The organism is Shewanella indica, from assembly GCF_002836975.1.
GTDB lineage: Bacteria > Pseudomonadota > Gammaproteobacteria > Enterobacterales > Shewanellaceae > Shewanella > Shewanella indica.
The window spans coordinates 173014-230684 of record NZ_NIJK01000047.1 but is presented as its reverse complement, the minus strand read 5'-3'; the positions used below and the strand labels follow the sequence as shown (position 1 = coordinate 230684).

Annotated in this window: 56 protein-coding genes and 1 tRNA gene (2 of these 57 only partly in view); 25 read left to right on the top strand and 32 right to left on the bottom strand. The window is 51.4% G+C overall.

Annotated elements, in window-relative coordinates:
* On the top strand, positions 1–689 hold the 3' end of the coding sequence (gene dgt, locus CX650_RS16785) for a dGTPase (protein WP_226684295.1). Its footprint begins 769 nt before the window's first position; only the last 689 of its 1458 coding nucleotides appear in the window; the start codon falls outside the window, past its left edge; its stop codon occupies positions 687–689.
* Between the two features lie 69 nt (positions 690–758).
* Here dgt and CX650_RS16780 read toward each other — a convergent pair whose 3' ends face one another.
* Both CX650_RS16780 and CX650_RS16775 read right to left on the bottom strand, forming a co-directional pair.
* On the bottom strand, positions 759–2246 hold the full coding sequence (locus tag CX650_RS16780) for a transporter substrate-binding domain-containing diguanylate cyclase (RefSeq protein ID WP_208622116.1): 1488 nt from the start codon (positions 2244–2246) through the stop codon (positions 759–761).
* A 104-nt stretch (positions 2247–2350) separates the two neighbouring features.
* Positions 2351–2623 (bottom strand): hypothetical protein, encoded by a 273-nt coding sequence (locus CX650_RS16775; protein ID WP_052247918.1) that lies wholly within the window; start codon positions 2621–2623, stop codon positions 2351–2353.
* Positions 2624–3173: 550 nt separating this feature from the next.
* Between CX650_RS16775 and CX650_RS16770 the strand changes: the two genes are divergently transcribed.
* Positions 3174–4247, top strand: coding sequence for a DUF3080 family protein (locus CX650_RS16770; RefSeq protein WP_101096471.1), 1074 nt, complete (start codon positions 3174–3176; stop codon positions 4245–4247).
* Positions 4248–4383: 136 nt separating this feature from the next.
* Positions 4384–5454: a hypothetical protein gene (locus tag CX650_RS16765; RefSeq protein WP_157823066.1), complete on the top strand. Its 1071-nt coding sequence runs from the start codon at positions 4384–4386 to the stop codon at positions 5452–5454.
* Positions 5455–5509: 55 nt separating this feature from the next.
* On the opposite strand, the gene CX650_RS16760 is transcribed toward CX650_RS16765, so the two are convergent.
* The 4 genes from CX650_RS16760 to dapA form a co-directional block, all read right to left on the bottom strand.
* Positions 5510–8602, bottom strand: coding sequence for an efflux RND transporter permease subunit (locus tag CX650_RS16760; protein ID WP_101096469.1), 3093 nt, complete (start codon positions 8600–8602; stop codon positions 5510–5512).
* A complete protein-coding gene (locus CX650_RS16755; RefSeq protein ID WP_039032961.1) occupies positions 8599–9684 on the bottom strand; it encodes an efflux RND transporter periplasmic adaptor subunit in 1086 nt (361 codons plus the stop codon). Before CX650_RS16755 ends, CX650_RS16760 begins: the two co-directional genes overlap by 4 nt.
* A gap of 425 nt (positions 9685–10109) precedes the next feature.
* Entirely contained in the window at positions 10110–11210 is a 1101-nt protein-coding gene (gene bamC / locus CX650_RS16750; RefSeq protein WP_039032962.1) for an outer membrane protein assembly factor BamC, read from the bottom strand.
* A 4-nt stretch (positions 11211–11214) separates the two neighbouring features.
* The gene (dapA, locus tag CX650_RS16745) at positions 11215–12099 is read right to left on the bottom strand and encodes a 4-hydroxy-tetrahydrodipicolinate synthase (protein WP_039032963.1); all 885 of its coding nucleotides are present in this window, start codon (positions 12097–12099) and stop codon (positions 11215–11217) included.
* A 174-nt stretch (positions 12100–12273) separates the two neighbouring features.
* Here dapA and CX650_RS16740 point away from each other — a divergent pair, with 174 nt between their 5' ends.
* Both CX650_RS16740 and bcp read left to right on the top strand, forming a co-directional pair.
* Complete coding sequence (locus tag CX650_RS16740; protein WP_025009712.1) at positions 12274–12822, top strand: glycine cleavage system transcriptional repressor; 549 nt, start codon at positions 12274–12276, stop codon at positions 12820–12822.
* A 40-nt stretch (positions 12823–12862) separates the two neighbouring features.
* Positions 12863–13330 carry a thioredoxin-dependent thiol peroxidase gene (gene bcp / locus CX650_RS16735; protein ID WP_101096468.1) on the top strand — a complete coding sequence of 156 codons (468 nt, stop codon included), beginning with the start codon at positions 12863–12865 and terminating at the stop codon, positions 13328–13330.
* Between the two features lie 1068 nt (positions 13331–14398).
* On the opposite strand, the gene CX650_RS16730 is transcribed toward bcp, so the two are convergent.
* Positions 14399–14489 (bottom strand) — tRNA-Ser (locus CX650_RS16730).
* Between the two features lie 81 nt (positions 14490–14570).
* On the bottom strand, positions 14571–15812 hold the full coding sequence (gene punC / locus CX650_RS16725; protein WP_226684303.1) for a purine nucleoside transporter PunC: 1242 nt from the start codon (positions 15810–15812) through the stop codon (positions 14571–14573).
* 128 nt (positions 15813–15940) lie between these two features.
* On the opposite strand from punC, the gene punR reads away from it, so the two are divergent.
* The 6 genes from punR to CX650_RS16695 all read left to right on the top strand — a co-directional run bounded on the left by punR (position 15941) and on the right by CX650_RS16695 (position 19066).
* On the top strand, positions 15941–16843 hold the full coding sequence (punR, locus tag CX650_RS16720; protein WP_101096467.1) for a DNA-binding transcriptional activator PunR: 903 nt from the start codon (positions 15941–15943) through the stop codon (positions 16841–16843).
* Positions 16844–16989: 146 nt separating this feature from the next.
* Entirely contained in the window at positions 16990–17649 is a 660-nt protein-coding gene (locus CX650_RS16715) for a Bax inhibitor-1/YccA family protein (protein ID WP_039033033.1), read from the top strand.
* A 58-nt stretch (positions 17650–17707) separates the two neighbouring features.
* Positions 17708–18097 carry a sulfurtransferase complex subunit TusD gene (gene tusD, locus CX650_RS16710; RefSeq protein ID WP_039032967.1) on the top strand — a complete coding sequence of 130 codons (390 nt, stop codon included), beginning with the start codon at positions 17708–17710 and terminating at the stop codon, positions 18095–18097.
* Positions 18097–18453, top strand: coding sequence for a sulfurtransferase complex subunit TusC (gene tusC, locus CX650_RS16705; RefSeq protein WP_039032968.1), 357 nt, complete (start codon positions 18097–18099; stop codon positions 18451–18453). The genes tusD and tusC overlap by 1 nt, the downstream gene beginning before the upstream one ends.
* Positions 18453–18734, top strand: coding sequence for a sulfurtransferase complex subunit TusB (gene tusB / locus CX650_RS16700; protein WP_025009739.1), 282 nt, complete (start codon positions 18453–18455; stop codon positions 18732–18734). The genes tusC and tusB overlap by 1 nt, the downstream gene beginning before the upstream one ends.
* Positions 18728–19066 carry a TusE/DsrC/DsvC family sulfur relay protein gene (locus tag CX650_RS16695; RefSeq protein ID WP_039032969.1) on the top strand — a complete coding sequence of 113 codons (339 nt, stop codon included), beginning with the start codon at positions 18728–18730 and terminating at the stop codon, positions 19064–19066. Before tusB ends, CX650_RS16695 begins: the two co-directional genes overlap by 7 nt.
* Positions 19067–19128: 62 nt before the next feature.
* On the opposite strand, the gene CX650_RS20580 is transcribed toward CX650_RS16695, so the two are convergent.
* From CX650_RS20580 to lrp, 7 genes are all read right to left on the bottom strand, one after another.
* Positions 19129–19251: a hypothetical protein gene (locus tag CX650_RS20580; protein WP_025009737.1), complete on the bottom strand. Its 123-nt coding sequence runs from the start codon at positions 19249–19251 to the stop codon at positions 19129–19131.
* A 13-nt stretch (positions 19252–19264) separates the two neighbouring features.
* Positions 19265–20551, bottom strand: a complete 1287-nt coding sequence (gene serS, locus CX650_RS16690; RefSeq protein ID WP_101096466.1) for a serine--tRNA ligase — start codon at positions 20549–20551, stop codon at positions 19265–19267.
* A gap of 18 nt (positions 20552–20569) precedes the next feature.
* The gene (gene crcB / locus CX650_RS16685; protein WP_071475559.1) at positions 20570–20944 is read right to left on the bottom strand and encodes a fluoride efflux transporter CrcB; all 375 of its coding nucleotides are present in this window, start codon (positions 20942–20944) and stop codon (positions 20570–20572) included.
* Positions 20937–22268, bottom strand: coding sequence for a replication-associated recombination protein A (locus CX650_RS16680; protein ID WP_039032972.1), 1332 nt, complete (start codon positions 22266–22268; stop codon positions 20937–20939). Before CX650_RS16680 ends, crcB begins: the two co-directional genes overlap by 8 nt.
* Positions 22269–22270: 2 nt before the next feature.
* The gene (gene lolA / locus CX650_RS16675; RefSeq protein ID WP_101096465.1) at positions 22271–22885 is read right to left on the bottom strand and encodes an outer membrane lipoprotein periplasmic chaperone LolA; all 615 of its coding nucleotides are present in this window, start codon (positions 22883–22885) and stop codon (positions 22271–22273) included.
* A 17-nt stretch (positions 22886–22902) separates the two neighbouring features.
* Entirely contained in the window at positions 22903–25488 is a 2586-nt protein-coding gene (locus CX650_RS16670) for a DNA translocase FtsK (protein ID WP_101096464.1), read from the bottom strand.
* A gap of 206 nt (positions 25489–25694) precedes the next feature.
* Complete coding sequence (gene lrp / locus CX650_RS16665; RefSeq protein ID WP_025009731.1) at positions 25695–26198, bottom strand: leucine-responsive transcriptional regulator Lrp; 504 nt, start codon at positions 26196–26198, stop codon at positions 25695–25697.
* A 180-nt stretch (positions 26199–26378) separates the two neighbouring features.
* On the opposite strand from lrp, the gene ald reads away from it, so the two are divergent.
* Together ald and trxB are read left to right on the top strand one after the other, a co-directional pair.
* Positions 26379–27494 carry an alanine dehydrogenase gene (gene ald, locus CX650_RS16660; protein ID WP_101096463.1) on the top strand — a complete coding sequence of 372 codons (1116 nt, stop codon included), beginning with the start codon at positions 26379–26381 and terminating at the stop codon, positions 27492–27494.
* 143 nt (positions 27495–27637) lie between these two features.
* A complete protein-coding gene (gene trxB / locus CX650_RS16655) occupies positions 27638–28591 on the top strand; it encodes a thioredoxin-disulfide reductase (RefSeq protein ID WP_101096462.1) in 954 nt (317 codons plus the stop codon).
* Between the two features lie 141 nt (positions 28592–28732).
* On the opposite strand, the gene rplT is transcribed toward trxB, so the two are convergent.
* From rplT to thrS, 4 genes are all read right to left on the bottom strand, one after another.
* Positions 28733–29092 (bottom strand): 50S ribosomal protein L20, encoded by a 360-nt coding sequence (gene rplT / locus CX650_RS16650; protein ID WP_025009729.1) that lies wholly within the window; start codon positions 29090–29092, stop codon positions 28733–28735.
* Between the two features lie 17 nt (positions 29093–29109).
* Complete coding sequence (gene rpmI / locus CX650_RS16645) at positions 29110–29304, bottom strand: 50S ribosomal protein L35 (protein WP_025009728.1); 195 nt, start codon at positions 29302–29304, stop codon at positions 29110–29112.
* A gap of 84 nt (positions 29305–29388) precedes the next feature.
* Positions 29389–29931: a translation initiation factor IF-3 gene (gene infC / locus CX650_RS16640; RefSeq protein WP_039032977.1), complete on the bottom strand. Its 543-nt coding sequence runs from the start codon at positions 29929–29931 to the stop codon at positions 29389–29391.
* Between the two features lie 3 nt (positions 29932–29934).
* Positions 29935–31863: a threonine--tRNA ligase gene (gene thrS, locus CX650_RS16635; RefSeq protein WP_101096461.1), complete on the bottom strand. Its 1929-nt coding sequence runs from the start codon at positions 31861–31863 to the stop codon at positions 29935–29937.
* A gap of 271 nt (positions 31864–32134) precedes the next feature.
* Here thrS and CX650_RS16630 point away from each other — a divergent pair, with 271 nt between their 5' ends.
* Complete coding sequence (locus CX650_RS16630) at positions 32135–32335, top strand: CPXCG motif-containing cysteine-rich protein (RefSeq protein WP_039032979.1); 201 nt, start codon at positions 32135–32137, stop codon at positions 32333–32335.
* Positions 32336–32338: 3 nt separating this feature from the next.
* Here the strand turns inward: CX650_RS16630 and CX650_RS16625 are convergent, their stop codons facing one another.
* The 9 genes from CX650_RS16625 to aroA all read right to left on the bottom strand — a co-directional run bounded on the left by CX650_RS16625 (position 32339) and on the right by aroA (position 40320).
* Positions 32339–32884 (bottom strand): DUF2058 domain-containing protein, encoded by a 546-nt coding sequence (locus CX650_RS16625; protein WP_101096460.1) that lies wholly within the window; start codon positions 32882–32884, stop codon positions 32339–32341.
* An 18-nt stretch (positions 32885–32902) separates the two neighbouring features.
* Positions 32903–33721 carry an SDR family oxidoreductase gene (locus CX650_RS16620; RefSeq protein ID WP_039032981.1) on the bottom strand — a complete coding sequence of 273 codons (819 nt, stop codon included), beginning with the start codon at positions 33719–33721 and terminating at the stop codon, positions 32903–32905.
* 71 nt (positions 33722–33792) lie between these two features.
* Entirely contained in the window at positions 33793–34488 is a 696-nt protein-coding gene (gene pyrF, locus CX650_RS16615; protein ID WP_039032982.1) for an orotidine-5'-phosphate decarboxylase, read from the bottom strand.
* Positions 34489–34509: 21 nt separating this feature from the next.
* Positions 34510–35670, bottom strand: a complete 1161-nt coding sequence (gene lapB, locus CX650_RS16610) for a lipopolysaccharide assembly protein LapB (protein ID WP_101096459.1) — start codon at positions 35668–35670, stop codon at positions 34510–34512.
* Between the two features lies 1 nt (position 35671).
* A complete protein-coding gene (locus CX650_RS16605) occupies positions 35672–35941 on the bottom strand; it encodes a LapA family protein (RefSeq protein ID WP_039032984.1) in 270 nt (89 codons plus the stop codon).
* Between the two features lie 122 nt (positions 35942–36063).
* Positions 36064–36351, bottom strand: a complete 288-nt coding sequence (gene ihfB / locus CX650_RS16600) for an integration host factor subunit beta (RefSeq protein WP_025887377.1) — start codon at positions 36349–36351, stop codon at positions 36064–36066.
* A 70-nt stretch (positions 36352–36421) separates the two neighbouring features.
* The gene (gene rpsA / locus CX650_RS16595) at positions 36422–38089 is read right to left on the bottom strand and encodes a 30S ribosomal protein S1 (RefSeq protein WP_025010414.1); all 1668 of its coding nucleotides are present in this window, start codon (positions 38087–38089) and stop codon (positions 36422–36424) included.
* 99 nt (positions 38090–38188) lie between these two features.
* Positions 38189–38884, bottom strand: a complete 696-nt coding sequence (cmk, locus tag CX650_RS16590) for a (d)CMP kinase (protein ID WP_039033034.1) — start codon at positions 38882–38884, stop codon at positions 38189–38191.
* Positions 38885–39039: 155 nt separating this feature from the next.
* Entirely contained in the window at positions 39040–40320 is a 1281-nt protein-coding gene (aroA, locus tag CX650_RS16585) for a 3-phosphoshikimate 1-carboxyvinyltransferase (RefSeq protein ID WP_101096458.1), read from the bottom strand.
* A 463-nt stretch (positions 40321–40783) separates the two neighbouring features.
* Between aroA and CX650_RS16580 the strand changes: the two genes are divergently transcribed.
* Positions 40784–41980: an amino acid aminotransferase gene (locus CX650_RS16580; protein WP_101096457.1), complete on the top strand. Its 1197-nt coding sequence runs from the start codon at positions 40784–40786 to the stop codon at positions 41978–41980.
* 85 nt (positions 41981–42065) lie between these two features.
* Here CX650_RS16580 and serC read toward each other — a convergent pair whose 3' ends face one another.
* Positions 42066–43160, bottom strand: a complete 1095-nt coding sequence (gene serC, locus CX650_RS16575; RefSeq protein WP_101096541.1) for a 3-phosphoserine/phosphohydroxythreonine transaminase — start codon at positions 43158–43160, stop codon at positions 42066–42068.
* 60 nt (positions 43161–43220) lie between these two features.
* Positions 43221–45860, bottom strand: a complete 2640-nt coding sequence (gene gyrA, locus CX650_RS16570; RefSeq protein ID WP_101096456.1) for a DNA topoisomerase (ATP-hydrolyzing) subunit A — start codon at positions 45858–45860, stop codon at positions 43221–43223.
* 358 nt (positions 45861–46218) lie between these two features.
* Between gyrA and ubiG the strand changes: the two genes are divergently transcribed.
* The 10 genes from ubiG (at position 46219) to CX650_RS16520 (ending at position 56686) form a co-directional block, all read left to right on the top strand.
* Entirely contained in the window at positions 46219–46929 is a 711-nt protein-coding gene (gene ubiG / locus CX650_RS16565; protein ID WP_101096455.1) for a bifunctional 2-polyprenyl-6-hydroxyphenol methylase/3-demethylubiquinol 3-O-methyltransferase UbiG, read from the top strand.
* A 4-nt stretch (positions 46930–46933) separates the two neighbouring features.
* Positions 46934–47602, top strand: coding sequence for an HAD family hydrolase (locus tag CX650_RS16560; RefSeq protein ID WP_039032989.1), 669 nt, complete (start codon positions 46934–46936; stop codon positions 47600–47602).
* A 484-nt stretch (positions 47603–48086) separates the two neighbouring features.
* Positions 48087–50381 (top strand): class 1a ribonucleoside-diphosphate reductase subunit alpha, encoded by a 2295-nt coding sequence (gene nrdA / locus CX650_RS16555; protein ID WP_101096454.1) that lies wholly within the window; start codon positions 48087–48089, stop codon positions 50379–50381.
* 59 nt (positions 50382–50440) lie between these two features.
* On the top strand, positions 50441–51571 hold the full coding sequence (nrdB, locus tag CX650_RS16550) for a class Ia ribonucleoside-diphosphate reductase subunit beta (protein ID WP_025010421.1): 1131 nt from the start codon (positions 50441–50443) through the stop codon (positions 51569–51571).
* Complete coding sequence (gene yfaE, locus CX650_RS16545; protein ID WP_071475569.1) at positions 51540–51875, top strand: class I ribonucleotide reductase maintenance protein YfaE; 336 nt, start codon at positions 51540–51542, stop codon at positions 51873–51875. The genes nrdB and yfaE overlap by 32 nt, the downstream gene beginning before the upstream one ends.
* 98 nt (positions 51876–51973) lie before the next feature.
* Positions 51974–53203 carry a glycosyltransferase family 4 protein gene (locus CX650_RS16540; RefSeq protein ID WP_101096453.1) on the top strand — a complete coding sequence of 410 codons (1230 nt, stop codon included), beginning with the start codon at positions 51974–51976 and terminating at the stop codon, positions 53201–53203.
* A 44-nt stretch (positions 53204–53247) separates the two neighbouring features.
* Positions 53248–54105 (top strand): hypothetical protein, encoded by an 858-nt coding sequence (locus tag CX650_RS16535; RefSeq protein ID WP_039032992.1) that lies wholly within the window; start codon positions 53248–53250, stop codon positions 54103–54105.
* 1 nt (position 54106) lies between these two features.
* A complete protein-coding gene (locus CX650_RS16530) occupies positions 54107–54526 on the top strand; it encodes a hypothetical protein (RefSeq protein ID WP_101096452.1) in 420 nt (139 codons plus the stop codon).
* On the top strand, positions 54516–55736 hold the full coding sequence (locus CX650_RS16525) for a glycosyltransferase family 4 protein (RefSeq protein WP_167388653.1): 1221 nt from the start codon (positions 54516–54518) through the stop codon (positions 55734–55736). Before CX650_RS16530 ends, CX650_RS16525 begins: the two co-directional genes overlap by 11 nt.
* Complete coding sequence (locus CX650_RS16520) at positions 55736–56686, top strand: hypothetical protein (protein ID WP_101096450.1); 951 nt, start codon at positions 55736–55738, stop codon at positions 56684–56686. The genes CX650_RS16525 and CX650_RS16520 overlap by 1 nt, the downstream gene beginning before the upstream one ends.
* Before the next feature lie 30 nt (positions 56687–56716).
* On the opposite strand, the gene CX650_RS20575 is transcribed toward CX650_RS16520, so the two are convergent.
* Positions 56717–56908 carry a YciI family protein gene (locus CX650_RS20575; protein ID WP_082014214.1) on the bottom strand — a complete coding sequence of 64 codons (192 nt, stop codon included), beginning with the start codon at positions 56906–56908 and terminating at the stop codon, positions 56717–56719.
* 118 nt (positions 56909–57026) lie between these two features.
* Positions 57027–57671, bottom strand: the 3' portion of a protein-coding gene (locus tag CX650_RS16510; RefSeq protein ID WP_101096540.1) for an oxidoreductase. The gene runs 1377 nt beyond the window's last position; 645 of the gene's 2022 nt are visible here — the last part of the coding sequence; its start codon lies off the right edge, out of view; it ends in the stop codon at positions 57027–57029.

The following is a 57671-nucleotide window of genomic DNA, read 5'->3' as shown; positions in this document are numbered from 1 at the left end:
TTGCTGACATTGAAGATGCGGTGGAAAAAGGCATTATAGAGTTGGATACCCTAAAACAGAGTCTGATAGCCGAATACCAGCGGCAAATTGCAGTCAAGCAAGACGCTCTCGGACACCAGGACTTTATGAGTAAATCGATTGAAGCGGCAGACAGCAGCGCCCGTCACCTGGCAATCAACCAACAAAGCCAGTTCTTTACTTTCCTCCGGGTTCGGCTGATACACCCTTTGGTCAATCATGCCGCCAAGCGCTTTATCGACAATATTGATACTGTGTACCACGGCAACCTGAACGAGTCGCTGCTTGAAGATGGCGGCTATGAGCACGCCATTACAGAAACGCTCAAGCAAGTCGCTATTAAACAGGTATTTTGCCATCGGGAAGTGGAGAAACTTGAGCTGCAGGGATACAGGATCATAACAGGTTTACTGGATAACTATCGTTCCCTGCTGGCATTGAGCGAGGACGAGTTTAGCAAACTGGTACAAGGGCAGCCCAAAACTGCGCTTATCGAAACCCGGCTATTCCATAAGCTGCCTGGTAAACACCTGGCCACCTATAAAAGAGCCATTGAAACCAATCAGTATCCTGAATTTTATCATAGGTGCCGTTTACTGCAGGATTATATCAGCGGCATGACAGACCAATACGCTTTGGATGAGTACAGACTACTTATGGTACTTGACTGAGTCTGAGCTTGATAAAGACTATTAAAATAACTGCATAAGAACCAGGCCTCTGGCGGCAATCAGTTATTATCAGAAACGTCGGAACAGCAGATCATTACGTCCGGACGCCTTAACCTGATACATCAAGCGATCGGCATCGGCAAGTACCGAAAGCGGATCTCGACTTCCCGGATCTGCGTAGACGGCTCCTATGCTAATACTGAGTGGCAGTTCGCCCACTTTGGTCGAAAATGGTGCTTGTCCTACGGACAACAATAAACTCCTTGCCAGCTTTTGGGTTCCGCTCTCTGTCATCCCCAATTGCAGGATACAGAACTCCTCTCCGCCTACCCGGGCAAATACGGCATCTTCTGGCAAAAGAGTTGCCACCCTCTGTACCAGTTGGCAGATGAGCTCATCCCCTACAAGATGACCATAACTGTCATTGATCCTTTTAAAATCATCAATATCAAACAGCAACAGGGTTAAACTATCGTAACTGCGGCTGTCGCAAGCTTGTTCCAATGCCTCCATAAATGCCCGTCGGTTGCTTATTCCTGTCAGGCTATCGATTGCCGCCAAATGAAGCAACTCTGCGTTAACCGCTTCCAGTTCTGCAGTGCGGATAGCCACAGTGCGACGAAGCATAAATACGTAGCTTATGACAGCCAGAAAAAGCAAAGCCAAAACAACTTGCAATAGATAGCGTGGATAAACCGTTTCCACATACATCCAACGATTTAGGATCCTTTGGTATTCGGCATCAGGAATGCGCGCCAATCCTTGCCGAATTTCTTCCTGTAAAGTGATGTTCCCCTCTTTGACGGCCGAGCGAACTTGAGCACTGTAGAGATGACGAACCGGAACAAAAAGTGTAGGTTCTTGCGAGGTGTAAAGGTAGAAATTGGCAACCTGGAGATCAGCAACAAAGGCTTTTAACCTTCCCGCTACTGCACTTTTGAGCATCTGCTCGTTACTGGCATAAACAATTAAGCTGGTATTTGGAAACTCTCGACGAACGAAAGCCTCTTCATAGCCGCCGCTCACCACTCCCACTTCACCACCGCTATCCAGATAACGGCCAGGCTCTGTACCGAGCAATGCCTGGTTGAAGAACAGTTGACTCTCTATGCCAAGTAGCCCCTGGGCATAATCGAGATAATGCTCTCTTTCCTGAGACCAAAGCAATCCGGCATGAATATCGGCCTGACCGCTGCGAACCAAATCCAGCGAGTGTTGCCAATCGGTCAATATGAATCGGATTTTGACTCGATTGGCCTTGGCATATTCACGCCAAATATCCACTAACATGCCGCTGGGTTCACCGGCATCATTCAGGTAAGAAAACGGTTTCCAGGAACCTGAGTTGGTGACAACAAGCTCTCTGATCGGAACTTCAATCTGACCCTTATTCGTTTGCTCTGCAGCCAAGCTTTGGCCAACTACCAATAACAGAGGCAGAAAAACAAGCCTTGTTTGACTTTGACATAGCCGAGACAGAGTAATCGACAACAGCTGAAGCCAAGGAGTAAGAGAGACAATAACAGCAAGTTTCATCAGGCCGGAATATCCTTTCAAGGCGCGACATTGGCGGGTCATACCCAGGTTGGACACCCGGGTTCAAAGACGGCCACCAGAAACACAAAATACTAACATTGGAGCAGGCATTCCGGCATCAACTTTCAGCAACGGCGGATCCGTACCACTTTCATGGTTTCCATCTCAAATCCGGCTACTATAGTGGTTTGGGGATAATAATCGACCGATACTCTGGCGCCTTTGAGCGAACGGTATTTTTTGGGGCGTTTGAAACGAAATGGTGCATCGCAATTTTCCAACATCAGTGTGTGTTGGATCCAGTCGCCTTCATCCCTTTGGGTATGGGAGACAACCGTCTTATCTTCGGTGTGATAAAGTGGTGAGTGTTTCTCTGTCAATACGTCAGCTATTGTCATAATGCATTTACCTCCGATAGGTCGCTTCTGACTATGTATCCAAGGTCCTGACGGGCCCGACCTTGCCCGTCCAGCTCGGGCAGTAGCTTCACCTTTTGCTTCCATTTCCTTTTAAGAAGCAAATGCGAGAGACCTGGCTGTAAAGTCGCTTCCGCTTTTAGTGGCGATAGCGGCAGGGAAAAGTATTCCTGCCGCGGCAGATTGGCGGTAGCTTTTCAGTCGGGTCTGGGCAAACAGAATCCCCCCGGACGTATAGTCTCCGAGGAAAGGTCAATACAAGGTGAGCAAACATTGTAGCAAATTTGCACAGAAAGATCTTGGTGAAAAAAGAGACTGATATTTTGTTAAACCAAATTTTCAGCTAAAGCAGCCCCCATTAATAAGAGGTATCATTCTAAAAGACTAATCCCCCCGGATAGCTTTTACCCCTGTTTATGGCCACTTGTCTCCTGATGACTCAAAATCATTGCTAGTCACCGTTATATGGAGAGCCTAAGGTATATGAACAGCTTAAGGTCGATAAGCCGCTCCCTTTCTCAAGGTGATTACCATGTTGGTTCCTGTCAGATTTTCCAAATGTTGCAGTCTTCTAATTGGGATTGCGCTGGGCCTGACCGCTTGTCAAGATAACACACAAGCGCTATGGCATGACTACGCGGAGCGTCTTAGCCGAGTCACTGAACAAAGCTTTATCGCCCCTGATTATCTTCCCAAGGATAATCGCCTCTTGAATAGCGTCGGCGAGATACAAGCTCCCTCCACAAGAATGTCATTGCCATTGCTGAACAGCCTGGGGTTGATGCATTGTCGTCTGGGTGAGCTCATAGCAGACCACAACTCAATTCTTGGTAAAGTAGCCGAGCCCAGCGAACAGTTTAAGTATCAACTGGCCTTTATTCAGGCTGCACCGGCTTGTTTGCAAAGCCTCAGCCTTGATGATCAAAGCAGACGATTGTTGACGGAAGCCAAGTTACAGAAACAAAGAGAGCTGATGGATTGGTTCTACTGGATGTTATTAAAAGACAGAGCTTTGGATAAACTCCTGTTCATCAGCCATGATTCACTTTCACGTAGATCCCCCCTTGCCGGACTAACCGAAACCGAATTGGCGCTAGCCAACTTGGTGAAACTCAAAACCGATATAGAGCTGGCACAATCTGGCCGTATTTCCTGGCACGCATTGGATGTCACAAACCTTGACTCTGCACTGACTGAATTGGCGCGCAGCCGGATTATCGCCCGTAACATGCGAAGCCTGTCGATCAGCCTTCTTTGGTTAATGCAGCTTAACGATTGGTTGGAACCACAGCTAGCTCTTCTTTTATGCCGTCCCGGCCATAGCAAACAACGTCAGGAGATATTGCAGCGAATACTAGTACGAAACTTCACCGGACCGATACAGCAGCAACTGAGTCACAGTCGTCACATACAGCGACGCTTGGGCAACATGTTGCAAAGTCTCTATCAAGGAACACCTCATGCTGAACGCATTGAATATTTCTTTGCCGAAACCACAGGTGGTCCGAAAGACCTCCTAAATGCACGTCTCAATGATGAACTCAAACGTCATGTACATTGGTGGCAAAAATTACGAGACTCCTGCAACAGTACTCCGGCAGGTTAATTAATAACATAAACAATTGAATAATAATCTTTTATAATTTAATTACTTGACGTGCCCTCAAAGAGTTATGTTGCTCAATGGTTGTATTTTGGTAGCATTGCAACAATATCCTATGCTATTCAATCAGTGAGTTTTAATGAGAATACTTCAGGTTAGTCGGTGGTTCAGTCCACTAATAGATCAGTTTTTAGCTTTTACCCGTCGACTTCACTCAGAGATAAGCCAGCGACTTGCCAAATTAACCATAGCTCAAAAGCTCTATCTGCTGGCCCTTTTCAGCTTACCGTTTTATGAAGACCATCCGGCATTACCAACTTTGCTGACGGTAAGTGCATTGATTATTGAGTTTTGGCCATTATTTAACAAGCTGTGGCATTCATTAGCCGGCAAAGCCATGATACTGCTATTTTATGCCACCATTGCCAACTTTTCCCTGGCCAGCAGTGGTGCCATAGTTAATGAAGTCACAGGGGTTTCTGCGGCACATTTTAACTATACGCATAACTTTGCCCTGTTACTTGAACTCCCGGTTTGGATGGTTATCACCAGTAGTATCGCCTTGTTATTATTACAAATGCTGTTACCTTTCTATCTGGCAGGCCTATTATTGCTTAAATTGGTAGGGCTCATTGGTTTCAAGTGGCAGCCGAAATACGCTTATCCCGTCAGTACAGCATTTGTCAGACTCACATTGTCTTTTTTAATCCTTCATCATCTTATGCTATTGATAGATATGGAACATTTTGTTGAGAGCCGTGTTCGACTTGATGATGATGGCGTGAGTTTCTCCTTCAATGGGCAATTCAAACCGGACAATAAGCAATTGAGTAATACTAACCAATCGAAAGCTGATGCTGATAACACTGACCATTTGAATTTGAAGGATGAAACTCACGAGGGAAACGCCACTAATGAGGATAACGCTGATCGTCCTGAGTCGGTTAAAGCCGAGGAGGAAGCAGCAGTTTATTCAAGGTTTACCGCGGCCTATCGCCAAAAAGTGAGACAACTGGTAGCGGATTTCGCTTTCGGTATGGAGGCAGATGGCCGTAGCCGCTGTCAGTTGGCTGAGTCTGCCCATGCTGTTGAGCTTAATGATTATGAGTTACTGCAAATCCAGCAGGATCACCAAACACTCTATGGTTATCGTTTTGAAGTAATCCCCTGTATTTCACCGGCCTTTCCAATAACAAAAACAAGACCTTGAGGCTTTTATTCTTCAAGCGCTGCAGAGCCCAAGTCGGCACTTGGGCTCTATAGCGTCATTCTGCCAGTTCCTTTTCCAACTGTTGAGCCACAGCTTCCGGTGAGCTGGACCGGCGGGCAAATAGTGAGTAAGCCACAGGGATCACCAACAGGGTAAACACTGTAGCCAGCAAGATGCCGGAGAGCACCACCACACCAATAACAAAACGGGTCTCGGCGCCGGCACCTTGGGCAAGCACCAGAGGCACGGCGCCGGCGGCCGTGGTTATACCTGTCATCAGTATCGGTCTGAGCCTTTGGTTGGCTGCCTGCAAAATAGCGGCGTCGAACTCAAGTCCTTTATCCCTGAGCTGGTTGGCAAACTCGACGATAAGAATGCCGTTTTTGGCCGCCAGCCCTACCAACATGATGATGCCTATCTGGCTGTAAATATTCAGACTTTGGCCGGTCAGCAGCAGGCCCACCAAGGCGCCCACGGTTGCCAGCGGTACAGTCAGCATGATCACCATAGGGTGGATATAGCTTTCAAACTGCGCCGCCAATACCAGGAACACAATTCCCAGCGCCAACAGAAACACGAAGTACATGGAGCTGCCGGACTCCTGATAGTCGAGCGACTGGCCTTTGTAGCTTATCAAGGCTTCTGCCGGTAGATAGGTGTGGGCCAAATCATTGAGATAATCGAGCGCCTCACCCAGGCTATAACCTTCCGCCAGACTGGCCTCCAGGGTTATCGCCCGCATCCGGTTGTAGCGATTGAGCTGACTGGCGTCGGCAAACTCCTCTATGCTCACCAGATTCGAGAGCGGGATCAGCTGCTTACTGCGATCTGAGCGCACATAGATATTCTGCATATCCGAGGCGGTGTTCTGGCTTTCGCGGTTGCCTTCAATGATCACATCATACTCTTCACCGTCGCGCATAAAGGTGGTTACCAGGCGTGAACCCAACATGGATTCCAGTGTACGCCCTATATGAGCAATGGAGACCCCGAGATCCGCCGCCCTGTCTTTATCGATGACCACTCTGAGCTGAGGCTTGGTTTCCTTGTAGTCATGATCCAAACCGACCAGATTGGGATTTTCCGCCGCTTTTTCCAGCATAATGTCGCGCCATCTCGCGAGCTCCTCATAACTGGGGCCGCCAATGACAAACTGTACAGGTTTACCGACACCGCGGCCAAAGGCCTGGCGCATCACGGGAAATGCCCTGACACCGGCGAGATCGGCAAGCCTTGCGCGGATATCATTGATGATCTCCTTGGCGGGACGGCGCTGGCCCCAATCATTGAGTACTATGATCGCCATACCGTTGGAGAAGTTGGCCGAGCCGCCCCAACCGCGAGGCGCACGGATCAACAAACGTTTGACTTCGCCGCTGTCGACCAAAGGCATCAAACGCTGTTCCACCTCGTTCATATAGGCTTCAATATATTCATAGCTGGCGCCCTCCGGGCCATTGACCATCAGGAACATTGAGCCTCTGTCTTCCTGAGGAGCAAACTCCTGCGGGATCTGTTTAACCATGTAGGCACTGGCCCCGAGAGCCACCACCACCAAAAGGGAAGCCAACAAGGGATGCTTCATGGCGCCGGTAAGACTGCGGCTGTAAAAGCCTGCCAGAGCGTTCATTCCCTTATCGACCTTGCGCATCAGCCAGGTATCCTGGCTCGCGGGTTTAAGCAGCTTGGAACACATCATGGGGCTGAGTGTCAGGGCCACTATCGAGGAAAACAACACGGCAGCACTCATGGTGACGGCAAACTCTTTAAACAACTTGCCGAGATCGCCATCAAGGAAGGTGATCGGCATAAATACCGCCACCAATACCGCCGTAGTAGCAATAACCGCAAAGGCCACCTCTCGGGCGCCGAGGAAAGCGGCTTTCAGTGGACTGTCGCCCTCTTCGATGCGGCGGTGAATGTTTTCCAGCATCACGATGGCATCATCCACCACCATACCGATAGCCAGGATCATCGCCAGCAGGGTCAAGAGGTTAATTGTGTATCCCAAGGCGTAAAGCACGATAAAAGTGGCTAGTAGGGATACGGGCACAGTTAGCGCCGGGATCAACATGGCGCGCACACTGCCAAGGAACAGGTAGATGACGATGATCACCAGAATAATGGCGATAAACAGCGTCTGATAAACCTCGTCGATAGAGGCTTCAATAAATACCGAGCTGTCGTAGGAGCGTTTGATCTCCATCCCCTGGGGCAGAGTCGGGTTGATCTCATCCACCAGTTTATTCACTGCCCGCGCCACTTCCAAAGTATTGGCGGTAGACTGTTTGGAGACCCCAAGGCCTATCATGGCCTCGCCATTACCGCGGAACATGATCCGCTCTTCCTCCGAGCCGATTTCGACCTGAGCTACATCTCCGAGCTTAACCAGGTAACCGTCGCCCCCTTGGGTCAGCGCCAGGTTGGCAAAGTCTTCGGCGGTGCGAAAGCTACGCTCAAGCCGCACGGTAAAGTGGCGCTCTTTGGATTCGATGGAGCCGGCCGGCAGTTCGACGTTTTCCGATCGTAGCGCCGCTTCGATATCGGCCACCGTCAGGTTACGGGCTGCCAGCGCCTGGCGGTCAATCCAGACCCGCATGGCGTAGACCTTGCCGCCACCGACACGCATATTGGCTACCCCGTCGATGACGGAGAATCTGTCGGTGAGGTAACGACGGGCATAATCGGTGAGTTGCAAAGTGGTCATCTGATCCGACACCAGATTAAGCCACATGATCACTTCATCACCGCCATTGGCCTTTTGTACTTCCGGCGGATCGGCCTCTTCCGGCAGGTTATCGAGCAAACCTGAAATACGGTCGCGGACATCGTTGGCCGCGGCTTCAATATCCCGGTCGATATCAAATTCCAGCACCACGGAAGAGCGGCCGTCTGTACTGGATGAATTGATATGGCGTATGCCTTCAACGCCACTGATCCTGTCTTCAATCAGTTGAGTGATCCGGCTTTCCACCACGGAGGCACTGGCGCCGCGATAACTGGTATCTATCGAGACTATCGGTGGGTCAATATCCGGATATTCGCGCAGTGGCAACTTACCGAAGGACACCAGACCGAAAGCGATCAACAAAAGACTGATGACCGAAGCCAAAACCGGTCGTTTAACGGAAATGTCTGTCAGTATCATGCTGTGGTCTTCGCCTCTTCAGCCGTCAGGAAGCTGAAATGTTCCTTGAACTCCACCTTGACCTTGTCACCGGGACGGACCTTGAGGATCCCGCGAATGATCACCTGCTCACCCAGCTCGACGCCTTCGAGAATTTCCACCCAGCCACGGCTGCGCAGCCCTATGGTGACCTGTCGCTGTTCTACCACACCTTCGCTGTTGGCCAGATAGAGGTAGTGGCGGTTTTGAATAGGAATAATAGCCGACTCTGGCAGCAGTAATGCCTCACGGTTTTGCTTGATAAGCTTCACTTTCATCAACATACCCGGCAGCAGTTGACCATCCGGGTTGGGGATTTCGGCGCGCACCACGACTGCCCTTGTGGTAGGGTTAACCCGGCTGTCGATAGAAACAACCTTGCCGCGAAACAGCTTATCCGGATAGGCTACCGCACGGGCTTCCACGATTTTGCCCGGCAACAAGTCCTGAATAAACCGCTCGGGAACCGAAAAGTCCAACTTGATAACCGAGATATCATCCAGGGTGGTGATCACCACGCCCGGGGTCACCAGGCTACCGACCGAGACTTGGCGTAATCCCAGGCGACCGTTGAAGGGGGCGGTGATCTGCCTGTCCCGCAGTGCCGCCTGGGCCTGTTCGACTTCGGCCCTGGCACTTTCTATCAGGGTTTGCAGTCGGTCGCGTTCGGTTTCAGCCACTGTCTTGCTGGTGACAAGCGAGCTGATGCGGTCAAACTCACGGGTATTCTCCCGCACCTTGATCCTGGCCAATTCCACCCTGGCCTGCTGCTCGGCGTCCTGCAGTTTAGCAAGTAGCTGTCCTTGCTTGACTATCTGACCATCATCGAAACGAATCAAGGTCACCACATCACTGACTTTAGGGGTGATGGTTACTGATTCATAAGCCTTGGAGGTACCAAGTGCTTCCACTTCATCCCGTACGGCCTGAATGGCGGCCTTATACACCACAACATTGGGTACCGGGCGGGCCTTTTTCTCCGCCGGGGCTTGCTGCTGATGCCATTGTTGATAACCAATGGCAGCGGCCGCCAGTAGTACCACTAGGAGTATTGTTTTTTTCATTGATTGTCCGAAGGTACAGAGTTTTATGGGTAAAACAGTTTACCCTGCGACTTATCGGCTTCAATACGTTTTACTTTTACTTACAAATTACATTTATTTGACATAGATAGACACACAGTCAAAACATCTGCATTAACCACTACCAGCCAGAGATACCGGCCGCCTAATTCCACAGAAAACAAAGAGTGTTCTGCATAAGGCCATATAAGCAGTGACTGACTTATTTCATCATTCGTTCTGTATAACTGAATGCACAGCATAAAGATTATACAAAAACATTACAAATTAAGTGGTTATAGAGAAGAGTTAGTTGATACTGCCGAAGGGCTCTGGTGGCTAAAAGTCCCTATTGCCTGGCAAGCAATAAAAAAGGCGCCGAATTCGGCGCCTTTCCAATCAAACCGGCAGCAATAAACCAGAAGCGCTTAACGCACCTTGCGATCTTCGCGCATTAACTCCGCCAGATTCTGATAAACGGCTTCAATGGTTTCATTGGCGAGTGGCTGATCGGCCACATCGTGCAGACGAATTTCAGTCTGTTCTTTGTTGGCAGCATCTTCTTTCAGCAACAAACGATAACTGCCCTCTTTGAGCGCCAACTTGTTATCGCCCCACAAGGAACTCCAGAAGCCGGAGTTGTCATTCAGATTAACGTAGAACAAGCCTTTGCTTGAGTCCATGTCCACGACTTCCAAGCCAAGCTCAGGCAGTACTATCCGTAGACGATCCCAGGTGCGCTTGAAGGGCGCATCGGCCACCCAGTAGCTCTCACTGTCACCACCCTGAGACAGTGACATATCAATGCCCAGACTCTGCTTGATGCGGTTGGCCTTGATCATCTGTTCACGCTTGAGGCTCATATAGGCCACAGCACTGTTGAGCATGTCTATGGTGTAACGGCGCTTGTCTTCACCGCTGAGCAATACCGGCAGCTCTGAGCCGTCATAATGCTCTTCGTGGTCGATAAGTGTGATCAGCAAATTACCGGTACGGCCATGAGGGCGAACTTCAACATCAAAACGAAAACGCTGCCGCAGTTGGTAGACTTTATCGCTGCCAAACCAGGAAGAATCGAGCACCTGCTCTGTCTCAATCCAGTCGGTCTCGATAGAGCCTTTATCATAATCTTCAGAGACTACGCCATAGCTTTGCTTTTGCAGATAACCCTTAACTGTACTGTAAATCTCCTGTTTGAGATCAACACTGTTGTCAATGGACTCAACCACCACTTTAATGTTGTCACTGCCCTCTTCCACATGGGTGCCTTCCGCCATAGGCAGTACTTGCAAAGGCGGACGAATATCGAGTTTTTCACCGACAAACTCGGGATTGCTTTTGGCGCCCGCTTGCGGGATCTCAAACTCTTTACTGAATCTTGGAGTGTCCAAACCTTCCGGGATCACCAAAGGTGCTGAAGTGCCGGCATCTACGTATTCGAAGTCGCCATTGGCCTGGCGACGATCAATCGGCGTACTGCAGGCTGTAACAGCGACAACCATCACTAAGGGGGTAACTTGCTTTAGCATTAAATTATTCAACCTCTATCCCGGCTTTTTGCATTGCGTTAAGCAACAGACCATGAAACTCTTCGGAAAGTTCAGTCAGAGGCAAACGAATTGTGCCTTCGCTGATGAGTCCCATACGGTGAACCGCCCATTTAACCGGTATTGGGTTTGCCTCACAAAAGAGTGCGCTGTACAAGCCGCTCAGGGATTCATCAATGGCTTTTGCCTCTACGGATCTTCCTTGCAGCGCCGCATCACACATAGCCTTGAATGCCTTAGGGACGATATTATTGGCAACCGAGATCACCCCATTGCCACCAAGAGCCAAAAATTCACGCGCCGTGGCATCGTCGCCACTGAACAGCAGAAAATCGTCACCGCAAAGCTCACGCAGTTGCTTCACCCGGGAGAGGTCGCCTGTGGCTTCTTTCACCCCAATGATGTTGGGCACATCACAAAGCTGGGCAACGGTTTCCGGCTTCATATCAACCGAAGTGCGGCCGGGAACGTTATACAGAATTTGGGGAACATCCGTGCTGGCTGCAACCGCTTTATAATGGGCAACCAAGCCTTTAGGTGTTGGCTTGTTATAGTAAGGAGTAACCCCCAACATGGCGGCCACGTCGAGTTTCGATAATTCCCGGGTCAGTTCTATGGCTTCGGCGGTGGCGTTGGCACCATTACCCCCGATAACGGGAATACGACCTGCGGCAAAAGAAAGAGTTTGCGACACCACTTCAAGGTGTTCGTGAATGGGCAGAGTGGCTGATTCGCCTGTGGTACCAACTGCAACTATGGCATCAGTCCCCTGTTTGATATGAAATTCCACCAAACGCTCGAGACTTGCAAAATCCACTGAGCCATCGCCTTGCATGGGCGTAATTAAGGCTACGATGCTTCCGTTTATCATCTTATGTCCCCAAGATTTCAGGATTCGCTATGGTACTGGTGCAGCCAGCCAATGACAAGCACTGTCAGGGCTAACAAATCGAATAAGTTGTGGTAGCATGGTTGACTGCACAAAAAACTCAGCTCACAGTGGCTGAGTTTTCGCTCTATGATACCGGAAATATGAGGAAAATTCATGACCAACTACCTGGTCGTTACCGCTATGGGCGCCGACCGTCCCGGCCTGGTCAGCAAACTGGCAAGATTAGCCAGTGATTGCGACTGTGACATAGTCGACAGCCGCATGGCGCTGTTCGGCAACGAGTTTACTCTAATTATGATGTTGTCCGGCTCCTGGGCATCCATTACCAAGATAGAAACCAGCCTTCCCAGTCTCAGTGTCGAGCTTGAGCTGATGACAGTGATGAAGCGCACCTCCAAGCACACGCCGCAAAATTATATCTCGCGTATTGAAGTGACTTTCAATGGTCAGGATCAGCGTGGCACCATGAAGCGCATCTCGCAGTTTTTGGCAGACAGATCTTTGGATCTCGGTGCGGTACGCTCATATTCGGAAGAGTTGCCGGACGGCAGCCAGACTCAGCACGTTTTCCTGGCCATCAATATCCCGGAAAAAGTCGAATTGGATAAGCTGGAAACCAGCATTCAAGCCTTGGCCGAAGAGATGTCCCTGACCTGCAACATCAAACGTATGCAAGGAATTGCGGTTCCCAAGGCCGATTGAATCCCACTTATACCAAATAAAGATCAAAAGGATTGAACGCATGAACACCTTAAATGCAGGCGATAAAGCGCCACTCTTCACCCTTAAAAACCAAAACGATGAAAATGTTTCACTGCAAGATTGCCTGAAAAAAGGCCGGGTACTGGTGTACTTCTACCCCAAGGCGATGACGCCGGGCTGCACAGTGCAAGCCTGTGGTCTCAGAGACAGCAAGACGGAACTGGACGAATTCAATGTAACCGTGCTTGGAATAAGCACTGATCCCGTGGCGAGACTGGGCAAGTTTATCGATAAGCATGAGCTCAACTTCACTCTGCTCAGCGATGAAGATCACGCAGTAGCCGATGCCTTCGGCGTCTGGGGCGAGAAAAAATTTATGGGCAAAGTTTATGATGGTCTGCACCGCCTGAGTTTTCTGATTGACCAGGACGGCACCATCAGCCACAGATTCGACAAGTTCAAGACCAAAGATCACCATCAAGTGGTGCTGAACTATCTCAAGGGATAAATCCCGTGGCTAGTTTGCCGGCTTCTATTGCCGGCACTTGCTACATAGCTAACCTAAGTTCTGTAGCTCCGAGCCTGAAATACTAAAAAAGTCCGCAATGCGTAATGCCGTTCACTTAATGTGAACGGCATTAATCCATCGGCGTCATTATTGCTTAATCAAAAAATGAAAAAGCCCGCCTGTTTGCACAAGCCGGCTTCACTGAATATGGCAAAGGAGCAGGGATTTGAACCCTGCATGACGGCGCTATAAACCCGGCAATCCGCTAACCGCCTATACCTGGCTAATAGCTATCATCAAAACTCAGATACTAAAAAGCCCGCCTGTTTGCACAAGCCGGCTTCACTGAATATGGCAAAGGAGCAGGGATTTGAGCCCTGCATGACGGCGCTATAAACCCACCATCCTCTAACCGCCTATACCTGGCTAATAGCTATCATCAAAACTCAAATACGAAAAAGCCCGCCTGTTTGCACAAGCGGGCTTCTCTGAATATGGCAAAGGAGCAGGGATTTGAACCCTGCATAACGGCGCTATAAACCCGGCAATCCGCTAACCGCCTATACCTGGCTAATAGCAATCATCAAAATAAGATACGAAAAAGCCCGCCTGTTTGCACAAGCGGGCTTCTCTGAATATGGCAAAGGAGCAGGGATTTGAACCCTGCATGACGGTGCTATAAACCCGGCAATCCGCTAACCGCCTATACCTGGCTAATAGCAATCATCAAAATAAGATACGAAAAAGCCCGCCTGTTTGCACAAGCGGGCTTCTCTGAATATGGCAAAGGAGCAGGGATTTGAACCCTGCATGACGGTGCTATAAACCCGGCAATCCGCTAACCGCCTATACCTGGCTAATAGCTATCATCAAAACTCAGATACTAAAAAGCCCGCCTGTTTGCACAAGCGGGCTTCTCTGAATATGGCGGAGGAGCAGGGATTTGAACCCTGCATGACGGTGCTATAAACCCGGCAATCCGCTAACCGCCTATACCTGGCTAATAGCAATCATCAAAATAAGATACGAAAAAGCCCGCCTGTTCGCACAGGCGGGCATCTCTGAATATGGCGGAGGAGCAGGGATTTGAACCCTGGATGGGCTATAAACCCATGCCGGTTTTCAAGACCGGTGCATTCAACCACTCTGCCACCCCTCCGAACGCTGCAAATACTATAGTGAGCGTCTGAGACTGTAAAGTAGAAAATGTCATGGTCTTATCTATTTGCTCAATCTGCACTCAGTCCTTAGGTGTTTCTTCTGCATGCATTGCCAAACGCGCCGGATCCGGCTTGGTAAAACCTGCCCTCACCTGCGACCAGTCGGCAAACTGACGCAGTTTATAGCCAGCAAATACCAGCACACTGCACCCCAGGATCCCCCAGGCAATAGCAGTTTCCCCGGCCGTGGCCCACACAGCAACCAGGCTTGATGCTCCGAATGCCAAGGTGATCTGTAAAAAGTTTTGCAGACCGGCCGCTTTGGAGGCGCACTGGCTGAAATGTTGCAGCGCACTGTTAACCACTATCGGATAAATGGCACCATTGGCCGCGGCCAGTACAGAAAACGCAATTAGCAATGGATAGATGGTTTGCGCCTTGAATACCAAAGTCGCCAAGGCTATCGCCAACACACACAAACCAAACAGCGCCAGCAACAGTTTAAGCGTCATCTCACTGCCTACCCTGCGGATAAGCAACTTGCTGGCATAGCCACCGACGATAAACATGATGGTTTGCGGAATAAAGCTTAAACCTATGGCATCTGCTTCATAACCGTGCTGTTCCATCACTATCGGCCAGAGTGTCAGGTAGGCGAAGAAAGCCCCGGAACATGCACCATAGATGAGTACATTGCCCAAATAACCTGTGTTGTTAAAAAAGGTCTTGTAAGCCACTTTTTCTTCAGCTTTGGCCGAGCCTTCGCTTGCCGGCTTAACCAACACCATGGTCAATGCCATCAATGCCGTTGCCGTCGCTGCCAAAATGAAAAATATCGCTTCCCAGCCCAGATGCCCAAGCACCTTGGCGCCGAGAATGGGCGCCAATGCCGGTGACAAGGCCACCAAGGGCATGATGTTGGAGAAAATGCGCTGTGAGTCTTTGGCATCATACTGCTCTACCACCAAAGCCTGCCAAATGACGGCAGCACTGCAGACGCCAATCGCCTGGAAGAAACGGGCACAGTTGAGCATGATAATATTGTCACTGAAACCTATACAGACTGTCGCCAGTGCAAACAGCGCTAAACCACCGAGCAGTGAGTTGCGTTTACCGAAACGCTGCACCAGAGGGCCGTAGAGCAGTTGCCCCAAGGCCAATCCGGCCAGGAAAGAGGTCAAGGACATGGCTACTTGAGAAGCGCTGGCATCAAGAGAGCTTTCAATTGCTTTGAATGCTGGGAGATACATGTCGGTCGCGATGAAAGCCAACATGCTCAGAAGCGCGAGATAGCATAAAAACATGAAATATTTAAGAGTCATATACAACCTGGTTACAACTTAAGATAAAAGTAATATGAATGCCGATGCAGTCTAAAGCCTTGCTCTATCGAGGTGAAACGTTTATTTTTGACTTATGCCTTCAAATATTCTCACAGCAAGGAATCGCCATGCTTTCTGAACAGTCGTTACAACTTATCGATATTGTTTCTCACCTTGGCAGTTTCACCGCCGCAGCCAACAAGCTGCACAAGGTGCCCTCCGCCGTGAGTTATGCCATTAAGCAGATTGAGGAAGAGCTGGGGGTTGTGCTGTTTGAACGCCATCACCGCAGCGTCAGTTTGACGCCCGCCGGAACTCACTTCGTCAAGGAAGCCAGGATCATGCTCAAGCAACTGGACGATCTGAAACGGGAAACCCAGCGGGTGGCCAATGGTTGGCAACCGACGCTGTCCATCGCTTTGGATAACATAGTCAGGGCAGACAGGATCAGTGTGCTGATTGCCGACTTCTATCGCCACTTCACCGATGTGGAGCTGATCATTCGCATTGAGGTGTTCAACGGTGTTTGGGAAGCCTTGTCTACCGGGCGCAGCGATGTTGCCATAGGTGCGACCACCGCCATTCCGGTCGGCGGCGCCTATCATCACAGAGACATGGGCGACATCGAGTGGGCATTTTTGGTGAGCAAGTCTCACCCATTGGCAGACATCGACCGGCCACTGGAGGATGAAGAGCTCAGGCCCTTCCCCTCTATTTGCCTGGACGATACTTCCAGAGAGATCCCCAAGCGCCACACCTGGTTGCTGGACAATCAGCGCCGCTTGGTGGTGCCGGATTGGATCCGGGCCATCAACTGTTTCCGTGAAGGCTTGGGGATAGGCTATATGCCGGTACACCTTGCCAGCCCCTTTATTCGCGCCGGAGCCTTGGTGGAAAAACAGTTAGCAACGCCGCTACCGGCCAGTTCCTGCTGTCTGGCTTGGAATGCCAATAAGATGTCACCGGCGCTCAAATGGGTACTGGATTATCTGGGCGATACCGAAAAACTGCACAGAGAGTGGCTCGCCTGACTTTAATTCATAAAAGATTCAGTGTTTAATGGCACAATCTATAACAGGAAACCTGCAGCGGAACCATATAAGGTTTAAGCTGCTCTAACATGGAAACTAGCCGGGCCATTAACCCTGGCTATGTCAGTCAACCTTCGGAGAAGCAAATGACTCAGCAAACCCTTTATTCGAGCCAAACTTCCACTATGGAAGTGAACAAAATGCTCAGAAACACCTACATGCTGCTGGCAATGACCATAGGGTTTTCAGCCGTATGTGCCGCCATCGCCATGGCGATGGGAATCGGCCCCATGATGTCACTGGGACTTTCCATCGGTGGCTTGGTGTTGCTGTTCGTTACTCTGAGAAAAGCCGATTCCGCTGCCGGGATCTTTTGGGTATTTGCCTTTACCGGTATGGAAGGTGCGTCTCTGGGTTATATCCTCAACCATTACGCCGGCATGAGTAACGGTCCTGAGCTGATTATTCAGGCCTTTGGTCTGACATCAGCCATCTTCGTCGCCCTGTCGGCCTATGCCGTGACCACCAAGAAAGATTTTTCCTTTATGCGCGGCTTCTTGATTGCTGGTCTGGTGGTCGTCATTGCCGCAGCAGTGATCAATATATTTGTCGGTAACGGCGCAGTATTTATGGCGGTCAATGCGGGTATCGCCCTGCTGATGACAGGTTTTATCCTGTTTGATACCAGCCGTATCGTTAATGGTGGTGAGACCAACTATATCCGCGCCACCATCGCCTTGTATCTGGATTTCCTTAACCTGTTTATCAGCCTGCTGCACCTTATGGGTGTTGGTGGCGATGACTGATCCCCACGGGATGGAAAATAGGTTAAAATGGCCCTAATTCAGGGTCATTTTTTTTGGTATGAGCAAACTTATTATTATGGTGAATGGCAGTGTCTACGGCCCGGCGGCCGGCTTCCATGCACTCAAATATACTCGGGCTGCGCTGCAAGCGGGCCATGAGGTTCACTGCGTATTCTTTTATCAGGACGGCGTAAGTCAGTCCAATGCCCTATGCGCGCCGGCATCGGACGAATTGGACTTAACTGCCGCATGGCAACAGTTGGCAAAGGAGTGGCAGCTTAATCTGGTGAACTGCGTCTCTGCCGCCCTGCGCCGCGGTGTGCTTTCAGCACAGGATGCCAAGGACAACGCCAAAGCGAGTGCCAATCTGGCCGCTGGCTTTACCATGGGAGGGCTTGGCGAGTTGGTCACCGGGCTTGAAAAGAGTGATCGTCTGGTGAGTTTTTAATGAAGAAAATAGCCATTATTTTTCGCCGGGCTCCGCATGGTTCGGCTTCCGGGCGCGAAGGCCTGGATCTGGCGCTGCTGAGCGCCAGTTTCGAGCAAGAGGTGAGCCTGATATTTACCGATGAAGGCGTGCTTACGCTGCTGAAGCAGCAGCAACCTGAGCTTATCGGCTGCAAGGATTATATCGCCACCTTAGGTGCGCTGCCGCTCTATGACATAGACACTGTGCTGGTCTGCAAGCAATCGCTGCAGGAATTGGGACTTGGCCGCACCGAACTGGTTATTCCTGCCACCATTTGTGATAACGAGCAGATCCGACAGACTCTGCTTGATGCCGATGAGGTCATGGTTTTCTGATGATATTACACCAAATACAAACATCGGCGGCGCGCGATACTGCGCTGTCCTGCGCACTGAGATATGCCGGTAAGACAGATGTGTTTCTGCTGGCCGGCGATGCAGTAAGCGCCCTGCTGAAACGTCAATGGGCCATGGCGCTATCACCATTTAAAGTGGTGCTGGTGGCTGATGATGTTAAGGCCCGCGGGCTAGAAGACTTTCTTGGTAATTATGAACAGTTGGATTATCCGGCGCTGGTAGCGCTGACATTGGCTCATACAAAGGTTATTTCGTGGTAGATTTCATTCAATTCAATGACAAGCAGATAGCGACCGATCCTCAAGGGTACTTGAAGCAGGTTTCCGATTGGACGCCCGAGCTGGCGCCCGTTATCGCCGCAGGTGAAGATATAGAGCTGACCGCTGCCCATTGGGAAGTGGTTAACTTTGTGCGTCACTTTTATCTTGAATACAAGACCAGCCCGGCTATCCGGGTTTTGGTCAAGGCAATCGGCCAGGCGCTGGGGCCGGAGAAAGGCAACTCCAAGTACCTCTACACCCTGTTCCCTATGGGGCCGGCCAAGCAGGCAACCAAGATTGCCGGGTTGCCCAAACCGGCCAAGTGTATTTAGAGCAACTCGATTTCGCACACAAAAAAGCCCCGAACTTCGGGGCTTTTTACTATGCAGAATAACTATTTTAAATTCTCATATACCAGCATGGCTGCCTTGCCGAGCGTGGCTAAAAACAGGGCAGAAAAAACTGCGATGACGGCCACGTAGGCAAGCCAGCGCAGGTAGCGCTGACCTTTATCCATATGACCTCACCCATCAACCTATTTTTTCAATGCCACCCATATAGCTGCGCAGTGCTTCAGGTACTGTGACACTGCCATCGGCATTCTGGTAGTTTTCCAAAATGGCTACCAGCGTGCGACCAACTGCCAGACCAGAACCGTTCAGAGTGTGGATAAGCTTTGGCTTGTTGTCGTCTTTGGAGCGATAACGGGCCTGCATTCGCCGCGCCTGGAAGTCACGCACGTTAGAGCAGGAAGAGATCTCACGGTAGGTATTTTGAGCCGGAACCCAGACTTCAACGTCGTAGGTCTTGGCGGCACCAAAGCCCATATCACCGGTACACAGGACGATAGTTCTGTACGGCAGACCCAGCTTCTTCAAAACATTTTCAGCGTGACCGACCAACTGTTCCAATGCGGCTTCAGAATCTTCCGGCTTCACCAATTGCACCATTTCGACCTTGTCGAACTGGTGTTGGCGGATAAGGCCGCGAGTATCTTTACCGTAAGAGCCGGCTTCACTACGGAAGCATGGCGTGTGAGCAGTCAACTTGATAGGCAACTCGGCCTCATCCAGTATGGTGTCGCGGGCCAGGTTAGTCAGCGGCACTTCGGCGGTTGGGATTAGGCTAAGCCCCTGGCCTTCCTCTGTGGCCGGTTTGGTGTGAAACAGATCTTCACCAAATTTGGGCAGTTGGCCTGTGCCCTTAAGGCTGGCTTCGTTGACCAGTAAAGGCACATAGCATTCGGTGTAGCCGTGCTCCTGAGTATGCAAATCCAGCATGAACTGCGCCAGAGCGCGGTGCATACGGGCAATTTGGCCCTGCATAAAGATAAAGCGCGAACCCGTTACCTTAACGGCACTCTTGAAATCCAATCCTTTGAGCTGTTCACCGAGATCCACATGATCCCGTACCGGGAAGTCGAACTCCCTTGGTGTGCCCCAGCGGCGGATTTCCACGTTGTCGTTCTCGTCTGAACCCACAGGTACAGATTCATCCGGCAAATTGGGAATGCTCATGGCAATAGCATCCAGCTCTTCAAGCAGCGCACTCAGCTCCTGCTTTTTACTGTCCAACTGGCTGCCGAGATCGCCTACCTGCGCCATGATTGGAGCAACGTCCTCACCGCGGGACTTGGCTTGACCTATGGACTTGGAGATGGCATTGCGACTGGCCTGCAGCTCTTCGGTTTCCACCTGCAGCGACTTACGCTTTTCTTCCAGCTTGGTCAGCCTGTCTACATCGAGGATAAAACCGCGGGTCGCCAGGCGCTCCGCAGTTGTTGCGAGTTCATTACGCAGATATTTTGGATCTAACATGTCTACTTGTCTTATCAGTTATACGCGTGAAAAAATCAGCAGTTGTCCCAAATAAACCATGGCCAGGCACAGTCCCAGGTTCAACGCCACATTCAGAAATGCCTTTAGCAACTCACCTCCCTGTATCAGCAGTAAGGTTTCATTTGAGAAAGTCGAGAAGGTTGTCAGTGCTCCAAGAAATCCGACACCGACCAGCGCCTTGATCTCAGGGCTGATATGACTGAGTTCTCCCAGTGCATAGATCATCCCCATCAGAAATGAGCCAAGTACATTAACAACCAGTGTACCAAAAGGAAAACCACTGCCAAATAGCTGGAGCACAAATATCGATATCAGGTAGCGCAAAACTGCGCCGGTTGCACCGCCAAGGGCGACAACGGTCAGATTAATCATACCTTTTGTTCTCACTTTGGCGGTCGAGCTGGCAAAGCTGCGCCAACTTATCGCGGATCCGTTTCTCGAATCCCCGCTCAGTCGGATAATAAAAACGACTCTCGGCCAAGGCTTCGGGGAAATAACATTCACCGGCGGCGTAAGCATTGGCCTCATCATGAGCATAACGATAGCCTTCACCGGCACCAATGGATTTCATCAGTTCGGTCGGCGCGTTTCTCAAATGCATGGGAACAGGCTGCTGGCCGGTTTCCCGGGCCAGTTGTCTGGCCGCCTTAAAGGCTGTATACACCGCATTACTCTTGGGCGCCGAGGCCAGATAAACAATCGCCTGCGCGATGGCACGCTCGCCCTCTGCCGGGCCGACCCGGTGGAAACAGTCCCAGGCGTTGAGAGCGACTGTCATTGCAGTAGGATCGGCATTCCCCACATCTTCAGAGGCTATCGCCAGCAGGCGTCTTGCGACATACAGGGGATCGCAGCCCCCTTCCAGCATACGACAAAACCAATAGAGCGCCGCATCCGGCGCCGAGCCGCGAATCGATTTGTGCACGGCAGAGATCAGGTCGTAATATTGATCGCCATTCTTATCAAACCCCGCCAACTGTTCACCGGCTACCTGCACCAGCATGGCCTCGGTAAAACTACCGCCATCCGGCAGCATGTCACTCATCAGCTCCACCAGGTTGAGAACCTTGCGGGCATCACCATCGGCGAGAGTCGCCAACTTGGCCATCAGCTCCTGCGGCATCTGCAACCTGCGTTTGCCAAGGCCACGCTCTTCATCAGCGAGCGCCTGGGTCACTATGGTAGCAATCTCGTCTTCATCGAGACGCTTAATCAGATAAACCCGCACCCTGGAAAGCAAAGCGTTATTGATTTCAAACGAAGGGTTTTCTGTGGTGGCGCCGATAAAAATCACAGTGCCATCTTCAATAAAAGGCAGAAAAGCATCCTGCTGGCTCTTGTTGAATCTGTGCACCTCATCGACAAACAGCAAGGTGCGCTGGCCGCGCGATTGCGCCACATTTTTGGCATGTTCTATCGCCGAGCGGATCTCTTTCACCCCGGATGTGACCGCAGATATTCGTTCCACGTGAGCGTTGGCATAATGAGCGACCAGCTCTGCCAGTGTGGTCTTTCCGGTACCCGGCGGCCCCCAGAACATCATGGAATGGGCCTTGCCTGCTTCCAGTGCCAGTCTCAGCGGTTGCCCTGGTCCCAGCAGATGTTGTTGACCGACGTATTGCTCCAGCGTCGCCGGGCGCATTCTTGCAGCCAGAGGGCGAAAGTCGGGGGCGAAATCAAAGCTCAGGCTGGACAAGGTTAACCTTCCCGCCCTGGGCGCTGATCGTCAATGGAAACGCCTTCGGGAACCTCAAATTGGAACAGTGTCTTGTCGCTATCTGTCAACGGCTGCTGCCCGCTCAGGTTGAACTGACTGAGATTACCCTGAGTGTCTTTCAGGGCCAGTTGGGTCAAAGTATTATCCTTGAAACAGACGCTGACCTGCTGCACTCCGGCCTCTTCAGTCTTGGGTGCTATCTGGAAACACTCTTTGTCCAAAGTGATGTTATAGCGGGCCCAACTGGCCTCGTCGCGGCGCACCAAAAGCGTCATGGGCGAAGCGGCAATGGCATTTTCCAGCGCCAGCACGCTCACTTCCTCGGCGAACGGGTTATAGATCCAAACATCTTTGCCATCTGCCACTATCACAGATTCATCCGGCTGCTGTAGATGCCAGTAAAACTGATTGGGCTGCGCCAAGGCGAGCTCGCCAGTGCCTTGCTGAATAAGTTTGCCATTGATATCTGTAACCTGCTGCTGGAAATCGGCTTTCAGACCGGCAATGGCATCTAACTTAGCTTTGAGTTGTCCGGCATCATCGGCCACGGCCGGTAAGCTCATTGCCAGAGCAAGAAACATAACGCTTTTTTTCATCTGTACCTCAATCTGTCTTATCTTGGCGGCGGTGGCGCCAATACTTCGCGGTTGCCATTATGGCCCTGGGCACTGACCACCCCTTGAAGTTCCATCTGCTCTATGATGCGAGCGGCGCGGTTATAACCTATCTTGAACTTACGCTGCACACTGGAGATAGAGCCCCGGCGGGTTTCGGTAACAAAGGCCACGGCTTCGTCGTAGAGTGCATCCAGCTCCTCCTCACCGCCTTCCGGTGCTTCTCCGGGCAGCAACACCTGTTCGCCGTCACTGGCTCCCTGAAGAATTTCTTCAATATATTGAGGCTTACCGCGGGCATGCCAATCGGCAACGACCGCATGCACCTCGTGATCGTCCACAAAGGCACCGTGAACCCGGTTGGGCACGCCGGTACCCGGGGGCAGATAAAGCATATCGCCCATCCCGAGCAGGGTTTCGGCGCCTTGCTGATCCAAAATGGTGCGCGAGTCGATGCGGGAAGAAACCTGGAAAGCGATGCGGGTGGGAATGTTGGCCTTGATAAGGCCTGTTATCACATCCACAGACGGGCGCTGGGTCGCCAGAATCAGGTGTATACCGGCAGCGCGGGCTTTCTGGGCGATACGGGCAATCAGCTCTTCCACCTTCTTACCGACTATCATCATCATGTCGGCAAATTCGTCCACGATAACCACGATAGAGGGCAACTTGTCGAGTTCAGGCGCCGTATCTTCCATGCTTTCGTTGGACTTCCACAACGGATCGCATATTGGCGTACCAGCGGCCTTGGCCTCGGCGATTTTGGCGTTGAAGCCCTTGAGGTTACGTACCCCGAGCGCCGACATCAGTTTGTAGCGCCGCTCCATCTCACCAACACACCAGCGCAGGGCATTGGCGGCCTCTTTCATATCCGTAACCACTTCACATAAGAGATGCGGAATACCTTCATAGACAGAAAGCTCCAGCATCTTGGGATCTATCATGATAAAACGCACATCTTCCGGGCCGGATTTGTACAACAGACTGGTGATCATCACGTTGACCCCGACCGACTTACCTGAACCTGTGGTACCAGCCACCAAAAGGTGCGGCATCTTGGCCAAGTCCACCACGACCGGATCGCCGGCAATGTCCTGTCCAAGCACCATGGTGAGATTGGATTTACTGTCCTTGAATGCCTGGCAATCAAGCACATCACGCATAAATACGGTTTCGCGGAACTTGTTGGGCAGTTCCAGCCCCACATAGGCCTTACCCGGAATAACCTCGACCACCCGCACACTTTCAGCCAGCAGAGAGCGCGCCAAGTCCTTGGATAAGTTAGAAATTTTTGAAGCCTTGACCCCGGGGGCCAAGTCCAGCTCAAAGCGGGTAATCACAGGGCCTGGATAGACTCCGACCACTTGCGCGGTAATATTGAAGTCAGCGAGTTTGCTTTCCACCAAGCGTGCAACCTGATCCAGTTCTTCTTCACTGATGGGGTTCTTCTTGCGATTGGGCACATCCAACAGCGAGATGCTCGGCAAGGGATCCATAGGTTGCTTACGCTCTTTGGAAGTGCCCTCTTCACCGGGCAAAATAATAATGCCGTTTTCAACCCTGGCTTTCTGGGCCTGCAATTGCCGCTCTTTATGACTGATAGCCCCAGTAGAAGCACGCTTGTCGAAGTCTATTGTGTCACTACCTTCGGTATTACTCTTCTGCCAAGGCGGCGTGTCAGCAGCATTATCGGTCGCACTTCCGGCAACCCCGGAAAAAAGCACAGGTTCTACCCTGCCCTGACGTTTGTGCTCAGTATCAGTGTTCTCATCGGCCATTTCCGCGTCTTCCCGCTCCAGAGTTTGCTGATCCTTTTTACGGAAACGACTCAGCAGTCCAGGCTTCTTGGCGGGCGGCTCTATGACCTCATCTTCATCGTCTTCGAGCACTTCTTCCGGCTCAACTTCATCGCGTTCACGGCGGAACTTGTCCACTACCGACATAAAGCCGCGGGTATCTTCGGTTTCTTTCGGACCAGACAGACGTGCCGGCAACTGTTTGAGCTTGAGAAAACACCAGATAGTTGCCAAGCCTGTGAGCTCGACTATGGTAAGCCAGCTTATTCCTGTCAGCAGAGTGAAACCCGCGCCGACAAAGCAAAGTAGCAGCAGTGTGGTACCCAACTGGTTGAAGTAAGGCAGCATGGCTTGGGCTATCACGTCGCCGGCCACGCCACCGGCAGAAAACTCATAGATATCACCGGCATTCATACTAGCCAAGGCAGCAAGGCTCAGCACCATCAACAGAAAGCCTATCAAGCGCAAGCCGACCGAGAAATAATCCACTTCCAACAGTTTGTGAGCGCGCCTGAAGATCAGCCAACCGGTTCCGGCAATGATGATAGGGATTAAGTAGGCGGTGTAGCCAAAGAAATAGAACAGGACATCGGCCAGCCAGGCACCTACGGCACCGGTGACATTCTCGATCTCCCCTTGATAGTTAGACTGACTCCAACCGGGATCGCCCGGATGAAAGCTGCCCAGCGCCAACAGTATATAGATGGCGATCATGCAGCACAGAATAAGCCCCCCTTCCAGCAGGCGTTGCAGGCCACTGAGGGTTCTGACACTATTTCCCTGAGACAAATGCGATTTCCATAAGCAAACGAAAAACGGATGGATTTAAGATACCAGAATCAACCTGAATGTGCAGCGAATAAGCCTACGAAAGCCACTAAAAGCAAGTGGATAAGGAGACTTTGTGTATTAGACTTTCTATTCCGGATTAAAAAGCAAACAGCAGTGGTGAAAAAGGAGCCAAATTGACTCCTTTTTCGAGGACGATATCGGGATCAAGCTTCGGCTGAAATACTGATGGCTACTTTACTGGTTTGCTTCACTTCTTCCATTACCACATAGGTACGGGTATCGGATACGGAAGGCAATTTCAATAGGGTTTCGCCCAATAATTTACGGTAAGCAGACATATCCGACACCCGGGTCTTGAGCAGATAATCGAAATCGCCGGATACCAGATGACATTCCTGAATATCATCCAAAAGCTGTACTGCACGGTTAAATTTATCAAAGACTTCGGGAGTATCTCTGTTAAGGGTGATCTCAACAAACACCAGTAAAGATGCACCTAAAAAGTGCGGGTTGACCAGTGCGGTATAACCGTTAATGTAGCCTTGTTTTTCAAGACGCTTAACGCGCTCAAGACAGGGTGTTGGACTCAAACCAACACGTTTGGAAAGCTCAACGTTGGAAATGCGACCGTCAATTTGCAGTTCATTAAGAATATTACGATCGATACGATCCAAGTCTTTTACAGGACTCTTTTTATTATTTACCATATTTTTAACCTTGTTTTATCACTAAAACAACATTTAATTTTGCGTATGTCACAAGTTTAGCAGCATAATCTGCCCGGGCAATACTATACTAGACTTTCCTGAATTGATCACGTTCAGGTCACTATAAAATAACAATTATGCCCATTAAAAGTGGGTTTTTTAGTATATTGAGGCTCGAAAATGATAATTGGTGTTCCAAAGGAAATCAAAAACCATGAATATCGCGTGGGTATGGTGCCGTCCAGCGTACGCGAGCTCACTATGCATGGCCATCAGGTTTTTATCGAAACGAATGCTGGTAATGGGATCGGTTTTACCGATCAAGACTATATCAATGCCGGAGCGTCCATTTTGGACACGGCCGCCGAGGTTTTTGCCAAGGCTGAGATGATTGTCAAAGTCAAAGAGCCACAGGCCGTAGAACGTGCCATGTTGCGCCATGATCAGATCCTCTTTACCTATCTGCACCTTGCCCCTGATCTGCCCCAGACAGAAGAACTGATTAGCAGCGGCGCTATTTGTATCGCCTATGAAACAGTTACCGATGATCGTGGTGGCTTGCCTTTGCTGGCTCCCATGTCAGAAGTAGCCGGACGTATGTCCATCCAGGCCGGAGCAATGGCGCTGGAAAAATCCATGGGTGGTCTAGGCATGTTGCTCGGTGGTGTTCCCGGAGTTGAGCCAGCCAAAGTTGTGATCATAGGTGGCGGTATGGTTGGAACCAATGCCGCACAAATGGCAGTCGGTATGGGCGCCGATGTAGTGGTGCTTGATCGTTCTATTGATGCATTGCGTCGTTTGAACGTACAGTTTGGCTCCAAAGTTAAGGCTATCTATTCTACGGCCGATGCCATTGAGAAGCATGTGCTGCAAGCAGATCTGGTCATCGGCGGCGTGCTGATCCCCGGGGCGGCCGCACCCAAGCTGGTTACCCGAGAACATATCAAGAAGATGAAGCCAGGTGCCGCGATAGTGGATGTCGCCATAGATCAGGGTGGCTGTGTGGAAACCTCTCATGCCACAACTCACCAGGATCCTACCTATATCGTCGATGATGTAGTGCATTACTGTGTGGCCAATATGCCGGGCGCTGTGGCGCGTACTTCCACCTTTGCCCTGAACAACGCAACCCTGCCCTACATTCTCAAGCTGGCCCGTCTGGGTTACCGCGACGCGCTCTTGTCTGATAAGCACTTGCAAAATGGTCTTAACGTGATGCACGGTAAGATCACCTGTAAAGAAGTCGCTGTAGCCCATAATATGCCTTATACCGCTGCCAACGAACTGTTACAGTAAATAAATTAGTTACAGCATTAAAGGAGCCCTTTGGCTCCTTTTTTTCGATTAAGCCAATCTTGAAGATTCTATTGCAAGCGCTTTACCCTTTGGGGGAAATTACCTACAATCGCTGCTATTTGCCAAGGCACGGAGAGAATAAAATGAGCCAAGCCAAACATTGTAACCTACTTATCTTGGGGTCTGGCCCCGCCGGCTATACCGCAGCCGTTTATGCTGCCCGCGCCAATCTCAAGCCAGTGATGATCACAGGTATCCAACAGGGTGGCCAGTTGACCACAACGACCGAAGTCGAAAACTGGCCCGGCGATGCTGAAGGCCTGACAGGTCCTGCGCTAATGGAACGGATGCAAAAGCATGCCGAGAAGTTCGATACCGAAATCATCTTTGACCATATCAATGAAGTTGACCTGCAGCAGCGCCCTTTCACCTTGAAAGGTGACAACGGTGAATACACCTGTGATGCGCTGATCATAGCTACCGGCGCCTCGGCCAAGTATCTCGGTCTGCCATCTGAAGAAGCCTTCAAGGGCCGTGGTGTATCTGCTTGTGCCACCTGTGACGGTTTCTTCTACCGCAACCAGAAAGTGGCGGTGATCGGTGGTGGTAACACAGCGGTTGAAGAAGCGCTCTACCTTTCCAACATCGCGGCTGAAGTGCACTTGATCCATCGCCGAGACAGCTTCCGCTCTGAGAAAATTCTTATCGACCGTCTGATGGATAAAGTCGAAAACGGTAATATCATTTTGCATCTGGATAGGACTCTCGATGAAGTGACTGGCGATGCCATGGGGGTTACCGGACTCAAGATGAAGAGCACCAAAGACGGTAGTATTTCCGATTTGGAAGTGGCTGGGGTATTTGTCGCCATTGGCCACAGTCCCAACACAGGTATCTTCGAAGGCCAGTTGGAGATGAATGGCGGTTATATCAAGGTCGAAAGCGGCCTTAACGGTAATGCCACCCAGACCAGCGTCAAAGGCGTATTCGCCGCCGGCGATGTGATGGATCAACACTACCGTCAGGCCATCACTTCAGCCGGAACCGGTTGTATGGCGGCACTGGATGCCGAGCGCTTCCTGGATGCCCAGAAATAAGCTCTGCCGATATACTGAAAAAGCCAGTCATTGATGACTGGCTTTTTTGTCTGAGACATTAAAATATAAGTAAATCACAGGCATGAAAAAAGGGACCTTAAGTCCCTTTTTAACAGCAACTACAACTAATCTCCTGAGAGATTAGTTTGCCAGTGCTTCCTTCGCTTTTTCTACCAGAGTAGCAAACACTACTTTGTCGAATACAGCGATGTCTGCCAAAATCTTACGATCGATTTCGATAGACGCCTTTTTCAGACCGTTGATGAAACGGCTGTATGAAAGACCATTCTGACGAGAAGCCGCATTGATACGTGCAATCCACAGTTGACGGAATTGACGCTTCTTCTGGCGACGGTCACGGTAAGCATATTGACCTGCTTTGGTTACTGCTTGTACCGCTACACGGAAAGTACGTGAACGGGCACCGTAGTAACCTTTGGCAAGTTTAAGAACTTTCTTGTGACGAGCTCGTGCAGTTACACCACGCTTAACTCTTGGCATTTTTCAATTCCTCCTAATTAAGCGTATGGCAGTTGGCGTGCAATCATTGGCACGTCAGCTTTGGCAACTAAACACTTGGCGCGCAGATGACGCTTACGCTTGGTGCTCTTCTTGGTCAGGATGTGACGCAGATGGGCTTGCTTACGCTTGAAACCATTGGCGGTTTTCTTAAAACGCTTCGCTACACCCTTGTCGGTTTTCATTTTAGGCATTACTAAAACTCCGCATTGGGATATTAATAAAACGCAAGGCGAGCAAAGGCCCGTAGACCTTTGCTACTTTTCAGGGTTGCCCTGCTATTTCTTTTTGGGCGCCAGCACCATGATGGCTTGTCGACCTTCCATTTTCGGGAAGGATTCAACAACCGCATACTCTTCCAGATCGGCCTTGATACGGTTCAAAAGATCCATACCCAGGTTCTGGTGTGCCATTTCGCGTCCGCGGAAACGCAGCGTAACTTTCGCTTTGTCTCCATCTTCTAGAAAACGAATCAGGTTGCGTAGTTTTACCTGATAGTCGTTTTCATCAGTACCAGGGCGGAATTTAACTTCCTTCACCTGGATCTGTTTCTGCTTCTTCTTCTGTTCTTTCTGGGCTTTTGCCTTGTCGAACAGGTATTTACCGTAGTCCATGATACGGCATACAGGCGGCTCAGCATTAGGACTGATCTCAACCAGATCCAGACCTGCCTCATCGGCTACTTCCTGAGCCTCTTTGATGCTGACGATACCAATGGCTTCACCATCAACGCCATTCAAACGTACCTCAGGTACGCCGGTAATTTCTTCATTAATTCTATTCGGGGCCGCCTGACGGCCTGCTGATTTTTTGATCTTTATGACCTAATCCTCCAACAATTCAAGACTACGGAGCGAAATTTGTTGCTTGACCTTAGCGGCGAAATCATCGATTCGCATCTTACCTAAGTCCACCCCGTCTCGGGTACGCACAGCGACTTCCCGATTTTCCATCTCCTGATCACCTATGACCAGCAAATAAGGAACCCGCCTCAAAGTGTGCTCGCGTATTTTAAAGCCTATTTTTTCATTCCTCAAGTCTTTAGAGGCACGTATGCCCTGTTCCTTGAAGAATTCGACTACTTCTTCAACATAATCAGCTTGTTTGTCTGTTATGTTCATAACAACAACCTGCACAGGGGCCAGCCAGGTTGGGAAACGACCGGCGAACTCTTCGATGAGAATACCGAGGAATCGCTCCAAAGAGCCCAAAATCGCACGGTGGATCATCACAGGAGTCTGACGGCTGTTGTCTTCGGCAACATAAGTTGCGCCCAGACGACCTGGCAAGGCGTAGTCAAGCTGCACTGTACCACACTGCCAGGCACGGTCCAGACAGTCGTGCAGAGTGAACTCGATTTTAGGACCGTAGAAGGCGCCTTCGCCGGGCAGGATTTCAAATTCAATATCGTTGCTGCGCAGCGCTTGTTTCAGAGCTTCTTCTGCCCTATCCCACATGGCATCATCACCGATACGCTTTTCTGGACGGGTAGAGAGCTTAACCACGATATTGCTGAAGCCGAAAGTGGAATAGGTGTCGTACACCATCTTGATACACTTACTGACTTCGGATTGCACCTGCTCTTCAGTACAGAATACGTGCGCATCGTCCTGGGTAAAACCACGAACCCGCATCAGGCCGTGCAAGGCACCTGAAGGCTCATTACGGTGACAGCAGCCGAACTCGGCCATCCGCAGCGGCAGGTCACGATAGGACTTGAGGCCTTGGTTAAAGATTTGCACATGACCGGGGCAGTTCATCGGCTTGACGGCGTATTCGCGGTTCTCACTGCTGGTTGTAAACATCGCTTCGGCGTATTTATCCCAGTGACCTGAACGTTCCCACAGCACACGGTCCATCATCAGTGGGCCTTTCACTTCCTGATAGTCGTACTGGCTCAGCTTCTGGCGAATAAAACGCTCAAGCTCGAGGAATACGCTCCAGCCATCATTATGCCAAAACACCATGCCCGGCGCTTCTTCCTGCATATGGTACAGGTCCAGTTGCTTGCCGATTTTACGGTGGTCACGCTTGGCCGCTTCTTCCAAGCGAGTCAAGTGAGTCTTGAGCGCTTTCTTGTCTGCCCAGGCAGTACCATAGATGCGCTGCAACATCTTGTTGTCTGAGTTACCACGCCAGTAGGCGCCGGCAACATTCATCAGTTTAAAGAAATGGCAGAAACGCATGTTGGGCACATGAGGACCACGACACATGTCTGTGTATTCTTCGTGGTGATACAGTGCCGGAGTGGCATCACGGCTAATGTTTTCGTCCAGGATTGCCATTTTGTAAGGCTCGCCGCGAGATTCAAAAGTATCACGGGCTTCCTGCCAGCTAACCACGCGCTTGACTACGTCATAGTTGGTCTTGGCCAGTTCCAGCATGCGTTTTTCCAGCTTCTCCAGATCTTCCTGGGTCAGTTTATGATCCAGGTCGATGTCATAGTAGAAGCCGTTATCAATAACAGGACCAATCGCCATCTTGGTTTCGGGCCACAGTTGTTTGATCGCATGACCCAACAAATGAGCGCAAGAGTGACGAAGGATTTCCAGCCCTTCTTCATCTTTGGCCGTGATGATCGACAGTTCTGCATCTGTTTCGATCAGATCACAGGCATCTTTCAACTCGCCGTTGACTCGTCCGGCAATACAGGCTTTCGCCAGGCCAGGACCAATATCAGCAGCAACATCGAGTGTAGAGACTGGGTTGGCAAACTCGCGCTTGCTCCCATCGGGAAGTGTAATTACAGGCATGAAAATTCCTTGTCCAGTGGTGACCCACACGTAGGGCCACTTGGTTATCAATGATAAAAAAGTATGTTAGCCCTTGGGTTAAGGCAGTACAGGAGCCTTAAGGTCTCCGCCGGGCAGACTGGTAATTTTACGGGATAAGGCCCGGCCCACGCAACCCAAAAACATTCAATGAATAAGCTTTGGCTCACAAGCCGGGGCTATACTTACTTTATGTTGTGAGCTTGGGTTCTATCGTCCAAAGGCATAGGGCTGAACGGCGGAGGAGGAAACTATGCAACTTAAAAGTCAAACTATTTGTTGCCCCCATTGTGGCCACCATCAAAAAGTAGAGCTCGATGCCAGCGGCGGCGACCAGGAGTTTTACAATGATTGTCGGGTATGCTGCAACCCCATCCACATGAGGCTGCACATCAATGACCAGAGGCATATGATAGAGCTGTACGTCGATGGCGATGACGAACAGCTCTACTGAGAGTTACCACATAAGATCGTCCGGAATGACATAATCTGCGTAAGGGTCCTCTTCATCCGGCACTTGCTCCGCGTTGTTCTCGGCTTGCCACAAATAGCCACACCAAGTCGGCACCAACAGATTGACCCGCTCGGCGAGTTTATGGGGCACCAGATAGCTGCTTTGCTCAATTCGCACTATCCCCAAACGGCCACCAAGTAGCTGATTCTGGAGTTTTTCATTGATATACAATGGGTATATCTTGTTCTCCAACGTATAGTTGAACTTGATTTCGCCATCTTTCGGCAGCGCCACCGCATTTTGCTTAACCTCAGTGACCAGGCCACGAACCAAGCCTTTCTCTGTGGCCTCGGCAAAGCGTTGTTCGTTGAGTGCCTTATCCTTTTCTGCCTGCTGCTTTTTCTGCTGTGCGATTTGCGCCTTCAGCTCAGCAGAGCCATCATCAATATTGGACTTGCGGTTACGTTTCTTCTGGGTTTTGACATCGCGAACTTTTTGCTTGCTGGCGAGCCCCGCCTTAAGCAACTGTTCCTGTAATGCGTTTGCCATTTTATAATCTCTCTCTTGCTACTTACTTGATTCTTGCTTTGCTGCCAGCGCCCCGAGTTGACTCATGGCCGCACTGGCACCGCCAAGCGACCAACCGCCGTCGACCGGTAATATGGTTCCGGTAATATAGGAAGCCATTGGCGAGGCCATAAAGAGTGCGGCATTGGCCAAGTCTTCGCCCTCACCATTGCGTTTTAACGGTACACTCTCTGCCACCTGTTGTTGCAACTGCGCCGACGGCGCCAAGCGATTAAATCCTTCGGTACCGGCAATTGGACCAGGCACCAGGGAGTTTATCCGTATGCCTTCAGGCCCCCATTCCAACGCCAGTGTGCGGGTCAACATATCGACTCCCGCCTTGGCGGCACAAACGTGGACCTGCATCGGCATGGCAATATACGCCTGCGGCGCCGAAATTTGAATAATACTGGCGCCAGGGCGCTTAAGCATAGGATAGGCTTGTTTCAACACCTGAAAACTGCCCAACAAATCGATATCCATGACAGATTTGAAACCGTTGGCGCTGAGTTTGGCGGCGCTGGCTGGGAAATTGCCGGCGGCGCCACTGACAAGCACATCAATATGCGGGAAACTCTGGGCCAAAACGGTAAAGCCTTGCTCGAGTGCCGGCAAATCCCTGACATCGAAGCTCAAGCCCAGATGTTGACCTTGCGGATTGGCTTCATTCAATAACGCCACTGCGGCTGCCACTTTTTCCGGGTTACGGCTGGCAACCGCCACATGGGCACCGGCTACTGCGAACGCCTTGGCGATACAAAGGTTGATGCCGCTGGTACCCCCGACGACCACTACATACTTACCCTGATAATCGAACATTGAGCTTCTCTCCTATCCACTGATCATTCGTTATTCCGGTCCATACTGCAAGTCGCCGGTATGTCGCAAGTTTATGCCAACGATTGATGTATCGCCTGCAATGTCGCCAAAGGATCGGCCGCTTGAGTAATGGGTCGACCTATGACCAGATAATCTGAGCCCGCGGCCATAGCTTCGGCCGGGGTCATGATGCGTTTTTGATCGCCGGCGTCACTGCCCGCCGGACGAATACCCGGAGTCACCAGTTTGAAATCGGCGCCAAGTTCGGCCTTGAGCATACTGGACTCTCGGGCCGAGCAGACCACACCATCGAGACCGGCTGTTTGCGTCAGGCACGCCAGTCTTCGAACCTGCTCTTCAGCACTGCCTTCAACACCAATAAGCTTGAGCTCATCGTCGCTCATTGAGGTCAGCACAGTAACAGCAATCAGCAAGGGGGCGTTATCCCCGTAAGGTAATAAGGCTCGGCGGGCAGCTTCCATCATGGCGAGACCGCCACTGGCGTGGACATTCACCATCCACACCCCCATTTCGGCGGCGGCAGCTACCGCTTTGGCCACTGTGTTGGGAATATCGTGAAACTTCAGGTCCAGAAACAGCTCAAACCCTCGGTCATGGATCTCTTTCACCAGTTGAGGCCCGAACAGGGTAAACATCTCTTTGCCTACCTTAAGGCGGCACATAGACGGATCCAACTTATCAATAAGTTGCAATGCTTTGAATTTATTATCAAAGTCCAAGGCGACCACAATAGGTGTCTCTGTCATTTTTACTCCGTTATCTAAGGGTTATTCACCGTCCAAACCGCGAACCCGCTTAATACTGCCCCAGCTCTTGCAGGATGGGCAGTGCCAATACAAGGTATGTGCCGGGAAACCACACTCCCGGCAGCGGTAACTTGGACGGAATCTAATTTGTTGCTCTACCAATTTTTCCAGCATCGCCAGGCTATCTCGTGCCTGGCCCTGCTCAGCTTGCTTGATGTGCATCTGCATAAGGTGCTGGAACCCCCGCATGGTGGGGTGACGATAGAGAGCTTGCATCACCATGTCTTCGGCGCCTTTGATATCGCCGTCTTCAATCATACGCTGCGCCAATGCCACCACAACTGAAGCACCCGCGCCCTTATCTATGGCGTGAGCCAACAGTTCGCGATAACCTTCAATATCCTTGAGCTCTTGATAGAGCTGGCGGGCACAGGCGAGTGCATCGGCAAAAAGCTCGGCATCGGCGTCAATCAGTTGATTGAGCATCTGTTTGGCCTGAGGTAACTGCCCTGCGTCGAGGTAAGCGTTGGCCAGTGACAACAAGGCGCGGCCACATTGAGGGTCTTGCTTGAGTGCGGCTTGAAAGCCCTTGAGTTTACCCGCTTCTTCGTCGGCTTCTTCGGCCAATTGGCAGTAGAAATGGGCGATGACGGGTTTCAGACCCTGCTGGCTTTTTCGTGGCAAGCGCTTGGTGATATCTATCGCCTTTTGCCAATCTTTGGTGGTTTGGTAAATGGAGATCAGTTGGGTTTCCGCTTCTTCGCTGTGATCGTCCTGACTGACCAGGTTAAGGAAAATCTCCTCAGCCCTATCGTAGAACCCGGCGGCCATATAGTCCTTACCCAGCTCCATCATCGCCATGTCTCTTTGCTCGGTGGCGAGATTGGGCCTGGCTATCAGGTTTTGGTGAATACGAATAGATCTATCTACTTCACCCCGTTTGCGAAACAAGGAACCCAAAGACAGGTGAGTGTCTATGGTTTCATCATCGACATCCAACATGCTAATAAAGAGATCAACAGCCTTGTCCGACTCATTGGAGAGCAGAAAGTTGAGCCCGGTGAAGTAGTCTCGGCTCAGTTTCTTTTGTGCTGAATTCTGTTTCTGCTTCAAACTGCGGCGGCCCATGTACCAACCGTAAGCCGCAGCAATAGGCAGCAACAGAAAGAGAAGTTCGAGCATACTAGGCGTCTTGCCCCTGCTGCTGCGTTAATGTCTGGATCTTCTTACGGGCATTACGCAATGACAACTTCAACTTCATTATGTAGTAGAAAGCAATGACCCAGCTGAGGATAAACCCCGCCAGAAACACCACGGCCAACACCACAGGCAAACGGAACTCTCCCTGTGCCACAAAATAACTGATGGTGACCAGCTGTTCATTGCGAGAGCCAAATACCAGTGCCACTACAAACAACATTGCCACCAGTACGGTTGCGACAAATGACTTCACGTTGCACTCCATAAACGCGTTTCAATGTTCTGATTATCCAGTAATTTGACTGAGCTGACCAGCTTTAGCCAAGCTCCGGGCATAAAAAAGCCCCCTTTCGGAGGCTTTTAATACAACAGCGATTAACGGTTATAAGCGTCAACGCGTTCGCGCAGTTCTTTGCCTGGCTTAAAGTGCGGGACGTACTTGCCATCCAACTCGACTGATGTTCCCGTTTTGGGATTACGACCAGTGCGAGGTGCACGATAGTGAAGTGAAAAGCTGCCAAAGCCACGGATCTCTATGCGATCACCGCTTTCCAATGTTTTAGCCATTTGCTCCAACATCTCTTTGATGGCGCCTTCTACTTCTTTCGCCGACAGTTGCGACTGCCCACTGGCGAGTTTTTCGATCAGTTCGGATTTAGTCATCCTAGCTACCCCTATTATCAAGCCAAACACAGTCACCTAACAGGGGGCAAGCCCCCTGTACTACAGGCACTTACTTACGAGCTGCTTTAAACGCTTCAGCCATTGCATTAGTCATGATAGCGTCATCCTGCTTGTTCAGGTTAGCCATCACTTCTTTTTCTTCAGCTTCGTCTTTAGCACGTACAGACAGGCTGATTGCACGGTTCTTGCGATCTACGCCCATGAACTTGGCTTCAACGCTGTCACCTACATTGTAGACGCTTGATGCATCTTCAACACGGTCACGGCTGATGTCAGATACACGGATGTAACCTTCAACAGTGTCAGCCAGCTCAACAGTAACACCTTTGGCGTCAACAGCAGTAACAGTACCAACTACGATGGTACCTTTCTTCTTGTCGGCCAGGTAGGCGTTGAATGGATCGTCTTCAGTCTGCTTAACACCCAGGCTGATACGCTCACGCTCTGGATCAACAGACAGAACCACTGCAGTGATTTCGTCGCCTTTCTTGTACTCGCCAACAGCGTCTTCGCCGCTACCGTTCCAAGAGATGTCAGACAGGTGAACCAGACCGTCGATGCCGCCGTCCAGACCGATGAAGATACCGAAGTCAGTGATAGACTTGATCTTACCGGTAACTTTGTCGCCCTTGGCATAACGGTTAGCGAAGTCTTCCCATGGGTTGGTCTTGCACTGCTTGAGACCCAGAGAAATACGACGACGCTCTTCATCGATGTCCAGAACCAGAACTTCAACTTCGTCACCCAGGTTAACAACCTTGGATGGGTGGATGTTCTTGTTGGTCCAATCCATTTCAGAAACGTGTACCAGACCTTCAACGCCTTCTTCGATTTCAACGAAGCAGCCGTAGTCAGTCAGGTTGGTTACGCGACCAGTCAGACGAGTGTTTTCTGGGTAGCGCTTGCTGATTTCCAGCCATGGGTCTTCACCCAGTTGCTTCAGACCCAGAGATACACGAGTGCGCTCGCGATCGTACTTCAGTACTTTGACGTTGATTTCGTCACCAACATTCACGATCTCAGATGGGTGCTTAACACGCTTCCAAGCCATGTCGGTGATGTGCAGCAGGCCGTCAACACCGCCCAGATCTACGAATGCACCGTAGTCGGTCAGGTTCTTAACGATACCTTTAACTGCTTGACCTTCTTGCAGGTTTTCCAGCAGAGCATCACGCTCAGCGCTGCTTTCAGATTCGATAACAGCACGACGAGAAACAACAACGTTGTTGCGCTTCTGGTCCAGCTTGATAACTTTGAATTCCAGTTCTTTGTTTTCCAGGTGAGCAGTATCGCGTACTGGGCGAACGTCAACCAGAGAACCAGGCAGGAACGCACGGATACCGTTCAGCTCAACGGTGAAACCGCCTTTAACCTTGCCATTGATGACACCGATTACAGTTTCAGCATCTTCGTAAGCTTTTTCCAGAACGATCCAGGCTTCGTGGCGCTTAGCCTTTTCGCGAGACAGTTGAGTCTCACCGAAACCGTCTTCAACGCTATCCAGCGCAACGTCAACTTGGTCGCCAACGGCGATTTCCAGTTCACCTTGAGCATTTTTGAATTGCTCAGCTGGGATTGGGCTCTCAGATTTCAGACCGGCGTCAACCAGTACCATACCGTTTTCGATGGCAACTACAGTACCACGAACGATAGAACCTGGGCGGAATTCCAGTTGTTGAAGGGATTGTTCAAACAGATCAGCAAAAGATTCAGTCATGTTAATTAACTTTAAGTAATAAACCACGTATCTATCCTGAACGTGGAGTCAGTAAAATAACTCGCCTCTTCCCTGTGGCGAATGCCTATCCCGCCAGTCTCAGAGACTGACGTCAGATAATTTGTCAACTATGTGCCTGAGCGCCAGCTCCAGCACAGTCTCAATTCCGAGTCCAGTAGTATCTATCACCAAGGCATCTTCAGCTGGCACCAAAGGCGCTACTGCGCGATTCATATCCCGGTGATCTCTTTCCTGGATCTCGGTTAAAAGACGCTCGATATTAACATCGAAGCCCTTGTCCTGCAACTGATTATAGCGCCGCTGGGCCCTTTCTTCAGCCGAGGCTGTCAAAAATAATTTGACCGGTGCATGCGGGAAAACAACGGTTCCCATATCCCGGCCATCAGCTATAAGCCCGGGGGCAACTCTGAAAGCGCGCTGCCTTCTGAGTAAGGCTTCTCTCACCCGGGGAAACGCCGCCACTCTTGAGGCTGCGTCAGAACATTCTTGAGTGCGAATGGCATGGCTGACATCTTCGCCTTCCAGCACCACTTTTATGGCTTCATTTCCGGCTCCCGCCAGAAACTGTACATCCAGGTGCGCGGCCAACAGGGTGATGGCTTCTTCGTTATCCAGTTCCACATCGTGGTGAATAGCGGCAAGTGCCAGCACTCGATATATGGCACCACTATCGAGCAGTTTCCATCCAAGTTTGTTGGCAAGCAACTGACTTATAGTGCCTTTTCCCGCACCGCTTGGGCCGTCAATTGTGACAACAGGCGCCCGTTCAGACATAAATTCCTCCGCAGTAATTATCATCTTCCATGAGGACACAGTATGAGTTCACCGAAAATGAGCGGCCAATATTATATATCAACTGCATGCTTTCCGTATGCTGAATTCAAGGTCAATTTCGGGCTGCTGTTGTCAACAGCCCGAAATTCAGCCGCTTAACCGGCCAAGGCCGTAAAGCGTTGGAAGTAATCCGGGAAGGTTTTTGAGGTGCAATCCGGGTCATTAATGGTGACGCCGCAATCAGCAAACGCCAGCAGCGAAAAACACATGGCCATGCGGTGGTCGTTATAGGTATCGATGGCGGCATGCGTGGGCGCAAGCGGTGGATTTACCAAAATATAATCCTCACCCTCTTCCACCTCGGCACCAATTTTACGCAGTTCTGTGGCCATGGCGCTGAGACGATCTGTCTCCTTGATACGCCAGTTGTAGATATTGCTAAGACGAGTCGGCCCTTTGGCAAAAACCGCAGCTGTGGCTATGGTCATTGCCGCATCGGGAATATGGTTCATGTCCATATCTATGCCCTTGAGCTGGCTGCCCCTGGCAATAATATAGTCATCTCCCCATTCAATCTCGGCGCCCATGCTCGCCAGCGCATCGGCAAACTTGACATCACCCTGAATGCTGAGACGGCCAACTCCGGTAACTTTCACTTCACCGCCGGCGATAGCGCCTGCGGCCAGGAAATAAGACGCCGATGAGGCATCGCCTTCCACCAATACCTTGCCCGGTGACAGATAGCTTTGACCGGATGGGATCTCGAAACGCTGATAGTCGTGGTTGATGACCTTAACACCAAATTGCGCCATCAAGGCCAAAGTAATATCAATATAGGGCTTGGAAACCAGTTCACCCTTGACCTTGATATTGACAGCGGTACCGGCCAGCGGCGCAACCATGAGTAACGCGGTAAGAAACTGGCTGGAGAGATTACCGGCAATTTCCACATCCCCGCCACTGAGGCCTGTTGCCTTGATTTTTAATGGCGGGAAGCCGGGATGTTTCAGATATTGAATATCTGCGCCCAAGGCCTTGAGACTGTCGACCAAATCTCCTATTGGCCGCTCCTCCATTCTGGGTTCACCCGTGAGAACAAACTCACCGTTCCCCAGAGTCAGCGCGGCGCACAATGGCCGCATAGCGGTGCCGGCATTACCGAGAAAAAGCTCTTGCAACTTATCGCTGTTGATTGCGCCGCCAAGGCCCTGCACACTACAGTGGCTTTTGTCTTCGGAGAGCTCAAATTGAACGCCGAGCTGTTTCAGCGCTGCCAACATGTGACGAATATCATCTGAGTCGAGCAGATTTGTCAGTTCTGTGCTGCCCTTGGCCAGGGTTGCCAATAGCAGCGCCCGGTTGGAGATACTCTTGGAGCCGGGGATATTGACCTCCCCATGCATTCTACTTATGGGATCCAGTCGCAATTGCTTCATCTTTTTTGGATTCTTGCATCTGTGTTTGACGGCATTGCAGCGTTACGCCACATACCGCCAAAGCGGGTTAAAAGACCTTGTCACCGATTATGGGATAAAACCGGTAAATCAAGACAAAAGATTAGATACAGCGAGTGCTGATAGGCCTGAATTAAGTGTTCGTGGCATTAAAGTTACCTGAGCGCCACAGGGATTCAACCGTTTTTTGCTGAAAAAAGCCGATTTCAGCGGAAAATTATTCAACTAGCGCTAAATAAGCTCTTTAACTCTCCGATAGACGTTCCAACAAGTGATACAGAGAAACGACTCTCCTTTCCTGCAACTGAGCTTTACAACCTGGAAGCCCAGCTTGCCAGTTGCACCACTCAGACTATCGCTTACTGCAACCTCACCAGCCGTTAACAAATAACCTAAATATCGTTATGCTAATCTTCTTCAACAAGTATTAACTTCAGGGAACCCTATGTTCAGCACACTCAAGGCGATGCCAGCCGATCCCATTCTTGGGCTGCTCAGCCAATATCGCGACGACCCTCGCCATGAAAAAATTGATTTGGGCGTTGGTGTCTATAAAGACATCTTGGGAAATACCCCCATCCTCGACTGCGTTAAGACCGCTGAGCAGCGCCGCACCGCCACAGAAACCACCAAGGTGTATATCGGCCCAGCCGGTAGCAGTGATTTCAATCGTCTCATTGCCGAGCTGGCATTCGGTGAGCAGCACCCTACCCTGAGCGCAGGACGCATTCGCAGTGTCTCCACTCCCGGCGGCACCGGCGCGCTGCGGGTCGCAGCCGACTTTATTAAACGTTGTCGCCCAGACGCAACCGTTTGGGTCAGCGATCCTACCTGGGCCAATCACACCGGACTTTTTGAGGCGGCCGGTCTCAAGGTTGAGCGTTATCCTTACTATGACTACGCCACCAAGGCGCTGAAATTTGATGAAATGCTCGCCAAACTCAACACTCTTGGGGAAAACGATGTGGTGCTGCTGCATGCCTGTTGTCACAACCCATCGGGCCAGGACCTCAGCACCGAGCAGTGGGACCGAGTGGTACAAGTCGCCGTCAAACGCGGTTTTACCCCGCTTATCGATATGGCTTACCAGGGCTTTGGTGACGGTGTCGAAGAAGATGCTTACGGCGTTCGCAAGATGGCAGCAGCTGTGGAAGACATGTTGCTCTGCTCCTCTTGTTCAAAGAATTTTGGCCTTTATCGCGAACGTATCGGCGCTTGCAGCATCATAGCCAACAGCAGTGCTGCCGCCGATGTCGCCTTGTCGGTACTGCTTTACGTGGTGCGTTGCCTCTACTCCATGCCGCCTGCCCATGGTGCCGCGTTGGTGGAAACCATTCTCGGCGACAATCAGCTCAAGCAGCAGTGGCTGGATGAACTCAAGGTGATGCGTGACAGGATAAACGGTAACCGTGCCATTCTGGTTGAGCGTTTAAAGGCGGTAGGCGTCGAGCATGACTTCAGCTTTATCGCCCGCCAAAAAGGGATGTTCTCCTTCCTTGGGGTGTCGCCAGAACAGGTTGAACAACTTAAGCAGGAGTTCGGTATCTATATGGTGGATTCAAGCCGGATAAGTATCGCCGGGATAAGCGATAGCAATGTCGATTACCTTGCCAAGTCTATCGCCAAGGTGTTGCAAGATTAAAATTGGAGAGTGAGATGAAAAAAGCGAATGCCGAGGCATTCGCTTTTTTATGGGATAGTTGTAATAAAACGATTTTCGCCAGGGTTCAGCTGCTGTGCTTGACCGCAAACGCCTTCATAAAGGCAACCAGGGCCTCAACGCCGGCCAAAGGCATGGCGTTATAGATACTGGCGCGCATCCCGCCGACAATTCTGTGCCCCTTAAGAGCCACCAAACCTGCGGCCTCCGCCTCTTTCAGGAACTCACCATTGAGCGACTCATCGGCCAATTGGAAAGTCACATTCATTCGCGAGCGGTTTTGCGTCGCCACACCATTGCGGTAAAAGTCCAGCTCATCGATACAGGCATAAAGCAGTTCGGCCTTGGCTTTGTTGAGCTCTGCCATCGCCTCGATACCGCCCATTCGGTGCAGCCACTCAAACACTTCGGCCGCCAGATACCAGGCAAAAGTAGGGGGAGTGTTAAACATGGAATCGTTTTCGGCCGCCAAGCGATAATCCATGATGGACGATTGCGGCATGGCCGGCAAAGCCAGCATCTCTTTACGCACTATCACTATGGCCAAACCGGAAGGGCCGATATTTTTTTGCGCCCCGGCATAAATGAGCCCGTAACGACTGACATCGATTTCACGGGACATGATAGTGGATGACATATCCGCGATTATTGGCCAAGGAGACTCCAACTCTTCAAAAATTTCGATACCATCTACCGTCTCGTTGGGGCAATAGTGCACATAACGATACTTGCCACTATCGCCTTCCAGCTTAGGCAAGGTTACTTTGTTGAGTCCATTGATCTTTTCAACTATGCTTTGGCTATCAATTCTGTCATCTCCGGCCAGCTTTCTGGCCTCTGCCGTGGCCGATCTTGACCACTGACCGCTCTCCAAATACAGGGCTCTGCCGTTATTACCCAAAAAATTATTCACGACAGCCGAGAACTGACCGCGACCACCGCCATGCATAAACAGTACATGGTAATCTTCGGGAATATTCATCAGCGAGCGTAATCTGGACTCGGCAGCCTTGGTGAGATCGATAAAGGCCTGACTGCGGTGACTGATCTCCATGACGGAGACACCGTGCCCCTGCCAGTCCAGTAATTCCTGCTGGGCTTTTTGCATTACCGCGGCCGGCAACATGGCTGGTCCGGCACAGAAATTATAAATCGTGCTCACTTCATTGTTCTCCTTGAAAAAAAGAGCGTCCAACTGGACGCTCATATATGCTTGATGCTGTTATTCCTGCTCGGCTTCAGGTGCTTCGGGCGCTTGGCCTTCAGTATCCTCGGCGGCAGGTTCGGCCGCTATGGGTTCGCCGTTTTCGTCGAATTCCACTTCGTCTTCATCAGACTGGATTTCATCAATACGCTGTAAACCCACCACGGCCTCGTCACCGGCAGTGCGGATAATGGTCACGCCCTGGGTATTGCGGCCTATGATAGAAACGCCGGCCGCAGGGGTTCTTACCAGTGTGCCCTTGTCGCTGATCAGCATTATTTCATCATTGTCGCCAACCTGAACCGCGCCGACTACCGCGCCGTTACGTTCGCTCACCTTGATGGAAACCACACCCTTGGTAGCACGGCTCTTGGTTGGGTACTCACTCAGCTCGGTACGCTTACCAAAACCATTTTCTGTCACTGTCAGAATGGCACCATCTTCTTTTGGCACTATCAGTGAAACCACTTCCTGACCATCTTCGAGTTTGATACCGCGAACACCGGTGGCGGTACGGCCCATGGCGCGCACCTGATCTTCGCTGAAGCGTACCACCTTACCTTCGTTGGAGAACAGCATGATTTCGTTGCTACCATCGGTCAGGTCAACGCCGATCAACTGGTCACCGTCTTTCAGGTTAACGGCGATAATGCCGTTGGCTCTTGGGCGACTGTACTCAATAAGCGATGTCTTCTTCACTGTGCCGTGGGAAGTAGCCATGATGATATACTTGTCGGCTTCATATTCACGAACCGGCAGAATCGCCGTAATGTGCTCGCCCTCAGACAATGGCAGCAGGTTCACAATAGGTTTACCGCGCGACTGACGGCTGGCCAGCGGCAACTGATAAACCTTGAGCCAGTAGAGCTTGCCGAAGTCGGAGAAGCACAAAATGGTGTCGTGGGTATTGGCAACCAACAATTTCTCAACGAAATCTTCGTCTTTAACCTTGGTAGCCGCTTTGCCCTTACCGCCGCGGCGCTGCGCTTGGTAATCGCTCAGAGGCTGATACTTGGCATAACCCAAATGCGACAGGGTTACTACCACATCTTCTTCGCAAATAAGGTCTTCGAGGCTGATATCCACGGCTGAAGCATTGATCTCGGTGCGACGCTCGTCACCATATTGCTCAAGTACTTCTTCCAACTCTTCTTTGATCACTTCCATCAGACGCTCTGGGCTTCTGAGGATATGCAGCAATCCAGCAATCAGCTCCAGCAGTTCTTCATATTCCTGGAGGATCTTCTCGTGCTCAAGACCGGTCAGACGGTGCAGACGCAGCTCTAGGATAGCCTGGGCTTGCTGCTCAGTCAGATAGTAGAGACCATCGCGAATACCAAACTCCGGCTCCAGCCACTCGGGACGGGCGGCATCATCACCGGCTTTTTCCAACATGCCCTGCACGTTGCCGAGCTGCCAACCGGTTTCCACCAGTTTTACCTTGGCTTCAGCGGGTGTTGGAGAGGCCTTGATCAGCGCAATCACAGGGTCGATGTTGGCCAGGGCGATAGCCAGGGCTTCCAGAATATGCGCGCGTTCGCGGGCTTTACGCAGTTCAAACACGGTTCTGCGGGTGACCACTTCGCGGCGGTGCAGAATAAAGGCTTCCAGCATCTCCTTGAGGTTAAACAACTTGGGCTGGCCATTGGTCAAAGCCACCATGTTGATACCAAAAGAGGTTTGCATCTGGGTCTGGGCATAGAGGTTGTTGAGTACCACCTCGGCGACTTCGCCGCGCTTGACCTCAACCACAATGCGCATACCGTCTTTATCAGACTCATCGCGCAGGCCACTGATGCCTTCAATTTTCTTGTCTTTTACCAGCTCGGCAATTTTTTCAATCAAACGAGCCTTGTTCACCTGGTACGGGATCTCGGTAACAATGATCCGCTCGCGGCCATTGTCTTCGGTTTCCACCTCGGCACGGGCGCGCATAATCGCCTTACCGCGGCCGGTACGGTACGCTTCCTCTATGCCTTTCTTGCCATTGATAATGGCGGCAGTCGGGAAGTCCGGGCCCGGGATATACTCCATCAGCTGTTCGATAGACAGCTCAGGTTCTTCAATAAGCGCCAAACAGCCTTTAACCACTTCGTTCAGGTTATGCGGCGGAATATTGGTGGCCATGCCCACCGCAATACCGGAGGAACCGTTGACCAGCAGGTTGGGGATCCGGGTCGGCAATACGGCCGGGATCATTTCGGTGCCGTCGTAGTTGGGGACATAATCGACGGTTTCTTTCTCAAGGTCAGCCAGCAGTTGATGCGCCAGCTTTTCCATACGAATTTCGGTATAACGCATGGCCGCCGCGGCATCGCCGTCGATGGAGCCGAAGTTACCTTGACCATCTACCAGGGTGTAACGCAGCGAGAAAGGCTGTGCCATCCGCACTATGGTGTCGTATACGGCGCTATCACCATGAGGGTGATACTTACCTATCACGTCACCGACAACACGTGCCGACTTCTTATAGGGTTTGTTCCAATCGTTTTTCAGCTCGTTCATCGCAAAGAGTACGCGGCGATGCACCGGCTTGAGGCCATCGCGTACGTCTGGCAATGCCCGCCCGACGATAACGCTCATGGCGTAATCCAGATAGGAGTTCTTTAGTTCGTCTTCAATATTTATTGGCGAAATTGATAAAGCCAGATCAGTCATAAACTGCTCGATCCCCTTAAATTAGCTGACAACTTGTAATCCGTGTCATTGTCGAGCCCAACAAACGTGATTTGGCATTCTAACACAGTTATTTAATGTCGGAAGTCCTTAAAGCCGCCTTTGCAGCCAAAAACGCCAAGGGCATGATACAAGTCGCGAGCAGGGGCTGATATCACTGTCATAGACATGAGTTCCGTTGTTGTTTTTATCATCAAAAACCGAATCTTGCTGATATTTTGTCCAGCTTTTGGGCTTTAGTGCCGCCGATCACATTGAGGCGCCAATTTATACTGCCCTTCCCTATGGCTTATATGGTTATAATAGGCGCATCCTTAATATTGCTGTTTCAGGTCCGAATATGTCTTCTCAACCCAATGTCGACCCTCAGGAAATTGCCAAGTTTGAAAGTATGGCCGCCAGTTGGTGGGATCCTGCCGGTGAATTCAAGCCGCTGCATGAACTCAACCCACTGCGCCTTAATTATATAGATGCCCAATCCGGCGGTATCTTTGACAAACTGGTGCTGGATGTCGGCTGTGGCGGCGGCATTCTGTCCGAGAGCATGGCCCGCATCGGCGCCAAGGTCACCGGGCTGGATATGGGTTTTGAGCCGTTGGAAGTCGCCAGGCTGCATGCGCTGGAAGCCGGCGTCAGCATAGACTACCTGCAAGAAACTGCCGAAGTGCATGCCCTGAATCATCAGGGGCATTACGACACAGTTACCTGTATGGAAATGCTCGAGCATGTACCGGATCCGCAATCTGTGATCCAGGCTTGTTGCGATATGGTCAAGCCCGGTGGTTGGGTGTTCTTCTCCACCATTAACCGCAACATCATGTCCTGGGTGCAAACCATACTCGGTGCCGAGTATGTACTGAAAATGTTGCCGGCCGGAACCCATGACCACAGTAAGTTTATCCGCCCATCCGAGTTAATCGCCATGGCAGAAAACACTGAACTATTGTGTCGTGACGCGCTGGGCATAAAATACAACCCCTTGAGTGGCGTATTCAGTTACACCAAGAGCGTTGACGTCAACTACATGATTGCCTGTCAGCGCCAGGACTGATGCCATGACGCCTAAGCTACCGTTTCAAGGCATTCTGTTCGACTTGGATGGAACTTTGGTGGATACCGCCGAGGACCTGACCGAAGCGCTGGCCTTGGCCCTGGCATCCCATGGGGTATCGATAGAAGATAAGCGCAAACTTTTGCGCACTCTGGCCTCTCACGGCTCGCTTGCCATGGTGCAAGCCGCCGTGCCCCAAGCCTCAGCCGAAGAGCAGGAGCATCTCCGGCAAGCGATGCTCAGGGAATATGATGCGGTCAACGGCCAAAAAGCCTGTTTGTTTGAAGGCATAGAAGCCTTGCTGGACAGTGCCCGTTCAAGAGCTATGCCGCTGGGGATTGTCACCAATAAACCAGCGCGTTTTACCCGTCCCTTGTTAGAGCGCATCGGGCTGCTTAAACGCTTTGATGCTGTGATCAGTGCCGATACTACCCTCTATCGCAAGCCCCACCCGGCTCCTATGTTACTGGGGGCCCAGCAGCTTAACTGCGCTCCTGAACGTATTCTCTATCTTGGCGATGCAGAGCGCGACATAGCCGCGGCGCAGGCGGTTAATATGCCCTCTGCCATCGCCATGTGGGGATATCTGGCGGCAGAGGATAAACCGGCAGACTGGGGCGCAGATTGGCAGTTGAACCATCCACAGGCAGTGATGTCTCTGCCATTGTGGTAACAAGGTAAGAAAAACGCTAAATTGGCACTGTTTTCCCGAGGGGACAAGGCCTTAATGAAAGTCGCAGACCGGATGCTACTTTAACCGAGCGGATCTGAGCAAGATCGCGGATCGCTGCTTATTTTAGCAGTCGATCACCTTGAGTGAGATCGCTTAATTTTTAACCATGATGACTGTGCGCCAGCAATGATGCAGCTTTGCGGAATCGGCCACTCAATATCCTCAAGATATCCACAAGATATACCCAAAACTCAGGCTTGCAAAAAGTGCCACACCTCACTATCTTGTTATCCAAGATATAGAAAAACACCATATCTTGTGTATCAGTCGCAATCAAACATACTAGTCTTGCACTGAAAACTCCCGGTTAACAGAGCCCACTCGGGCCGCCGTCGTTAACTGTTCGGTTGATTGTTTTACAAGGGAAGGTTTAATGACGCCGACGCGTCATTGTCACAGATATTACAACCAAGGCCTATCTTCAATGAATAGCACTATGACTATGACAGTTACCAAACGCAGTGGCGCACGCGAGACCATAGATCTCGATAAGATCCATCGCGTTATCACCTGGGCAGCCAAAGGATTAAACAACGTCTCGGTCTCCGAGGTGGAGTTACGTTCTCACCTGCAGTTTTATGATGGTATTCCCACTGAAGCCATCCATGAAACCATTATCAAGGCCGCAGCCGATCTGATCTCTCCCGATTCTCCGGACTATCAGTTCCTGGCCGCCCGCCTTGCTGTTTTTCATTTGCGTAAGAAAGCCTTTGGTCAGTTTGAGCCGCCAAAACTGGTTGATCATGTCAGCAAGTTGGTTGCCATGGGCAAGTACGACAAGCACCTGTTGGAAGACTACAGCCGTGAAGAGTTGGATGTACTCGACAGCTATATCGACCACTGGCGCGACATGAACTTCTCCTATGCTGCCGTCAAACAGCTGGAAGGCAAGTATCTGGTACAAAACCGTGTGACTCATGAAGTCTACGAAAGTGCCCAGTTCCTCTACATTCTGGTCGCCGCCTGTCTGTTTGCCCGTTATCCGAAAGAAACCCGGCTGCAGTATGTCAAAGACTTTTATGATGCGGTTTCTACCTTCAAGATCTCTTTGCCGACCCCTATCATGTCCGGTGTGCGTACGCCGACACGTCAGTTCAGCTCTTGCGTGTTGATCGAGTGTGATGACAGCCTGGATTCTATCAATGCCACGGCCTCATCCATCGTCAAATATGTCAGCCAGAGAGCCGGTATCGGTGTGAACGCCGGCCGTATTCGCGCCCTGGGCAGCCCTATTCGTGGCGGCGAAGCCTTCCATACAGGTTGTTTGCCTTTTTACAAATATTTCCAGACTGCGGTGAAATCCTGCTCCCAGGGCGGCGTTCGCGGCGGTGCTGCAACCCTGTTCTACCCTATCTGGCACCTGGAAGTTGAATCGCTGCTGGTTCTGAAAAACAACCGTGGTGTTGAAGACAACCGTATCCGTCACCTGGACTATGGCGTTCAGATCAACAAGCTGATGTATCAGCGGATGATCAAGGGCCAAAATATCACTCTGTTCAGCCCATCGGACGTTCCCGGCTTGTATGACGCTTTCTTTGCCGATCAGGACGAATTCGAACGCCTGTATGTGAAATATGAGCAAGATCCGAGTATTCGCAAGAAGACCCTTAAAGCGGTCGAGCTCTTCTCGCTGATGATGCAGGAGCGCGCCTCCACAGGTCGCATCTATGTGCAGAACGTGGATCACTGTAACACCCACAGCCCCTTCAACGCCGAAGTGGCCCCTGTGCGTCAATCCAACCTGTGCCTTGAGATTGCCCTGCCAACCAAGCCACTGAACAACATTGACGATCCCAATGGCGAAATCGCCCTTTGTACTCTGTCAGCGCTGAACCTGGGTGCGATAAAAGACTTGGGCGAACTGGAAGGTCTTGCCGATTTGGCCGTGCGCGCCCTGGATAACCTGCTGGATTACCAGGACTACCCTATTCCCGCTGCCAAGACGGCATCGATGAACCGCCGCACTCTGGGTATCGGGGTCATCAACTTCGCCAACTATCTGGCCAAAAACGGCGTGAAATACTCTGATGGCAGCGCCAACGGCCTGACTCACAAAACATTTGAAGCCATACAGTACTACCTGCTCAAAGCCTCGATGAATCTGGCCAAAGAGCTGGGTGCCTGCCCGCTGTTCCATGAGACCACTTATTCTCAGGGGATCATGCCGGTAGATACCTACAAGCGGGATCTGGACAAGATTTGTGATGAGCCGCTGCACCTGGATTGGGATGCCCTGCGTCACGATATCAAGCAGCACGGCTTGCGTAACTCGACTCTGTCGGCACTGATGCCATCCGAGACCTCTTCGCAGATCTCCAACGCCACCAATGGTATTGAGCCTCCACGCGGCCTTATCAGCGTCAAGGCCAGTAAAGATGGTCAGCTCAAGCAAGTGGTGCCCGATTTTGATGAGCTCAAGGACAAGTACGAGTTGCTGTGGCAGATGCCCAGCAACGACGGTTACCTGCAGTTGGTGGGTATTATGCAGAAGTTTGTCGATCAGGCGATTTCGGCCAATACCAACTATGACCCATCCAAGTTTGAAAGTAACAAGGTTCCAATGAAGCTGCTGCTCAAGGATCTGTTGACCGCCTACAAACTCGGGGTCAAAACCCTTTACTACCACAACACCCGGGACGGTGCTTCCGACAAATTCGATGACATTACCAGCATCGAGAAGGAAGACGACGGTTGTGCCGGCGGCGCCTGCAAGATTTAAGCAGGATTAAGTAACAAGTTCGGGGCCCAGGTGGCCCCGTTGTTTGGAAAGAGTAGATCATGGCTTATTCAATTTTTTGTCAAACCCCCAACGATGCCACCCGCGAACCTATGTTTCTCGGTCAGGCGGTTAACGTGGCCCGTTACGATCAACAGAAGTACGAAGTATTCGAGAAACTGATCGAAAAGCAGTTGTCTTTCTTCTGGCGCCCGGAAGAAGTGGATGTCAGCCGCGACAAAATCGATTTTGGTGCCCTGCCGGATCATGAAAAGCATATCTTCCTCTCCAATCTCAAGTACCAAACCCTGTTGGACTCGATTCAGGGCCGCAGCCCCAATGTGGCTTTCCTGCCGCTGGTGTCCCTGCCTGAGCTGGAAACCTGGATTGAAACCTGGTCCTTCTCCGAGACCATTCACAGTCGTTCCTACACTCATATCATTCGCAATATTGTCAACGACCCATCCGTGGTGTTCGATGACATAGTGGTCAATGAGGAGATCCTCAAGCGCGCCGGCGATATTGCCGAGTATTATGACCGCCTTATCGAGCTGACTCAGTTGTATCACCTGCATGGTGAAGGCAAGTTCGACGTTAACGGTCGCACCCTTGAAGTCACTACCCGCACCATCAAAAAAGCCCTCTATCTGTGCATGATGTCGGTCAATGCGCTCGAAGCGATACGTTTTTACGTCAGCTTCGCCTGCTCCTTTGCCTTTGCCGAGCGCAAACTGATGGAAGGCAACGCCAAGATCATTCGCCTGATCGCCCGCGATGAAGCTTTGCACCTGAACTCAACCCAGCACATTATCAACCTGATGCAGGGTGGCAAAGATGATCCTGAGATGGGTGAAATCGCCAAAGAGTGCCAGCAGGAAGCTTACGATCTGTTCCTGCGCGCCGCCGAGCAGGAAAAGGCCTGGGCCAAGTACCTGTTCAAGGATGGCTCCATGATAGGCCTGAACGAAACCATTCTCTGCCAATATGTGGAGTTCATTACCAATCAGAGAATGAAAGCGGTTAACCTGGGCGCACCATACAGTGAGCAGAGCGATCCCCTGCCCTGGATGAAAAACTGGCTGGAAAGCGATGCCGTACAGGTGGCGCCTCAGGAAGTGGAAGTATCATCCTATTTGGTCGGCCAGATAGATTCGGCTGTCGATGACGATGAGTTCTCCGACTTTGACCTTTAACAAAGCCCCTATCGTGCTGCTGCGCGGAGAGCCCTTGCTGCTGTATACCACAGAACACAGGACTCTCCTGGCAGCGCTTGAAGCCCGTAAGGTGAGCATTTTTTCCGAGTGCCGCAGCGGGTTTTGCGGCGCCTGCAAGACCCGGGTGCGCAGTGGCTCGGTCACTTATCTGACCACGCCATTGGCCGAGTTAAAGGCGGATGAATGCCTGCCCTGCTGCTGTGTGCCTACGGAAGATCTGGACTTGGACCTCTCCAGCGAAGGTGCCGACATGCCGCTGCTGCGGGTTAAACATTTGGCCTGAAACAAGCGCAAAAAACGCCGTCAATGGCAGATCTCCTACAGTCAAACAAGCGTTTTTTCGTTGTAAATCCTGCCTGACTCCGGTACTCTGCCGGACTTATGAAATCAGACTCAAGTTATTCATTCAAAAGTCTTTATTGCGCTTTTGACCGCTACCCTCTGCCCAAAGGCGCTTCGACCCATATACGTTATATGGCGTCAACCCTGTTTGCCTTCCAGTCCCCCGGTATGCTCTATCTGCAAGGTGATCCCCAGATGCCTTCCTGGCAGAAAGAAACCCTGTCACTCGGCAGCAATCCCAGCGAGGTCAGTATTGTCAGGCACCAGCTAAACCCAGGCTCGGGCAATAACGTACTTGCCAAGGCGCTGGACTATGCCAATCAGCTTGGGGCGCTGCTCAGGCAAAATCGCGATACCCTGACATTGGCGCAGTTTCGTGATCCCTGGGCGGGGGTGCCTTTGCTGGATCATCGCAAGGACAATCCAGCGCTCAAGCTAGTTTATGAGGTCAATGCCCTGCCCAGCATAGAGCTGCCTATTCACCTGTCGCTGCCGCGGAAAACCCTGGCCAAAATCAGCGCCTGGGAGCAGCGTTGCCTGGATGGTGCCGATCTGATTGTGACCCCATCAAGAATCACGGCTGCCGGCCTTGAAAAACGCACTACCACTCCAGTAGTCTATCTGCCAAACGGCGCCGAGTTGCCGCCTGCCGAGCCATTGAGGCAAGCACAGGATGCGAGGCTACCCAGGCTCATCTATTTTGGTGCCGCCCAGCGCTGGCAGGGGCTTAGGGATCTGCTCAAAGCCTTTGCCTTGGTGCGTCAGCAGTTGGAGGTCGAATTGGATCTCTGCCTGTCTCTCGAAAATCGCCAGGCCCGGCAGGTAAAGGCCTGGCTCAAGTCCATGGAACTGGAAGATTATGTTTCACTGCATTTCGGGCTGGACCAAGCCAGTCTCAGGCAAAAAATTCAGACCGCGAGCGCATCTTTGGCGCCGCTCACGCCCTGCAGGCGCAACATGCTTCAGGGATGCTGCCCTTTGAAAGTGCTCGAATCCATGGCCTGCGGCACCGCAGTTATTGCCTCGGATCTACCTGTCATTCGTGAGCTGGTAACCCATGAAGTCCATGGGCTCTTGGTTCCCCCCTCCAGGCCCTCCGAGCTCGCCAGAGCCTGTATTGAGCTGCTCAGTCAACCGGCCAAGGCCAAAGATTTGGGCCTCAAGGGCCAACAAAGGGTGACAGATCAGTTCCAATGGCAACAGATCTGCACTCAACTCAGCGACTTGTATCACCAGCTGAGCCAAGGCCCCATGCAAGCTACCGCTTAATAGCTACTCGTTTAATAGCACCTGTTTAATGTCAAGGAAATGATATGGAAACAGCCATAAACCCTTTTAACGCCCCGCTTCACTACTGGCGAATGCGCAAAGTGTTCAAGCAGTTAACCCCGGTGGAGCAAGAATTTATCCGTACCAGGAAGTTGGATGCAACCCATTCGACCCAGCACTGGTTACTGTTTCTCAAGCGCCTGACCCGATTGGATCGTATGGGCAGCCCATTGAGACGCCAGTTTCGCCGCAGCCGCAATTGGTTAATAGGTTTCACTATTGTCAGCATATTCCTGCCCGTACCTCACCTGGTGGTGTATGCCTTGGTGGGTTTGACTCTGGCCTCGATATTATTGCTTCACAGCTGCAACAATATGGACGTCAACGACAATGTGCGCACCGGCCTTATCAAATTGATGCAGGTACTGGCGATGGAGACCAACAGCGTGCAACTGAAACTGGATCTCGACTCCATACACAAGCGTAAGCCGGCCCGAACCGAAAAGCCTGAGAAAAATACTCAACTGGCCTACTTTGAAGTGCCACTGTTGCAATTCAGGGCCAAACTCAAGGACGGCAATGAGCTGCAACTGCGGGTGGATGATGTTATCTGTCGTCGTAAACGCACCCGTCGCAACGCCCGAGGCAAAGTCAAAACCAAGATCAAGTACAAGGGACGGCGCAGCATTCGCAGCTGCCTGACGCTGAATGCTGAATATTATCATCTACGCCAGGGTAAACTGGCACCAACGAGCAAGGCACAGACTCAAAACGGCATCACCAAGGTGAAATCCAACTCCACCTTTAAATTTATCGGTGAGTCACGTTTGATGGATGCCGAGAATATTCTCAGAACCATCGCCAAGTCCTATCAACAGACCAGTATTCGAGCCAGGGGATAATATGAGTCAGTGTCAGCTAAAAGTCGGTTTTTTCACCCTCAGCCCTTGCGGCCAACCTGCCGTTGGCAATTGCAGTGAGTGCCAAGCCAGTGTCTGCGAGCATCATCTGGATCCCAAAACCTGTCTGTGTTTCCAGTGCGCCGCCAAACCCTTGAAGGTCGGCAAGGAAGTCTATGAAGATCCACACTCAGGCACCAAGTATGAGCAATTGAGCCTACAAGGCGTTAAACCAGAGGATCCGCTTGCCGGTTTCGCCCTCAAGCAATTGTATCTCGGTAGTGCCTGGTACCAACTACACACCAAACACGGCAGTTACAATAAAGAGTTTGATGCCGAGGACTTTGCCGCTTTTGAGCTCCCTGTTGAAGAAGATGATCAGCAGTTGCCGGATTACGAGTATCGGGATATCTATGACAGCTAACCCCAGGCTACTGTGGCTGACTCAACACTACCCACCGGCCAAAGGCGGCATGGCACTATCCTGCGATAGACTGGTACACCATTTGCGGCGGCTCGGGGTACATATCACCCTTTATCATTTGCGCTCCGGCGGCTTGGAAAAGGAGACCGGCTATTTTGCCGAGCAGGGTTGCGATCACAGCTTTCCCATGGGTACAAACCCGGCGCACTCGCTCAATCTTCTGTGGCACAAGCTGGAAGGTGAATATGATGCTGTCGTTGCCTATGGCTATCCCTTCTCCATGCATGCCGGGCGGGTCTTTGCCGCCTGGCTTGGGCTACCGCTCATCACATTGCTGCGCGGCAACGACTTCGACTTGAGTATTCTCGATCATCGTCGCTATCAAGTGCTGCAGGATACGCTGCAAGCCAGCGCGCTGGTATTGACCGTCAGCGCCGACAAGGCTAAACGGGTCAAAGCCCTGTGGCCGCAAGTCAGAGTTCACAACATGAGTAATGGCCTGGATAGCGAACGTTGGCAACCATTGCCGCTGGATAAAGAGCAAGCCAAAGCCTGGCGTTCCAATAACCTGGAAAATCCCAGTCAGCCTGTGATTGGCCTTTTCGGTCATTTGAAAGAGAAAAAAGGTTTGGCCTTTTTTATCGAGACCTTCAAACGCAGCCCCTTGGTACACAGCTGCCATCTGTTGTTGATTGGCGAGCTGGATGAAAGCGCAGCCGAGCTATTGCAAACCCTGCCCGAGGGCAGTTACACCCTGGAGCCGTTTCTTGACAGGTATCAACTGATAAGCCGTTATCTGGTATGCGACCTTATCGCCATTCCCTCTTTCTATGAGGGAACCCCCAATGTGCTGCTGGAGGTGGCGGCGCTTAACATCCCTGTGCTCGGCGCCTGCTGTGGCGGTATGGCCGATCTTATCTTCGACAGCCTGAATGAACGCGAAAAGCATGTCTTCGAAGACCGTTTGACTGACAGTGACGCGGCCCATAATCTCCGCGGCCAAACGGACTCAGGTTATTTGTTTCATCCAACTTCGGCGGAATCACTTTTGGATGCGTTGGTGCGTTGGCAAACCGATACGGCTTCGATTCGCGCCGCCAAGAGCCAGGCCTTGTACCAAACGGTACTGAGTCAATGCAGCGCCGAGGCTGAAGCCGAGCGTTATTTGGCTGCCATCAAGACACTGGTCGCTCAAACGGCGAGTCACTGATGCTTATCTATTACGCCCCCGGCGGCGGACTCGGGCACTTGAGCCGGGCGCTGAAAGTGCTCGGCTTTATCAAGGCGCAGCAAGCGTTGGTGATCACAAGTCCACTGCCGTTAGCGGTCGATGCGCTGCTACCAAAGGGCATTCAACACATAAGCCTGCCTACCAGGCTTCAAAGCCGAGCCGAACTCAGCGCTTGGCTCAAGCAGTTACTGGCATCGCTCAACAAGCAACAAGCGTGTCGGCTCATGCTGATAGATGCCTTTCCCGGGGGCATTTGGGGCGAGCTTGGTGATATCCCCTTGCCTGGTAAACTTGTCTATATCGCCAGATTGCTCAACTGGAATGTCTATCGCCAGCGTATTGCCCATATTCCCCGTTTTCAGCAAATCTGGTTTTGTGAATGGCCGACCCCGGAGCAAGAGCTGGCGCTCTCCAATCAAACGGGCCAACGCTTCTGGCTGCCGTTACTCGGCGAAGACAAGTCCCAAGATGCAACCCCAAAGGGTCTTGAGAAGCCTAAACAGACTCTGGTGATCCACTCGGGAAGTCTTGCCGAGCAGGCTATGCTGCTTGAACACGCCACAAAGGCGGGAGAAGCGATAGATATTATTGCGCCGCCGCGCCCAAGCGCCGATGCAGGCTTTTACCCCCTTGATGGCAACCCCCTTGATAAGCGTGCTCTGAGCGACTTCAACAACAAAGAGCACAAACCTGGATTAACCCGGCTGCAGCTGTACCCGGCCTCAGATATTGGCTGGCAGTATCAAAGGGTTATCTGTGGCGGCGGCTTCAACCTGGTGAGCGAATATATCCTTCATCCAGGTGCCCTCTTCGTGCCCCTGACCCGGGCGCTGGATCTGCAGCATTTGCGTATCGACCGCGGCTTGGGTGGTTTTTTACCGCCGCCCGGGTTGAGCTCAGTACCGAAAGATATTCTCAAGCGGCTTTGAAACGCTCATTTAGTGTTGAAAGCTTGTCATTCAAGGCTGTGACTCGGCTATCCGGGCGTGAATACGGTTGACCTCCAGCAAAGCTGCACTGCCGTACCAAGCTTTAAGTTCCATAATAAGGCTACCGGCCCGAACCGCAGGATCGCTGGCCGTCAAGGCTTCAGCCTCAGCCAGACTGGCGACATCAAAGATATAAATCCCCCGCCACTCGCCACCATCGATAAAGGGCCCGGCATGCCTTCAGTTAGATACCTTGAACGCCAATTGCTGAATAAGCCACTCTCTACAAAAGAGAAGGCCAAAAGGACTTATTCGCACCTTCCCTAAACCCGGATAGAGACTAGATCCGCATCGCCAATTCTGCACCCTGACAAATGGCGCGTTTGGCATCCAACTCGGCAGCAACATCAACGCCGCCAATGAGGTGCATTGGCAAGCCGCACTCTTCCAGTTCCGGCAACAGCACACGGTTGGATTCCTGACCTGCGCAGATCACCACAGTATCCACTGGCAGCAGTTGCGGCTTGTCATCAATCAGTATGTGCAATCCCTGGTCGTCAAAGCGCTCATAGCTGACCCCACTGAGCTCTGTCACCTTGTGCTGCTTAAGCACCATGCGGTGGATCCAGCCCGTCGTCTTACCTAAGCCTTTACCCAGCTTGCTCTTCTTGCGTTGCAACAAATACAGCTCTCTGGCCGGGGCATGCGCCTGGGCTTGTTTGGCCAGTCCGCCACGCTCGGCGTAACTTGTGTCTATCCCCCACTGACGATACCAGCGCTCCGGCTCCAGCGTGCTGGACTCCTGCTCGCCGAGGAAATGCGCCAAGTCAAAACCTATGCCACCGGCGCCGATAAGTGCCACCCGCCGGCCGACTTCCACCTCGCCCCGCAGCACCTGTTGATAACTGACCACCTTGGGAGAATCAAACCCGGGCAAGTTGAGCGCTCTTGGTACAACACCACTGGCGACCACCAACTCATCAAA

What these genes read in the sequence shown, in the direction of transcription:
- CX650_RS16715 (WP_039033033.1), top strand. Translation starts at nt 16,990, where the DNA reads ATGACTCAGCAAACCCTTTATTCGAGCCAAACTTCCACTATGGAAGTG.
- CX650_RS16535 (WP_039032992.1), top strand. Translation starts at nt 53,248, where the DNA reads ATGGAAACAGCCATAAACCCTTTTAACGCCCCGCTTCACTACTGGCGA.
- ald (WP_101096463.1), top strand. Translation starts at nt 26,379, where the DNA reads ATGATAATTGGTGTTCCAAAGGAAATCAAAAACCATGAATATCGCGTG.
- lolA (WP_101096465.1), bottom strand. Translation starts at nt 22,885, where the DNA reads ATGAAAAAAAGCGTTATGTTTCTTGCTCTGGCAATGAGCTTACCGGCC.
- CX650_RS16760 (WP_101096469.1), bottom strand. Translation starts at nt 8,602, where the DNA reads ATGATACTGACAGACATTTCCGTTAAACGACCGGTTTTGGCTTCGGTC.
- lrp (WP_025009731.1), bottom strand. Translation starts at nt 26,198, where the DNA reads ATGGTAAATAATAAAAAGAGTCCTGTAAAAGACTTGGATCGTATCGAT.
- CX650_RS20580 (WP_025009737.1), bottom strand. Translation starts at nt 19,251, where the DNA reads ATGGATAAAGGTCAGCGCTACCTGCGCTGGCTTGCCTACGTGGCCGTC.
- dapA (WP_039032963.1), bottom strand. Translation starts at nt 12,099, where the DNA reads ATGATAAACGGAAGCATCGTAGCCTTAATTACGCCCATGCAAGGCGAT.
- thrS (WP_101096461.1), bottom strand. Translation starts at nt 31,863, where the DNA reads ATGCCTGTAATTACACTTCCCGATGGGAGCAAGCGCGAGTTTGCCAAC.
- gyrA (WP_101096456.1), bottom strand. Translation starts at nt 45,860, where the DNA reads ATGACTGATCTGGCTTTATCAATTTCGCCAATAAATATTGAAGACGAA.
- CX650_RS16630 (WP_039032979.1), top strand. Translation starts at nt 32,135, where the DNA reads ATGCAACTTAAAAGTCAAACTATTTGTTGCCCCCATTGTGGCCACCAT.
- tusB (WP_025009739.1), top strand. Translation starts at nt 18,453, where the DNA reads ATGATATTACACCAAATACAAACATCGGCGGCGCGCGATACTGCGCTG.
- CX650_RS16625 (WP_101096460.1), bottom strand. Translation starts at nt 32,884, where the DNA reads ATGGCAAACGCATTACAGGAACAGTTGCTTAAGGCGGGGCTCGCCAGC.
- punC (WP_226684303.1), bottom strand. Translation starts at nt 15,812, where the DNA reads ATGACTCTTAAATATTTCATGTTTTTATGCTATCTCGCGCTTCTGAGC.
- tusD (WP_039032967.1), top strand. Translation starts at nt 17,708, where the DNA reads ATGAGCAAACTTATTATTATGGTGAATGGCAGTGTCTACGGCCCGGCG.
- tusC (WP_039032968.1), top strand. Translation starts at nt 18,097, where the DNA reads ATGAAGAAAATAGCCATTATTTTTCGCCGGGCTCCGCATGGTTCGGCT.
- crcB (WP_071475559.1), bottom strand. Translation starts at nt 20,944, where the DNA reads ATGATTAATCTGACCGTTGTCGCCCTTGGCGGTGCAACCGGCGCAGTT.
- CX650_RS16740 (WP_025009712.1), top strand. Translation starts at nt 12,274, where the DNA reads ATGACCAACTACCTGGTCGTTACCGCTATGGGCGCCGACCGTCCCGGC.
- punR (WP_101096467.1), top strand. Translation starts at nt 15,941, where the DNA reads ATGCTTTCTGAACAGTCGTTACAACTTATCGATATTGTTTCTCACCTT.
- CX650_RS16525 (WP_167388653.1), top strand. Translation starts at nt 54,516, where the DNA reads ATGACAGCTAACCCCAGGCTACTGTGGCTGACTCAACACTACCCACCG.
- nrdA (WP_101096454.1), top strand. Translation starts at nt 48,087, where the DNA reads ATGAATAGCACTATGACTATGACAGTTACCAAACGCAGTGGCGCACGC.
- bamC (WP_039032962.1), bottom strand. Translation starts at nt 11,210, where the DNA reads ATGCTAAAGCAAGTTACCCCCTTAGTGATGGTTGTCGCTGTTACAGCC.
- ubiG (WP_101096455.1), top strand. Translation starts at nt 46,219, where the DNA reads ATGTCTTCTCAACCCAATGTCGACCCTCAGGAAATTGCCAAGTTTGAA.
- bcp (WP_101096468.1), top strand. Translation starts at nt 12,863, where the DNA reads ATGAACACCTTAAATGCAGGCGATAAAGCGCCACTCTTCACCCTTAAA.
- CX650_RS16775 (WP_052247918.1), bottom strand. Translation starts at nt 2,623, where the DNA reads ATGACAATAGCTGACGTATTGACAGAGAAACACTCACCACTTTATCAC.
- trxB (WP_101096462.1), top strand. Translation starts at nt 27,638, where the DNA reads ATGAGCCAAGCCAAACATTGTAACCTACTTATCTTGGGGTCTGGCCCC.
- CX650_RS16580 (WP_101096457.1), top strand. Translation starts at nt 40,784, where the DNA reads ATGTTCAGCACACTCAAGGCGATGCCAGCCGATCCCATTCTTGGGCTG.
- cmk (WP_039033034.1), bottom strand. Translation starts at nt 38,884, where the DNA reads ATGTCTGAACGGGCGCCTGTTGTCACAATTGACGGCCCAAGCGGTGCG.
- aroA (WP_101096458.1), bottom strand. Translation starts at nt 40,320, where the DNA reads ATGAAGCAATTGCGACTGGATCCCATAAGTAGAATGCATGGGGAGGTC.
- CX650_RS16620 (WP_039032981.1), bottom strand. Translation starts at nt 33,721, where the DNA reads ATGTTCGATTATCAGGGTAAGTATGTAGTGGTCGTCGGGGGTACCAGC.
- CX650_RS16755 (WP_039032961.1), bottom strand. Translation starts at nt 9,684, where the DNA reads ATGAAAAAAACAATACTCCTAGTGGTACTACTGGCGGCCGCTGCCATT.
- lapB (WP_101096459.1), bottom strand. Translation starts at nt 35,670, where the DNA reads ATGCTCGAACTTCTCTTTCTGTTGCTGCCTATTGCTGCGGCTTACGGT.
- rplT (WP_025009729.1), bottom strand. Translation starts at nt 29,092, where the DNA reads ATGCCAAGAGTTAAGCGTGGTGTAACTGCACGAGCTCGTCACAAGAAA.
- CX650_RS16520 (WP_101096450.1), top strand. Translation starts at nt 55,736, where the DNA reads ATGCTTATCTATTACGCCCCCGGCGGCGGACTCGGGCACTTGAGCCGG.
- serS (WP_101096466.1), bottom strand. Translation starts at nt 20,551, where the DNA reads ATGTTAGATCCAAAATATCTGCGTAATGAACTCGCAACAACTGCGGAG.
- ihfB (WP_025887377.1), bottom strand. Translation starts at nt 36,351, where the DNA reads ATGACTAAATCCGAACTGATCGAAAAACTCGCCAGTGGGCAGTCGCAA.
- pyrF (WP_039032982.1), bottom strand. Translation starts at nt 34,488, where the DNA reads ATGACAGAGACACCTATTGTGGTCGCCTTGGACTTTGATAATAAATTC.
- rpmI (WP_025009728.1), bottom strand. Translation starts at nt 29,304, where the DNA reads ATGCCTAAAATGAAAACCGACAAGGGTGTAGCGAAGCGTTTTAAGAAA.
- CX650_RS16770 (WP_101096471.1), top strand. Translation starts at nt 3,174, where the DNA reads ATGTTGGTTCCTGTCAGATTTTCCAAATGTTGCAGTCTTCTAATTGGG.
- yfaE (WP_071475569.1), top strand. Translation starts at nt 51,540, where the DNA reads ATGACGATGAGTTCTCCGACTTTGACCTTTAACAAAGCCCCTATCGTG.
- CX650_RS16560 (WP_039032989.1), top strand. Translation starts at nt 46,934, where the DNA reads ATGACGCCTAAGCTACCGTTTCAAGGCATTCTGTTCGACTTGGATGGA.
- nrdB (WP_025010421.1), top strand. Translation starts at nt 50,441, where the DNA reads ATGGCTTATTCAATTTTTTGTCAAACCCCCAACGATGCCACCCGCGAA.
- rpsA (WP_025010414.1), bottom strand. Translation starts at nt 38,089, where the DNA reads ATGACTGAATCTTTTGCTGATCTGTTTGAACAATCCCTTCAACAACTG.
- CX650_RS16765 (WP_157823066.1), top strand. Translation starts at nt 4,384, where the DNA reads ATGAGAATACTTCAGGTTAGTCGGTGGTTCAGTCCACTAATAGATCAG.
- CX650_RS16540 (WP_101096453.1), top strand. Translation starts at nt 51,974, where the DNA reads ATGAAATCAGACTCAAGTTATTCATTCAAAAGTCTTTATTGCGCTTTT.
- CX650_RS16530 (WP_101096452.1), top strand. Translation starts at nt 54,107, where the DNA reads ATGAGTCAGTGTCAGCTAAAAGTCGGTTTTTTCACCCTCAGCCCTTGC.